This window comes from Nocardia brasiliensis IFM 10847 (genome assembly GCF_000710915.1).
GTDB lineage: Bacteria > Actinomycetota > Actinomycetes > Mycobacteriales > Mycobacteriaceae > Nocardia > Nocardia brasiliensis_A.
In genome coordinates this window covers 1-55,654 of record NZ_BAUA01000028.1, presented here as the reverse complement: position 1 = coordinate 55,654, position 55,654 = coordinate 1, and the positions used below count along the sequence as shown (strand labels likewise).

The 55,654-nt window shown below is 68.3% G+C and carries 55 protein-coding genes, 1 pseudogene and 1 riboswitch (1 of these 57 cut by a window edge); of the genes and pseudogenes, 29 read left to right on the top strand and 27 right to left on the bottom strand.

Features of this window, described 5'->3' with window-relative positions; translation table 11 throughout:
- The 6 genes from NBRGI_RS05850 to NBRGI_RS05825 form a co-directional block, all read left to right on the top strand.
- Positions 1 to 797 carry the 3' portion of an acyl-CoA dehydrogenase family protein gene (locus tag NBRGI_RS05850; RefSeq protein WP_029893265.1) on the top strand. It extends 349 nt beyond the left edge of the window, so 797 of the gene's 1,146 nt are visible here — the last part of the coding sequence; its start codon lies off the left edge, out of view; it ends in the stop codon at positions 795 to 797.
- A complete protein-coding gene (locus tag NBRGI_RS05845; RefSeq protein ID WP_029893263.1) occupies positions 794 to 2,392 on the top strand; it encodes an acyl-CoA carboxylase subunit beta in 1,599 nt (532 codons plus the stop codon). Before NBRGI_RS05850 ends, NBRGI_RS05845 begins: the two co-directional genes overlap by 4 nt.
- Positions 2,393 to 2,399: 7 nt before the next feature.
- Positions 2,400 to 4,436 (top strand): acetyl/propionyl/methylcrotonyl-CoA carboxylase subunit alpha, encoded by a 2,037-nt coding sequence (locus NBRGI_RS05840; RefSeq protein WP_051727527.1) that lies wholly within the window; start codon positions 2,400 to 2,402, stop codon positions 4,434 to 4,436.
- A 77-nt stretch (positions 4,437 to 4,513) separates the two neighbouring features.
- Positions 4,514 to 5,674 (top strand): acyl-CoA dehydrogenase family protein, encoded by a 1,161-nt coding sequence (locus NBRGI_RS05835; RefSeq protein ID WP_029893259.1) that lies wholly within the window; start codon positions 4,514 to 4,516, stop codon positions 5,672 to 5,674.
- A 59-nt stretch (positions 5,675 to 5,733) separates the two neighbouring features.
- Complete coding sequence (locus NBRGI_RS05830) at positions 5,734 to 6,516, top strand: enoyl-CoA hydratase family protein (RefSeq protein WP_029893256.1); 783 nt, start codon at positions 5,734 to 5,736, stop codon at positions 6,514 to 6,516.
- Between the two features lie 5 nt (positions 6,517 to 6,521).
- Positions 6,522 to 7,136 carry a TetR/AcrR family transcriptional regulator gene (locus tag NBRGI_RS05825; RefSeq protein WP_029893255.1) on the top strand — a complete coding sequence of 205 codons (615 nt, stop codon included), beginning with the start codon at positions 6,522 to 6,524 and terminating at the stop codon, positions 7,134 to 7,136.
- A gap of 2 nt (positions 7,137 to 7,138) precedes the next feature.
- On the opposite strand, the gene NBRGI_RS05820 is transcribed toward NBRGI_RS05825, so the two are convergent.
- On the bottom strand, positions 7,139 to 8,206 hold the full coding sequence (locus NBRGI_RS05820) for a hypothetical protein (protein ID WP_051727526.1): 1,068 nt from the start codon (positions 8,204 to 8,206) through the stop codon (positions 7,139 to 7,141).
- 257 nt (positions 8,207 to 8,463) lie between these two features.
- Between NBRGI_RS05820 and NBRGI_RS05815 the strand changes: the two genes are divergently transcribed.
- On the top strand, positions 8,464 to 9,351 hold the full coding sequence (locus NBRGI_RS05815) for an aminoglycoside phosphotransferase family protein (protein ID WP_029893253.1): 888 nt from the start codon (positions 8,464 to 8,466) through the stop codon (positions 9,349 to 9,351).
- A 157-nt stretch (positions 9,352 to 9,508) separates the two neighbouring features.
- Here the strand turns inward: NBRGI_RS05815 and NBRGI_RS05810 are convergent, their stop codons facing one another.
- Complete coding sequence (locus NBRGI_RS05810) at positions 9,509 to 11,515, bottom strand: glycosyltransferase family 39 protein (RefSeq protein ID WP_029893252.1); 2,007 nt, start codon at positions 11,513 to 11,515, stop codon at positions 9,509 to 9,511.
- Positions 11,512 to 12,816: a bifunctional glycosyltransferase family 2/GtrA family protein gene (locus NBRGI_RS05805; RefSeq protein ID WP_235210865.1), complete on the bottom strand. Its 1,305-nt coding sequence runs from the start codon at positions 12,814 to 12,816 to the stop codon at positions 11,512 to 11,514. The genes NBRGI_RS05810 and NBRGI_RS05805 overlap by 4 nt, the downstream gene beginning before the upstream one ends.
- Before the next feature lie 145 nt (positions 12,817 to 12,961).
- Between NBRGI_RS05805 and NBRGI_RS49575 the strand changes: the two genes are divergently transcribed.
- Positions 12,962 to 13,087, top strand: coding sequence for a hypothetical protein (locus tag NBRGI_RS49575; RefSeq protein WP_267467266.1), 126 nt, complete (start codon positions 12,962 to 12,964; stop codon positions 13,085 to 13,087).
- Between the two features lie 102 nt (positions 13,088 to 13,189).
- On the opposite strand, the gene NBRGI_RS05795 is transcribed toward NBRGI_RS49575, so the two are convergent.
- Positions 13,190 to 14,704: an MFS transporter gene (locus NBRGI_RS05795; protein ID WP_029893248.1), complete on the bottom strand. Its 1,515-nt coding sequence runs from the start codon at positions 14,702 to 14,704 to the stop codon at positions 13,190 to 13,192.
- A gap of 140 nt (positions 14,705 to 14,844) precedes the next feature.
- Here NBRGI_RS05795 and NBRGI_RS05790 point away from each other — a divergent pair, with 140 nt between their 5' ends.
- Complete coding sequence (locus NBRGI_RS05790) at positions 14,845 to 15,927, top strand: Lrp/AsnC family transcriptional regulator (RefSeq protein ID WP_148310699.1); 1,083 nt, start codon at positions 14,845 to 14,847, stop codon at positions 15,925 to 15,927.
- A gap of 14 nt (positions 15,928 to 15,941) precedes the next feature.
- Positions 15,942 to 16,664, top strand: a complete 723-nt coding sequence (locus NBRGI_RS05785; protein ID WP_029893244.1) for a TetR/AcrR family transcriptional regulator — start codon at positions 15,942 to 15,944, stop codon at positions 16,662 to 16,664.
- Between the two features lie 108 nt (positions 16,665 to 16,772).
- On the opposite strand, the gene thiD is transcribed toward NBRGI_RS05785, so the two are convergent.
- Complete coding sequence (thiD, locus tag NBRGI_RS05780; protein ID WP_029893242.1) at positions 16,773 to 17,618, bottom strand: bifunctional hydroxymethylpyrimidine kinase/phosphomethylpyrimidine kinase; 846 nt, start codon at positions 17,616 to 17,618, stop codon at positions 16,773 to 16,775.
- 91 nt (positions 17,619 to 17,709) lie between these two features.
- On the opposite strand from thiD, the gene NBRGI_RS05775 reads away from it, so the two are divergent.
- Positions 17,710 to 18,909: a GTP-binding protein gene (locus NBRGI_RS05775; protein WP_029893241.1), complete on the top strand. Its 1,200-nt coding sequence runs from the start codon at positions 17,710 to 17,712 to the stop codon at positions 18,907 to 18,909.
- An 82-nt stretch (positions 18,910 to 18,991) separates the two neighbouring features.
- Here NBRGI_RS05775 and NBRGI_RS05770 read toward each other — a convergent pair whose 3' ends face one another.
- Positions 18,992 to 19,615, bottom strand: coding sequence for an NAD(P)-dependent oxidoreductase (locus NBRGI_RS05770; protein ID WP_029893239.1), 624 nt, complete (start codon positions 19,613 to 19,615; stop codon positions 18,992 to 18,994).
- Positions 19,616 to 19,740: 125 nt separating this feature from the next.
- A complete protein-coding gene (locus tag NBRGI_RS05765; protein ID WP_029893237.1) occupies positions 19,741 to 20,826 on the bottom strand; it encodes an epoxide hydrolase family protein in 1,086 nt (361 codons plus the stop codon).
- Between the two features lie 85 nt (positions 20,827 to 20,911).
- Between NBRGI_RS05765 and NBRGI_RS05760 the strand changes: the two genes are divergently transcribed.
- Entirely contained in the window at positions 20,912 to 21,556 is a 645-nt protein-coding gene (locus tag NBRGI_RS05760; RefSeq protein ID WP_029893235.1) for a TetR/AcrR family transcriptional regulator, read from the top strand.
- Between the two features lie 85 nt (positions 21,557 to 21,641).
- A complete protein-coding gene (locus NBRGI_RS05755) occupies positions 21,642 to 22,049 on the top strand; it encodes a VOC family protein (RefSeq protein ID WP_029893233.1) in 408 nt (135 codons plus the stop codon).
- A 4-nt stretch (positions 22,050 to 22,053) separates the two neighbouring features.
- Here NBRGI_RS05755 and NBRGI_RS44975 read toward each other — a convergent pair whose 3' ends face one another.
- Both NBRGI_RS44975 and NBRGI_RS05745 read right to left on the bottom strand, forming a co-directional pair.
- Positions 22,054 to 22,434, bottom strand: coding sequence for a hypothetical protein (locus NBRGI_RS44975; protein WP_370627690.1), 381 nt, complete (start codon positions 22,432 to 22,434; stop codon positions 22,054 to 22,056).
- Positions 22,435 to 22,673: 239 nt separating this feature from the next.
- Entirely contained in the window at positions 22,674 to 23,918 is a 1,245-nt protein-coding gene (locus tag NBRGI_RS05745) for a KasA/KasB family beta-ketoacyl-ACP synthase (RefSeq protein ID WP_029893229.1), read from the bottom strand.
- A gap of 39 nt (positions 23,919 to 23,957) precedes the next feature.
- On the opposite strand from NBRGI_RS05745, the gene NBRGI_RS05740 reads away from it, so the two are divergent.
- The 3 genes from NBRGI_RS05740 (at position 23,958) to NBRGI_RS44970 (ending at position 26,954) form a co-directional block, all read left to right on the top strand.
- On the top strand, positions 23,958 to 24,521 hold the full coding sequence (locus tag NBRGI_RS05740) for a TetR/AcrR family transcriptional regulator (RefSeq protein ID WP_029893227.1): 564 nt from the start codon (positions 23,958 to 23,960) through the stop codon (positions 24,519 to 24,521).
- A 233-nt stretch (positions 24,522 to 24,754) separates the two neighbouring features.
- Positions 24,755 to 26,203 (top strand): ankyrin repeat domain-containing protein, encoded by a 1,449-nt coding sequence (locus NBRGI_RS05735; protein WP_029893225.1) that lies wholly within the window; start codon positions 24,755 to 24,757, stop codon positions 26,201 to 26,203.
- Positions 26,204 to 26,606: 403 nt separating this feature from the next.
- Positions 26,607 to 26,954 carry a hypothetical protein gene (locus NBRGI_RS44970; protein WP_051727524.1) on the top strand — a complete coding sequence of 116 codons (348 nt, stop codon included), beginning with the start codon at positions 26,607 to 26,609 and terminating at the stop codon, positions 26,952 to 26,954.
- A 203-nt stretch (positions 26,955 to 27,157) separates the two neighbouring features.
- Here NBRGI_RS44970 and NBRGI_RS05725 read toward each other — a convergent pair whose 3' ends face one another.
- Positions 27,158 to 27,589, bottom strand: a complete 432-nt coding sequence (locus tag NBRGI_RS05725; protein WP_029893221.1) for a DoxX family protein — start codon at positions 27,587 to 27,589, stop codon at positions 27,158 to 27,160.
- A 96-nt stretch (positions 27,590 to 27,685) separates the two neighbouring features.
- Entirely contained in the window at positions 27,686 to 28,057 is a 372-nt protein-coding gene (locus NBRGI_RS05720; protein WP_324198611.1) for a winged helix-turn-helix transcriptional regulator, read from the bottom strand.
- Positions 28,058 to 28,106: 49 nt separating this feature from the next.
- Here NBRGI_RS05720 and NBRGI_RS05715 point away from each other — a divergent pair, with 49 nt between their 5' ends.
- A complete protein-coding gene (locus NBRGI_RS05715) occupies positions 28,107 to 28,463 on the top strand; it encodes a DoxX family protein (protein ID WP_029893216.1) in 357 nt (118 codons plus the stop codon).
- Positions 28,464 to 28,633: 170 nt separating this feature from the next.
- On the opposite strand, the gene NBRGI_RS05710 is transcribed toward NBRGI_RS05715, so the two are convergent.
- The 6 genes and pseudogenes from NBRGI_RS05710 to NBRGI_RS49835 all read right to left on the bottom strand — a co-directional run.
- Positions 28,634 to 30,046: an MFS transporter gene (locus NBRGI_RS05710; protein ID WP_036557614.1), complete on the bottom strand. Its 1,413-nt coding sequence runs from the start codon at positions 30,044 to 30,046 to the stop codon at positions 28,634 to 28,636.
- A 2-nt stretch (positions 30,047 to 30,048) separates the two neighbouring features.
- Positions 30,049 to 31,935 (bottom strand): carotenoid oxygenase family protein, encoded by a 1,887-nt coding sequence (locus tag NBRGI_RS05705; protein ID WP_235210864.1) that lies wholly within the window; start codon positions 31,933 to 31,935, stop codon positions 30,049 to 30,051.
- 20 nt (positions 31,936 to 31,955) lie between these two features.
- On the bottom strand, positions 31,956 to 32,879 hold the full coding sequence (locus NBRGI_RS05700; protein ID WP_029893211.1) for a VOC family protein: 924 nt from the start codon (positions 32,877 to 32,879) through the stop codon (positions 31,956 to 31,958).
- A gap of 27 nt (positions 32,880 to 32,906) precedes the next feature.
- A complete protein-coding gene (locus NBRGI_RS05695) occupies positions 32,907 to 33,758 on the bottom strand; it encodes a fumarylacetoacetate hydrolase family protein (protein ID WP_029893209.1) in 852 nt (283 codons plus the stop codon).
- Positions 33,759 to 33,795: 37 nt separating this feature from the next.
- Complete coding sequence (locus tag NBRGI_RS49840) at positions 33,796 to 34,239, bottom strand: amidohydrolase family protein (protein ID WP_370627692.1); 444 nt, start codon at positions 34,237 to 34,239, stop codon at positions 33,796 to 33,798.
- A 103-nt stretch (positions 34,240 to 34,342) separates the two neighbouring features.
- Positions 34,343 to 35,026 (bottom strand): annotated as a pseudogene (locus NBRGI_RS49835) (amidohydrolase family protein); the annotation flags it as partial.
- 344 nt (positions 35,027 to 35,370) lie between these two features.
- Between NBRGI_RS49835 and NBRGI_RS05685 the strand changes: the two are divergent.
- The gene (locus NBRGI_RS05685; protein WP_029893207.1) at positions 35,371 to 36,054 is read left to right on the top strand and encodes a GntR family transcriptional regulator; all 684 of its coding nucleotides are present in this window, start codon (positions 35,371 to 35,373) and stop codon (positions 36,052 to 36,054) included.
- Positions 36,055 to 36,128: 74 nt separating this feature from the next.
- Here NBRGI_RS05685 and NBRGI_RS48635 read toward each other — a convergent pair whose 3' ends face one another.
- Positions 36,129 to 36,746 (bottom strand): helix-turn-helix transcriptional regulator, encoded by a 618-nt coding sequence (locus tag NBRGI_RS48635; protein ID WP_200882129.1) that lies wholly within the window; start codon positions 36,744 to 36,746, stop codon positions 36,129 to 36,131.
- Positions 36,747 to 36,803: 57 nt separating this feature from the next.
- Positions 36,804 to 37,133: a helix-turn-helix transcriptional regulator gene (locus NBRGI_RS48630; protein WP_200882128.1), complete on the bottom strand. Its 330-nt coding sequence runs from the start codon at positions 37,131 to 37,133 to the stop codon at positions 36,804 to 36,806.
- A 96-nt stretch (positions 37,134 to 37,229) separates the two neighbouring features.
- On the opposite strand from NBRGI_RS48630, the gene NBRGI_RS05675 reads away from it, so the two are divergent.
- From NBRGI_RS05675 to NBRGI_RS05665, 3 genes are all read left to right on the top strand, one after another.
- Positions 37,230 to 37,574, top strand: a complete 345-nt coding sequence (locus tag NBRGI_RS05675; RefSeq protein ID WP_029893205.1) for a TfoX/Sxy family protein — start codon at positions 37,230 to 37,232, stop codon at positions 37,572 to 37,574.
- A gap of 38 nt (positions 37,575 to 37,612) precedes the next feature.
- Positions 37,613 to 38,023 carry a VOC family protein gene (locus NBRGI_RS05670; protein WP_029893204.1) on the top strand — a complete coding sequence of 137 codons (411 nt, stop codon included), beginning with the start codon at positions 37,613 to 37,615 and terminating at the stop codon, positions 38,021 to 38,023.
- A 110-nt stretch (positions 38,024 to 38,133) separates the two neighbouring features.
- Positions 38,134 to 39,000 (top strand): hypothetical protein, encoded by an 867-nt coding sequence (locus NBRGI_RS05665; RefSeq protein WP_029893202.1) that lies wholly within the window; start codon positions 38,134 to 38,136, stop codon positions 38,998 to 39,000.
- Positions 39,001 to 39,048: 48 nt separating this feature from the next.
- Here the strand turns inward: NBRGI_RS05665 and thiC are convergent, their stop codons facing one another.
- Together thiC and NBRGI_RS43445 are read right to left on the bottom strand one after the other, a co-directional pair.
- Positions 39,049 to 40,698, bottom strand: coding sequence for a phosphomethylpyrimidine synthase ThiC (thiC, locus tag NBRGI_RS05660; RefSeq protein WP_029893200.1), 1,650 nt, complete (start codon positions 40,696 to 40,698; stop codon positions 39,049 to 39,051).
- Positions 40,689 to 40,798, bottom strand: a riboswitch (TPP riboswitch). (Overlaps the previous gene by 10 nt.)
- A 182-nt stretch (positions 40,799 to 40,980) precedes the next feature.
- Positions 40,981 to 42,384, bottom strand: coding sequence for a lipase family protein (locus tag NBRGI_RS43445; protein ID WP_158439783.1), 1,404 nt, complete (start codon positions 42,382 to 42,384; stop codon positions 40,981 to 40,983).
- Between the two features lie 97 nt (positions 42,385 to 42,481).
- Here NBRGI_RS43445 and NBRGI_RS05650 point away from each other — a divergent pair, with 97 nt between their 5' ends.
- The gene (locus NBRGI_RS05650; RefSeq protein ID WP_029893197.1) at positions 42,482 to 43,171 is read left to right on the top strand and encodes a TetR/AcrR family transcriptional regulator; all 690 of its coding nucleotides are present in this window, start codon (positions 42,482 to 42,484) and stop codon (positions 43,169 to 43,171) included.
- 111 nt (positions 43,172 to 43,282) lie between these two features.
- Here the strand turns inward: NBRGI_RS05650 and fahA are convergent, their stop codons facing one another.
- The 3 genes from fahA to NBRGI_RS05635 form a co-directional block, all read right to left on the bottom strand.
- A complete protein-coding gene (gene fahA / locus NBRGI_RS05645) occupies positions 43,283 to 44,461 on the bottom strand; it encodes a fumarylacetoacetase (protein WP_029893195.1) in 1,179 nt (392 codons plus the stop codon).
- Positions 44,458 to 45,654 (bottom strand): homogentisate 1,2-dioxygenase, encoded by a 1,197-nt coding sequence (locus NBRGI_RS05640; protein ID WP_029893193.1) that lies wholly within the window; start codon positions 45,652 to 45,654, stop codon positions 44,458 to 44,460. The genes fahA and NBRGI_RS05640 overlap by 4 nt, the downstream gene beginning before the upstream one ends.
- A gap of 181 nt (positions 45,655 to 45,835) precedes the next feature.
- On the bottom strand, positions 45,836 to 46,465 hold the full coding sequence (locus NBRGI_RS05635; protein WP_029893190.1) for a TetR/AcrR family transcriptional regulator: 630 nt from the start codon (positions 46,463 to 46,465) through the stop codon (positions 45,836 to 45,838).
- Positions 46,466 to 46,616: 151 nt separating this feature from the next.
- On the opposite strand from NBRGI_RS05635, the gene NBRGI_RS05630 reads away from it, so the two are divergent.
- Positions 46,617 to 48,539 carry an acyl-CoA dehydrogenase family protein gene (locus tag NBRGI_RS05630; protein ID WP_029893188.1) on the top strand — a complete coding sequence of 641 codons (1,923 nt, stop codon included), beginning with the start codon at positions 46,617 to 46,619 and terminating at the stop codon, positions 48,537 to 48,539.
- 58 nt (positions 48,540 to 48,597) lie between these two features.
- Positions 48,598 to 49,554 (top strand): oxygenase MpaB family protein, encoded by a 957-nt coding sequence (locus NBRGI_RS05625; RefSeq protein WP_029893186.1) that lies wholly within the window; start codon positions 48,598 to 48,600, stop codon positions 49,552 to 49,554.
- A 17-nt stretch (positions 49,555 to 49,571) separates the two neighbouring features.
- On the opposite strand, the gene NBRGI_RS05620 is transcribed toward NBRGI_RS05625, so the two are convergent.
- From NBRGI_RS05620 to NBRGI_RS05610, 3 genes are all read right to left on the bottom strand, one after another.
- Positions 49,572 to 50,387, bottom strand: a complete 816-nt coding sequence (locus NBRGI_RS05620; RefSeq protein WP_029893185.1) for an exodeoxyribonuclease III — start codon at positions 50,385 to 50,387, stop codon at positions 49,572 to 49,574.
- Positions 50,388 to 50,449: 62 nt separating this feature from the next.
- The gene (locus tag NBRGI_RS05615) at positions 50,450 to 51,454 is read right to left on the bottom strand and encodes an N-acetylglutamate synthase, CG3035 family (RefSeq protein WP_029893182.1); all 1,005 of its coding nucleotides are present in this window, start codon (positions 51,452 to 51,454) and stop codon (positions 50,450 to 50,452) included.
- A complete protein-coding gene (locus NBRGI_RS05610; RefSeq protein WP_029893181.1) occupies positions 51,444 to 52,034 on the bottom strand; it encodes a peptide deformylase in 591 nt (196 codons plus the stop codon). The genes NBRGI_RS05615 and NBRGI_RS05610 overlap by 11 nt, the downstream gene beginning before the upstream one ends.
- A gap of 188 nt (positions 52,035 to 52,222) precedes the next feature.
- On the opposite strand from NBRGI_RS05610, the gene NBRGI_RS05605 reads away from it, so the two are divergent.
- From NBRGI_RS05605 to NBRGI_RS05585, 5 genes are all read left to right on the top strand, one after another.
- A complete protein-coding gene (locus NBRGI_RS05605; RefSeq protein WP_014988735.1) occupies positions 52,223 to 52,567 on the top strand; it encodes a DUF3263 domain-containing protein in 345 nt (114 codons plus the stop codon).
- A 19-nt stretch (positions 52,568 to 52,586) separates the two neighbouring features.
- Complete coding sequence (locus NBRGI_RS05600; protein ID WP_029893176.1) at positions 52,587 to 53,171, top strand: LytR C-terminal domain-containing protein; 585 nt, start codon at positions 52,587 to 52,589, stop codon at positions 53,169 to 53,171.
- Positions 53,172 to 53,301: 130 nt separating this feature from the next.
- Positions 53,302 to 53,988 carry a superoxide dismutase[Cu-Zn] gene (sodC, locus tag NBRGI_RS05595; RefSeq protein ID WP_029893174.1) on the top strand — a complete coding sequence of 229 codons (687 nt, stop codon included), beginning with the start codon at positions 53,302 to 53,304 and terminating at the stop codon, positions 53,986 to 53,988.
- Between the two features lie 13 nt (positions 53,989 to 54,001).
- On the top strand, positions 54,002 to 55,147 hold the full coding sequence (locus tag NBRGI_RS05590) for a glutamate--cysteine ligase (RefSeq protein ID WP_029893172.1): 1,146 nt from the start codon (positions 54,002 to 54,004) through the stop codon (positions 55,145 to 55,147).
- 130 nt (positions 55,148 to 55,277) lie between these two features.
- The coding region (locus tag NBRGI_RS05585; RefSeq protein ID WP_029893170.1) for a DUF5933 domain-containing protein at positions 55,278 to 55,654 on the top strand (377 nt) is incomplete at its 3' end.

Here is a 55,654-nt window from a genome sequence, read left to right as displayed (position 1 = left end):
GGGAGAAGATCGGCTCGCTCGCCATCACCGAGCCCGGCGGCGGCTCCGATGTCGGCCACCTCACCACCACCGCGCGCCGCGACGGCGACCACTACATCGTCAACGGCGCCAAGACCTACATCACCTCGGCCTGCCGCGCCGACTACGTGGTCACCGCTGTCCGCACGGGTGGGCCCGGCTCGCAAGGGATTTCGCTTCTCGTGGTGGAGAAGGGCACGCCGGGCTTCACCGTGAGCCGCAAGCTGGACAAGATGGGCTGGCGCGCCTCCGACACCGCCGAACTGTCCTACGTGGACGTCCGGGTGCCCGCGGCGAACCTGGTCGGCGCGGAGAACTCCGGCTTCTTCCAGATCGCGGGCGCGTTCGTCAGCGAGCGGGTCGGCCTTGCGGTGCAGGCGTATTCGAGCGCGCAGCGCTGCCTCGATCTCACCCTGGAATGGGTGCGCAGCCGGGAAACCTTCGGCCGTCCACTGATCAGCAGGCAGGCCGTGCAGAACACGGTCACCGAGATGGCGCGGCGCATCGATGTCGCCCGCGTCTACACCCAGGATGTGGCCCAGCGCAGCGCGAACGGCGAGACCGACCTGATCGCCGAGGTCTGCTTCGCCAAGAACACCGCCGTCGAGGCGGGCGAATGGGTGGCCAACCAGGCGGTCCAGCTGTTCGGCGGCCTCGGCTACATGCGCGAATCCGAGATCGAACGCCAATACCGCGACATGCGCATCCTCGGCATCGGCGGTGGCACCACCGAAATCCTGACCGGCCTTGCCGCCAAACGATTGGGGTACCAGTCTTGACCACCCTGCGCAGCACGTTGGACACCGCGTCGCCGGATTACGCGGCCGCGGCGCAAGCCATGACCGCCAAGCTCACCGAGGTCGAGGGGGAGTTCGCGAAGGCGATCGCGGGCGGCGGGCCGGAGAAGCTGGCCCGGCATCGCAAGCGCGGCAAGCTGACCGCGCGCGAACGGATCGAGCTGCTCGTCGACGAGGATTCGCCGTTCCTGGAGTTGTGCCCGCTGGCGGGGTGGGGCAGCGAATTCCACGTCGGCGCGAGCACCATCGCGGGCATCGGGATCGTGGAGGGCGTCGAATGCATGATCGTCGCGCCCGACCCGACCGTGCGCGGCGGCACCTCCAACCCGTGGACGCTGCGAAAGACATTGCGGATCAACGACATCGTGCGGGAGAACCGGCTGCCGGTGATCTCGCTGGTGGAGTCCGGCGGCGCGGACCTGCCGACGCAGAAGGAAGTCTTCGTGCCCGGCGGTCGCATGTTCCGCGACCTCACCCGCGCCTCGGCGGCCGGAATACCTACCATCGCACTGGTTTTCGGTAACTCGACCGCGGGCGGCGCCTACATCCCCGGCATGTCCGATCACGTGGTGATGATCAAGGAGCGCTCCAAGGTGTTCCTCGGCGGCCCGCCGCTGGTCAAGATGGCGACGGGAGAGGAGTCCGACGACGAATCGCTCGGCGGCGCCGATATGCACGCCCGCGTCTCGGGTCTGGCCGACTACTACGCGATCGACGAGCAGGACGCGATTCGGCTCGGCCGCGCCATCGTCCGCAGGCTGAACTGGCGCAAGCAGGGCCCGGCGCCGCGCCCGACGGTGCTCGAGCCGCTGTACGACCCCGAGGATCTGCTCGGCATCGTGCCCTCGGATCTGAAGATTCCGTTCGACCCGCGCGAGGTGATCGCGCGCATCGTGGACGGCTCCGATTTCGACGAGTTCAAGCCGCTGTACGGCAGCAGCCTGGTCACCGGGTGGGCGGAGCTGCACGGCTACCCGATCGGCATCCTGGCCAACGCGCGGGGCGTGCTGTTCTCCGAGGAATCGCAGAAGGCCACCCAGTTCATCCAGCTGGCGAACAAGACCGATACGCCACTGCTGTTCCTGCACAACACCACCGGCTACATGGTCGGCAAGGAGTACGAGCAGAAGGGCATCATCAAACACGGCGCGATGATGATCAACGCGGTCTCCAATTCGACGGTGCCGCATATCTCCGTGCTGATGGGCGCCTCCTATGGCGCCGGGCACTACGGGATGTGCGGGCGCGCCTACGACCCGCGTTTCGTCTTCGCCTGGCCCAGTGCGAAATCCGCCGTGATGGGTGGCGCGCAACTGGCCGGTGTCATCTCGATCGTGAGCCGGGCGGCAGCCGAGGCCAAGGGCCAGCCGTTCAACGAGGAGGCCGACGCCGGGATGCGCGCCATGGTCGAGGCGCAGATCGAGGCCGAGTCGCTGGCCATGTTCATGTCCGGTCGTCTCTATGACGACGGCGTCATCGATCCGCGCGATACCCGCACCGTGTTGGGAATGTCCTTGTCGGCCATTCACAACGCCCCGATCAAGGGCGCCGACGGCTTCGGCGTCTTCCGAATGTGAGGGTCCAATGACTACTGCATCGCAGCGTGATTCCGGGACCGGCGGGCTGTCGAGTGTCCTGGTCGCCAATCGAGGTGAGATCGCGCGCCGCGTGTTCGCCACCTGTCGGCGTACCGGTCTGAGCACCGTCGCGGTCTATTCGGACGCGGACGCGGCCGCTCCGCATGTGGCGGAGGCGGATTCGGCAGTACGGCTGCCCGGCAACACCCCGGCCGAAACCTACCTGCGCGGTGATCTGATCATCGAGGCGGCGCTGTCCGCGGGCGCCGACGCCGTGCACCCCGGCTACGGATTCCTTTCCGAGAACGCCGATTTCGCGAAGGCAGTGCTGGCGGCGGGGCTGGTCTGGATCGGCCCGCCGGTCGAGGCGATCGAGCAGATGGGCTCCAAGGTCGCCGCGAAGAAGATGATGGACGCCGCGGGCGTCCCCGTGCTCGCCGAGCTGGACCCGGCCGAAGTCACCGAGGATCAGCTGCCGGTCCTGATCAAGGCGTCCGCGGGCGGCGGCGGGCGCGGCATGCGCGTGGTCCGCAGCCTGGCCGAATTGACCACGCAGCTCGAAGGGGCGCGGCGCGAGGCGGAATCGGCCTTCGGCGATCCGACGGTGTTCTGCGAGCGGTACCTCGAAACCGGCAGGCATATCGAGGTGCAGGTGATGGCCGATACGCACGGCACCATCTGGGCGGTCGGCGAGCGCGAATGCTCCATTCAGCGCAGGCATCAGAAGGTCGTCGAGGAGGCGCCCTCGCCGCTGGTCGAGCGCACCGAAGGGATGCGCGAGCGGCTGTTCGAGGCGGCGCGGCTGGCCGCGGGCGCGATCGGTTACACCGGCGCGGGCACGGTGGAATTCCTCGCCGACGAGCGCGGCGAATTCTTCTTCCTCGAGATGAACACCCGCCTACAGGTGGAGCATCCGGTCACCGAGTGCACCACCGGCCTGGATCTGGTTCGCCTGCAACTCGACGTGGCGGCCGGTGCCGCACTGCCGTCGCAACCGCCTGCGATGCACGGGCATTCGATCGAGGTCCGGCTCTACGCCGAGGATCCGGCGCAGGACTGGCAGCCGCAGAGCGGTACCGTGCACCGGCTCGACATCCCGTTGGTGCGCACCGAATTCGATCTGCTCGACCGGCCGGGTATCCGACTGGACACCGGTGTGGTGGACGGTTCGGTGGTCGGCGTGCACTACGACCCGATGCTGGCCAAGGTCATCTCCTACGCCGAAACCCGCGACGAGGCGGCACGGTTGCTGGCGACCGCGCTGCACCGGGCACAGATCCACGGCCTGGTGACCAACCGCGACCTGCTGGTCCGGGTACTGCGCCACCCGGCCTTCCTGGCCGGGGACACCGATACCGCGTTCTTCGGCACGCACGGATTGGACACGCTGGCAGCGCCTTTGGTGTCCGAGGCCGACGAGGCGCTGTCTCTGGTGGCGGCCGCGCTGGCCGATGCCGCGGCGAACCGCGCTGCGGCCCGGACGGGCGGCGGACTGCCCAGCGGCTGGCGCAACCTGCCGTCGCAGTCGACGCACAAGCTGTTCGAGAGCCGTACCAGCGGCACGCACGATATCGGCTACCGCTACACCCGCGGGGTGGTCGCGGTGGACGGTCACGAGGGCCTCGAACTCCTCGAGTCGAGCGCCGACCGCGTGGTGCTCGCGGTGCCGGGCGAAAGAGGCCCGGTCCGTCGGCATTTCGCCGTCGCCAGGTACGGCGATCTGGTGTGCGTGGACTCGCCGCTCGGGCCGGTCAGCGCGCGCAAGCTGCCGCGCTTCAGCGATCCGGCCGACCAGGTGGCCACCGGCTCCCTGCTCGCGCCCATGCCCGGCAGCGTGATCCGGCTCGGCGCCGAGGTCGGCAGCCAGGTCGAACAAGGTCAGCCCATTCTGTGGCTGGAGGCGATGAAGATGGAGCACACCATCGCCGCCCCCGCCGCCGGCGTGCTCAGCGCCGTCAACGTCACCGTCGGCCAGCAGGTCGACGTGGGCGCCGTCCTTGCCGTCGTCGATCCCGCCGAGAGCAACGAAAACCAGGAGTCTTGAATGAGAGAGCGCAGCGAACGAATCATGTGCCGGCGTGCACAGCACATGCCGGAACCGAGCGTCAGCGAGGTGCGGGCATGAGCTTCGTCGAAACCGAAGAACAGCAGGCACTACGGGCCGCTGTTGCCGCGCTGGCCGCGAAATACAACTATCGCGACTACGTGCTGCCGAAAGCCCGCGCCAACGAGCCGCTCACCGAATTGTGGGACGAGGCAGGCAAACTCGGCTTCCTCGGGGTGAACCTGCCGGAGGAGTACGGCGGCGGTGGCGCGGGGCTCTACGAGCTGGCGCTGGTGATGGAGGAGCTGTCCGCGCAGGGCGCGGGCCTGCTGCTGATGGTGGTCTCCCCGGCCATCTGCGGCACCATCATCACCAAGTACGGCACCGATGAGCAGAAGCAGACCTGGCTGCCCAAACTCGGTGACGGCAGCGCCAAGATGGTGTTCGGCATCACCGAGCCGGACGCGGGCTCCAATTCGCACCAGATCACCACCACCGCGCGCCGCGACGGCGAGGACTGGATCCTCAACGGCCGCAAGATCTACATCTCCGGGGTGGATCAGGCCGAGGCCGTGCTGATCGTGTCGCGCACCGAGGATCACAAGACCGGCAAGCTCAAGCCCGCGCTGTTCATCGTGCCGACCGATGCCGAAGGCTTCCACAAGACGCCGCAGGAAATGGACATCATCGAGCCGGATCATCAGTTCACGCTGTTCCTCGACGACGTGCGGCTGCCGGCGAACGCGCTGGTGGGTAAGGAAGACGCCGCGCTGATGCAGTTGTTCGCCGGCTTGAATCCGGAGCGGGTGATGGGCGCCGCGATGGCGATCGGCCTTGGCCGCTACGCCATCGATCGTGCGGTGCAGTACGCCAAGGAGCGCACGGTGTGGAAGACGCCGATCGGTGCGCACCAGGGCATCTCGCATCCGCTGGCGCAGGTGAAGATCGAGCTCGAGCTGGCCAAGCTGATGATGCGCAAGGCCGCGACGCTCTACGACCTCGGCGACGAGATGGGTGCCGCCGAGGCCGCGAACATGGCGAAATACGCTGCGGCGGAGGCGAGTATCAAGGCGCTGGATCAGGCTATCCAGACGCACGGCGGCGCGGGCCTGACCAAGGAGTACGGCCTGGCCGCGATGCTGGCTGCCGCGCGCATCGGCCGGATCGCCCCGGTCAGCCGGGAGATGGTGCTGAACTTCGTCGCGCAGTACTCGCTCGGCCTGCCCAAGTCCTACTGACCACGTCCGCCCGCCGGGGCGCCGAGCGCGGTACCCCGGCGCGGCGATGAGGAGACTCGATGACCGAGACATCCACCGCGCCCTACGTCCGCTACGACGTCGCGGACGGTTTCGCGACGCTCACACTGGATTCGCCGCACAACCGCAACGCGCTGTCGTCGAAGCTGGTGGCCGAACTCTTGCAGGGCCTGGATGCGGCCGCGGCCGACGACAAGGTGCGCGGCATCGTCCTCGCCCACACCGGCAACACGTTCTGTGCCGGCGCCGACCTGTCCGAGGCCAGTAACGCCGATCCCGCGGTGGCCGCCGACGAGCGCACCCGCGTGATGATCGGCGTGCTGCGCCGCCTGATCGCCACGCCCAAGCCGGTGATCGCGCAGATCGACGGCAACGTGCGGGCCGGCGGGATGGGCATCGTCGCGGCCTGCGATATCGCGGTGGCCGGGCCGACGAGCAGTTTCGCGCTCACCGAGGTGCGCATCGGGCTGGCCCCGTTCATGATCTCGCTCACCCTGCTGCCGCGCCTGAGCTCGCGGGCCGCGTCGCGCTACTTCCTGACCGGGGAGAAGTTCGATGCCGCGGTGGCCGAGCAGATCGGGCTGATCAGCACCGCGGCGGCCGATCCGGTGGCCGAGATGGCGCGCTTGCGCGCGGAGCTGCGCAAAGGCTCGCCGCAGGGGCTGGCCGAGAGCAAGCGGCTGGTCAACGCGGCCATGCTGGCCGAGTTCGACGCCTCGGCCGAGGAACTCGCGCAACGCTCGGCGAGCTTTTTCGGCACCCCCGAGGTGCACGAGGGCATGCTGGCCTTCCTGCAGCGCCGTCCCGCGAGCTGGGCAGAATAGCCCTCATGGCGACACCCCACGAACCCAAGCAGGACCGCAGCCGAGCCACCCGGCAGCGCCTGCTGGAGGCGACCATCGACTGCCTGGCCGAAACGGGCTGGGCGGCGGCGACGGTCGCGGTGGTCGCCGAGCGGGCGGGGGTGTCCCGGGGCGCGGCCCAGCATCACTTCCCCACCAGGGAGGACCTGATCACCGCCGCGCTCGAGTACATGTTCGACACCAGGACCCAGCAGGCCAAGGACGAGGCGGTGGCCATGGCCGAGGTGGCCAGTGGGGTCGGTCGCACGGAGGCGGTGGTCGCCGGGCTGGTCGAGTCGTACACCAGCCCGCTGTTCAAGGCGGCGTTGCAGGTGTGGACGCACGCGGCCGCCGATCCCGCGCTGCGAGAGCGAATCGTCCCGCTGGAAGCCAAGTTCGGCCGTATCTCGCACCGGCGCGCGGTGGAGGCGCTCGGCGTGGACGACTCCGATCCGGTCACCCATCATCTGGTGCAGGCCACGCTGGACATGGCGCGCGGGCTCGGCCTGGCCGACGTGCTCACCGACGACTCCGCGCGGCGCAAGGACATCGTGCAGCAGTGGGCGGCGACGCTGCACGAGGCGCTGCACGGCCGCCGCTGAGATCAGTTGTCCGCCTGTGGTTCCCCGGCCTGTGCGGGCGATGCGTCGGTCGGGCCGTTCGCCGGGCGAACGTGCTCGAACCATCGAGCCGATTCTTCGGCGGTGAGGGCCCGCTCGAGCACGAGATCGGCGGGTACGAACGGGAAGTAGCGGCCCGCGGGCCAGTGGCGCTCGTACGGCGGCGGATCGAGCACCAGCACCCGGGCGCCGCCGAGCACCGGGATATCCGCGGGCGTGCCCTCGTTCCATATCCAATCACCATCGGGTGCAACGAGATTGAATGCACCGACGGTGGGCGCCTGCCCCTCGGCGTCGCGGCACATCGCCGCCGCCTCGGCCGACGGGCGCGCGCCGGGCAGGTGCTGATCGCCGAGCAGCACGTCGGCGAGCAGGGTGTGCAACTGGAAGTTGTCGGCGATCCCGGTCATCCGCAGCAGGTAGCCGGTCCCGGTCTCGCGGTGCAGGGCCACCAGGGGTTCGTCGTCGAGCAGCGCCAGCATGTAGGCCAGTTCCTTGAACCAGCGCCCCGAGCACTCGGCGAGGTCGCCGTGGCGCTGCGCCAGGATCTGGCAACCCTCGGGCCCGAACAGCTTTCGCACCCGCTGATGCTGCAGCATCGCCAGCGCGGGGGAGACCCACTGGGCCAGCGTCCACCACCCCATCAGCGGCTCCAGCCCGAACCGGTCGAGCCACGCGTAGTCGGCGTCGGTGGTGTCCGGGTCGGGCGGCTCGGTGCCCATGCTCTCGCGCCAGTGCTCGGCGAATTGCCGGGCGTATCCGAGTGATTTGGCCAGATTCGCGAGGATCACGGGCGCGCACTCCACCGCGTCGTCCGCGGTGGTCACGTACGCGCCCACCATGTTCGCGATCTGTGGCCGCGCCCCGGGCGGCACATGGTCGAGCAGCGGGGCGAGCGCTTTGCACCCGCGTACGATGATCTCGGTGTCTGCTCCGTCCAGCGCGGCCATGAGTTCCTCTTGCGCGAGCCGGGTCTGCTCGGGTTCGCGCGCCGACAGCGCCTGCATGAAAGCACCCACGGCAGTGAAGAAACGGTCGTCACCCGAACTCATGACGCCACCTCGCCGACGCTCGGTTCGGTCGGGCGCGTGGTGCACTGCCACCCGGTTGGCTCACTGCGTTCGTTCACGGCTGCACGGTATTGACTGCGACGGTGCCTTGTCGACCCCCATAGTCAGGGGCAACACCGTGTGTTTCACCGGCTTTCGCGGGTCTGTGCGGCCGGGTGCCGGGGCGCGCCGATCGCGACCGTCGGCGCACCTGAGCTGATCCGCGCGCAACCGTCCTTGCTTGCCTTAGGGTCTGGCGTATGGACAGTGCGGAGTACGGCGGGCTCGAGCAAACCCTCGGTCAGCCGATTGCCGGTAGCGCGCCCGCGGAATGGGGCTTCCAGAACCGTACCGACCTGCTCACCCTGGCCGACGGCGACCGGATGGTCCTGCAGCGCTACCGCGATCCCGACGATGCCGAGCGCAGGTTGCGGATCATGCACACGCTGCTGGAGCCCGCCGCCAAGCGGGGCATCACCATTCCGCGCATCCGCCGCTTCGATCTCGACGCCGATCCCGCCTGGATCGTCTTCGACGCGCTGCCCGGTGTGCCGGTACCGGCCAGCGCCGCGATCGGTCCGGACAGCGCGCGTTTCCCGGCCATCGCGCGGGAGATGGGCCTGCTGCTCGCGGCCTTCCGCCGCCTGCCCACCGCGGGCCTGCAACTCGACGACCTCTGGGCCACCCCGACCCGGCTCGCCCAGCAGGCGAGTGGCTGGGCCGCCCGGCTCGAACCCGAGCTGTCCGGCCCGCAGCGCGCGAACCTGGACCAGGTTCTGAAGGCCTATCCCGCGCTGTTCGCCGAGCGCCGCACGGTGCTCGCGCACGGGGATTTCACCCCGGTGAATATCCTCACCGACGGCGAAACCATCACGGGCCTGCTCGATTTCGAGTCCGTCCGGCTCGCCGACCCGCTCTTCGATCCCGCGTGGTGGGCGTGGTCGGTCGGTTTCGCGGGCGGCGAGGTGCTGGCACCCGCCTGGCCCGGATTCCTCGAGGCCGCGAAGTTCGACCCCGCCGAACCCGAGCTCGCCGAGCGCGTGCGCGCCCTGCAGATCCTGCGGATGCTCGAATTGCTCACCAGCCAGAACGATCTCAGTCCGAAGATCCGAGACGCGGTGTACGGCAAGCTGGTCGCCGAACTGTAGCGCCTTTACTTCGCCGGGTAGGCCTCGCCACCACCGCATGGCCCTGCTCGCGCGTTCTGCCGCGTTCACAGGGAGGACGAACCAGCCCGCTCGAGTGTGACATCGCCGGTGGTGTGCGTAATCCGCACCGGGCGGGGCCCGGTGCGGATCGAGCGGACTATCGGGTGGCGGTGAGGTCGTACAGGGTTACGCCGTCCACCTCGGTGGCGGTGTAGTTGTCCTTGACCCACTGCGTGATCTGATTGCTGGTGGATTGTCCGTCGTCGCCGGGTCCGCCTTCGCGTTCGCTGCGATTGCTGCCGATGAAATAGTGGATCTTCCCTTCTGCCACATACTGTTTGAACTGATCGAGGGTCGGCGACGGATCGCTGCCGTTGAAACCGCCGATGGGCATGACAGGTAGCTCGGTGGCGAGCTGGAAGCCCGCGGCGCTGTTGGAGCCGATGGCGGCGGCCACCCAGGTGTAGGTGCTGCCGTTCTGCTCCAGCAGGGCGACGACCTTGTCGCTGGGTTTGCTCGCGCCGAGCAGCCCGCCCGCCGGACCGCCCAGCATTTCGCGGCCCGGACCGGTTGCCGGTGCCGGGCCGCCCGGCAGGCCCTGGCGTCCGGGACCTTGCCCGCCGTCACCGTGCGGCATCCGGCCACCGGGCATGCCTTCACCCCACGGACCGGGACCGAACATCCCGAACCGGCCGACGTTCGGGCCCGCCGACGGGATCGAGCCCTCGTGCGCGGTCGCGATGGTGTCGACGGCGTACGCGGTCGGCCCGGCCAGGCCGGTGAACGCGATGGTGAGCGCGGAGACGACGGCCAGCTTGCGCCGCGCGGGCACGAGCGCGACGAGCGTCGCGAGGACGCCCGCGACGAGCACGGTCCAACGCAGCCAGGGCTGCCAGTGAGCGCTGCGGGACAACAACATCCATGCCGTCGCGGTGGTCAGCCCGACCGCGAGCGCGAGCATCAGCCGCACCCACAGTCGCTGCCGTTCCCGCCACAGCAGTACCGCGCCCGCACCGGCCAGCGCCGCCACCGCGGGCGCGAGTGCCACCGTGTAGTACTGGTGGAAGATGCCGGCCATGAAGCTGAAGGTCAGCCCGGTCGCCAAGAGCCAACCGCCCCACAGGATCAGTTCGGCGCGCTGTCGATCGGTCCGGGCGGCTCTGCCGCGCAACAGGATTCCGGCCACCAGGGCGACCAGCGCGGCGGGGATCAGCCACGCGATCTGGCCCCCCTGTGCGGGCTCGAACATCCGGGTGATGCCGGGACTGCCCCACATGCCGCCGCCCCCGGTCGGCAGGTCGGCGCCACCCATGCCGACGCTGCCGCGCTCGTTGCCGTTCAGCCTGCCGAGCCCGTTGTAGCCGAGGGTGAGTTCGAGAATCGAATTGTTCTGTGACCCACCGATCCACGGACGCGAAGAGGCAGGCCACAGCTCGACGGCCAAGAGCCACCAGCCGGCGGCCGCCACCATGGCTGCTCCGGCGGCCAGCAGTTGCAGCACCCGCTTGCCGAGTTTCGGCGGCCCGGCGATCAGGTAGGTCAGCGCGAGCGGCGGCACCACCAGCAGCACCTGCAACTGCTTGGTGAGGAAGCCGAATCCGACGAATACGCCGGTGAGCACCAGCCAGCGCCACCGGCCGTCCTCGACCGCGCGGGTGATCGCCCACGCGGCGGCCACCATCAGGAACACCAGCAGCGCGTCCGGGTTGTTGAACCGGAACATCAGCGCGGCAACGGGAGTCACCGCGAGCACCAGCCCGGCGAGCAGCCCGGCGGCGGGGCCGAACGGCCTGCGCACGGTCGCCCAGACCAGGGCGACGCTCGCCACGCCGAGCAGCACCTCCGGTACCAGAATGCTCCAGCTGTTCAGGCCGAAGGCGCGCACCGACAGCTCCATCAGCCACAGCGAGGCGGGCGGTTTGTCCACGGTGATCGAGTTCGCGGCATCAGAGGAGCCGAAGAAGAACGCTTTCCAGGACACCGAACCGGCTTGTACCGCAGCGGAATAGAACGAGTTGGCCCAGCCGTTGGCGCTCAGGTTGCACAGGTAGGCGATTCCCGTGCCGAGTAGTAGTGCGGCCAAAGCGGGGAGTTCCCAGCGGTTCCCGCGCTTTCTCGGCGGTTGCTCGGGTGCCGCGGTCGGCCGCGCCAGCGTCGCCGTCATCGTGTTCCTCCCTCGGTGCCCAGCACCGTTGCACCGGCTGCGTCGCTCGTCTCGGGCCGCACCGTCACCGCCGTCCTGGACGTGCTGTCGGGTGTGTTCCGGAAGACCCAGCGCAACCCGACGAAGCGCAGAATGGTCGCCACCAGGTTCGCCACGACGAGCACGAACAACTCCAGGTGCACCGGCGCGTCCGGCGCCCAATGGTGCAGCGTGAACAGCGACCCGCTGGTCAGGGCCAGCCCGATGCCGAAGATCACCAGCCCTTGGAACTGATGCGAGACCACGCCGGTCGACCCGCGCACGCCGAACGTGAAGGCGCGGTTGGCCGCCGTGTTCGCGACGGCGGTGATCAGCAATGCGAGGAAGTTGGCCACCTGCGCGCCGGTAAACGATTGCAGCGCAACGTAAAGCAGGAGGTAGGCGAGCGTGCTGAGCACGCCGACGATGGCGAAGCGCACCAACTGGCCGACCATGCCGAGCGGCACGCCGGGCACCAGCGGCTCGCGCCCCACCGCGCGGCGCAGCTCGTCCATCGGCAGCGCGCCGGTGGCCAGGGCCCGGCCGAGCCGGCCGATGCCGAGCAGATCCTTGCGCGCGGTGTCCAGGATGTCGACCCGGCTGTCCGGATCGTCGATCCAGTCCACCGGCACCTCGTGGATGCGCAGGCCGGCGCGCTCGGCGAGCACCAGCAATTCGGTGTCGAAGAACCATTCGCCGTCGCGCACCAGCGGCAGCAGCCGGCGCGCCACCTCGGTGCGCATTGCCTTGAAACCGCATTGGGCGTCCGAAAAGTGTGCTTGCAGTGACGCTTTCAGCAATAGGTTGTAGCAGCGCGAGATGAATTCCCGCTTCGGTCCGCGCACCACCCGCGACGACGCGCTGAGCCGGGTGCCGATCGCCAGGTCGGAATGCCCGGTGATCAGCGGCGCGACCAGCGGCAGCAACGCGTTGAGATCGGTGGACAGGTCGACGTCCATGTATGCGACCACCTGAGCGTCGGAGTGTTCCCACACCGCACGTAGCGCCCGCCCTCGGCCCTTGGCGTCCAGGTGCACCACCCGCACGCCGTCCAGCTCGTCCGCGAGCAGCCGTGCCACCTCGAGGGTGGCGTCGGTGCTGGCGTTGTCGGCGACCGTGATCCGCGCCGTGAAGGGGAACCCCTCGCGCAGATACGCGTGCAGCCTGCGCACACAGACGCCGAGGTCGGTTTCTTCGTTGTAGACCGGGATCACCACATCGAGCACGGGTGTCCCGCTTTTCTCGGCTCTTTCCGCAGCCGCGACGGTCACAGTCTCGGTCATGGTGACCACCCTCGACGGTCACGCTGCCACGGAGCTGGGCCTCAGCTGTGAGGTTGCTGGGGGCGGAAGCGGTACGCGGCCCGCTCGGCGTAGCGTACGGTCGAAGTATCGGGGCCGTTCAGGTCCTGCGAGCAAAGGACCACGCTTGTCCGACAAGTCTCCGCGCAGCTCGATGTCGAAGAAATCCGGAAAGTCGCTCAAGGAGAAGCGAGCCGACAAGAAGTCGAAGGCCGCCGCCGAACCGAGCATCCTCGACCCGAAGAAGCGTTGATCGCCGCTGAGCGAGGCCGTCCTACATCCTCGCTCAGCGATCCGCATCGACCCGGGGCCGTGGGCGCACCCGCAGGGCGCGCCCGAACGATGTCGGCCCAGGTCAGGTGCGTGCCCGAGCTTCGGTTGCGGGCACCGCCGGCGCACCTCGACGACGTATCGACCCCAGCGCCGCGACCGCACCGAGCAACGCGACCGCGCCGCTCACCGCCAGCGTCGCCTGCACGCCCGCCGCGGCGGCGATCCGGATCGCCTCGTCGAGGGCCGCCCGTGTCGGCACGGGCGCGAGTTGCACCAGCGTCGCGGACTGCCCGCCCGCCACCGCCCGCGCCGCGGCCTGTGGCTCCGGTACGCCGTGCGCGGCGAGCACGTCCCCCGCGCGCGCCGTGAACACGCTGCCGAGCGTCGCTATGCCGAAAGTGAAGCTGAGCTGCTGCGCGGTATTGAGCGAGCCGGTCGCCATGCCCGCCCGCTGCCACGGCACCGCCGCCATGGCCGCCGAACTCAGCGTGGCGGTGGCCAGGCCGACGCCGAGGCCCACCACCAGGAACCCGGGAAGCACTGCGAACCAACCGGATTCACCGTCCACCAGCAGCGCGCCGAGCACACCGCCGGCACCCGTCGCGCCCAGTCCGCCCGCGATGATCGGACCGCGGCGCTCGCCGTGCAGGAACCGGCCGATGCTGCCGGAAATCAGAAAAGCCATGACGGACAACGGAAGGCCGACCGCCCCGGCCTGGATCGCGCTGAGCCCGAGCACCGACTGCAACCAGATCTGGGTGTACATCAAAGCGCCGAAGGCGCCGAAGAACAACGCGCCCGCGGCGATCAGCACGCCGAGAAACGAGCGGTCCCGTAGCAGCGCCAGGTCGAGCATGGGTTGCGCCGAGACCCGTTCGACCACCAGGAACACCGCCAGCGCCGCCGCGCCGAGCAACAGCAGGCCCCAGGCGAGCGGGTCGGACCAGCCGTGCACACCGGCGCGGATCAGCGCGTAGGTGGCCGCCGCCGCGGTGACGGTGAACGTCGCCATGCCTGCCAGGTCGACGCGGCCGCGCCGCGCCCGCGCCGGTTCGGTGAGCACCGCGCAGGTGAGCGCGATGGCGACCGCGCTCACCGGCAGGTTGACGAAGAAGATCCACCGCCAGGACGCGAGGTCGGTGAGCAGGCCGCCGACGATCGGCCCGATGGCGCTGGACGCGCCCGCGACCGAACCCCAGACCCCGTAGGCGACGCCTCGATCCCGCCCGTCGTAGGCGTCGTTCAACAGCGCGAAGGTGGTGCACGCCATGGCGGTCGCGCTGATGCCCTGCGCCACGCGCGCCGCCACCAGCACGGTCGGATTCGGCGCGATAGCGCAGAGCAGCGAGGCGGCGGCGAAGCCGATCGAGCCGACCAGGTAGGCGCGCCGGTGTCCGGCCAGGTCGGCGATCGAGCCCGCCCCGAGCATCAGCGCCGCCATCGCGAGGGCGTAGCCGTCGACGACCCATTGCAGTGCGCTGAACGATGCGTCCAGGTCGTTTCGTATGTCCGGTAGTGCGACGTTCACGATGGTGACGTCGATCAGCAGCATGAAGGTGCCCAGACACACCGTCAGCAGCGGCAGCCATTTCCGCAAAGCCGTTGTCCTCTCTGGGTTTCGGGGGAAGGTGAGACGGCGTCGAGTATTCGCAGCGACACGATGACCGGTCGCCTCGTCGCGAATCGGGCGTAGATTTCCTCCTTGTGGCCACCCCGCTGGTAGAAAAAAGTGCCCTGATGGACGAGATGGACGCGCAGATCGTGCACGCGCTCCAGTTCGATCCACGGGTGCCGTTCAATCGGCTGGCCGCCGAGCTCGGCGTCGCCGAGCAGACCGTCGCCCGCCGCTATCGCCGGTTGCGCCGGGATGGGGTGGTGCGGGTGATCGGGGCCGTCGATCCGCGCGCGCTCGGCGAGAACGACTGGATCATCCGGGTGCGCTGCCGTCCGGACGGCGCCCGGCAGGTGGCGGAGGCGCTGGCGCGCCGCGACGACGCGGCCTGGGTGAGCATCGCCGCAGCGGGGGCTGAGGTGTCGTTCTCCCTGCACCCGCGCAGCGCACAGGAACGCGACGAACTGCTGGTCCAGCGGTTGCAGCGGTCCGCGCCGGTGCACGACATCACGGCCGCGATGGTGTTGCACCGATTCGTCGGTCCGGACGTGATCGATTGGCGCGGTAGGCAATTCGCCCGGAGTGCAGCCGACACCCCGGACGCGGAAGGCTCCGGCGCGGACCTCCGGTTGCGTCCGGAGGATCTGGCTCTGGTCGAGCTGTTGTCCAGGGACGGGCGCACCGGCTACTCGGCGCTGGCCCGGGCCACCGGCCTGACGACCGGGCGGGTGCTGCGCCGGATCGCCGCCTTGCAGGTAGCGAACATTCTCTACTTCGACCTCGATATCGCCCCTGCCGCACTGGGTCCGAGCCTGTCGGCCTTCCTGTGGTTGCGCGTCGCGCCCGCACGGCTCGACGCCGTCGGCCGCGCCCTCATCGAGCATCCCGAAACCGACTACGCCGCAGCGGTCACCGGGCCGTCCAACCTCTACGCGGTGCTCACCGCGGCGACCGCCGACGACCTGTACCGCTATGTCACGACGAAGATGGCGACCCTGGACGGCGTGCACAGTTTCGAGCTGACCCCGGTGCTGGAGCGCTGCAAACAGGCGGGCGCCCGGATCGCGGCAGGCCTGCTCACGCCACCGGCGCCGGCGCCGCCCCGCGCGCCGCGCAACCGCAGGGCGGCAACCGTGCCCGGGCAGGTGCCACGGCCCGAGCGAGGCCAACGGCCGGACGATGGCATCGGTACCGCTGGTAGCGGGTAGCATCCGGAATCGTGATGCGCAGCGGGCGAAAAGTGGACGAGGTGCCGCGCAAGCGCGTCGACGCACGCACGGAGCGATGGCGCGAACACCGGCTGAAGGTGCGCGCGGAGTTCGTGGACGCGGCCTTCCGTGCGCTGGACAAGTTCGGCCCGGACGTCAGCATGGGCGATATCGCCAAGGAGGCCGGTGCCGCGAAACCCAAGCTGTACCGGCATTTCGAGGACAAGACCGATCTCTACAACGCGATCGTCGACCGGGTCCGCGACATGCTGTGGGAACAGATCATCGCCAGCTTCGACCTGACCAACGATTCGGCGCGCGAACTCGTGCGCCGGGGCGCCGCGGAGTATGTCCTCGTGGTGTCGGAGCACCCGAACGTCTTCCGGTTCATGCTGCACAGCCATTTCGCGCAGCAGTCCGACGATTCCGAACGAGCGCTGCAATCGGCCCGCCAGTCGGCCAAGCGCGCCGCCGATCTGTTCGCGGAGCTGCTCGCGGAGAAGTCGGTCGAGGTCGACGGGGTGGAATTGGTCATCTATTCGATCTTCGGCGCGGTCGCCTCGGCCACCGACTGGTGGCTCGGCGCGAACCGGCTGTCTACCCAGTCCATGCCGATCGAAAAGTTCGTCGCCTATCTCGCGGAAACCATTTCCGCGCTGACCGAAGCGAATGCCCGGCTCAACGGCATCACCATCGATGCCGATCTGCCACTGCATCTCGCATTCGCGAGCGAATAAGGTCCGTCGCAACCACGCGAACCACGGTGTTCTCGCTGAGCCGCTTCGTCGAGGTCAGCTGCGTTTGCGACACCCTTATTGTCGCAGCACCCACCGACAGGAATGGGTTCAGTCGGTGTGCAGCCGCCAGAGCGGTGACACCGGTCCGTGGCCGGCGCCGAGGTCGTAGGACGCGGCGAGGCAGCGGTAGGTCCACTCCTTGGCGAACGCCACGGCCTCGGGCACCGAATAGCCGTTGGCCAGCGCGCAGGCGATCGCGGCCGCCAGGGTGTCGCCACCGCCGTGATCGTTGCCGGTGCTGATCCGCGGCGCGGTGAACTCCAGGAAGTCGGCGCCGTCGAACAGCAGGTCGGTGCTGTACTCGGACGAGCGCAGGTGTCCGCCCTTCACGATCGCCCACTGCGGGCCCAGCTTGTGCAGCGCCACCGCGGCCTGCCGGGCCGTGGCGTCGTCGGTCACGTCGATGCCGGTGATCAGCCGCACCTCGTCGAGGTTCGGGGTGACCACGGTCGCCAGCGGAATAAGCGTGTTGCGCACCGCGTCCAGCGCTTCCTCGTGCAGCAGCGGATCGCCGTGCATAGAGGCCGCGACCGGATCGACGATCAGCGGAATGCTGCCGTTGCGGCCGATGCCCACCTCACCGCAGACCGCCGCGACGGCGTCGATGATCGCGGTCGAGGCCAGCATGCCGGTTTTGACCGCGCCGATCCCGATATCGGTCGCTACGGCGCGCACCTGCCCGGCCACGATATGCGGCGGGATCTCGTGGAAGTCGCTGACTCCCACCGAGTTCTGCACGGTCACCGCAGCGACCGCCACGCAGGCATGCACGCCGCACAGGGCCATGGTGCGGGTATCGGCCTGGATACCGGCGCCGCCGCCGGAGTCGGTGCCCGCGATGGTGAGCACCCGGACGGGAGTCTCGCCCCCGGGGGTCAGTGGCAACAGCTTCACGAGACAAACCCTACGGCCGCCCGGGCGGGTCGTGGTGACCAACCGCCCACCCGGCACGCATATGACAAATGAAAACCATTATCATTAAGGGATGACCACCTCACCGCAGCCCGACCTGCTTCCCGTCACCGTGTTGTCCGGCTTCCTCGGTGCGGGCAAGACCACGCTGCTCAACCACATCCTCGCCAACCGGGAAGGCCGCCGGGTGGCGGTCATCGTCAACGACATGAGCGAGATCAACATCGATGCGGCGCTCGTCGCCGGGCAGGGGCACATGCGCCGCGCGGGGGAGCCGATCAACGAGGGGTGGGGGTCGGGCGACGGCTGGGCCCGCACCGAGGAGAAACTGGTCGAGCTGACCAACGGGTGCATCTGCTGCACCCTGCGCGAGGACCTCATCGAGGCGGTGGGCCGGCTCGCCCGCGAGGGTCGCTTCGATCAGCTCGTCATCGAATCCACGGGCATCTCCGAACCGATGCCGGTGGCCGCGACCTTCGACTGGGAATTCGAGGACGGATTCAAGCTCGGCGATATCGCGCGGCTCGACACCATGGTGACCGTGGTCGACGCGTCCACGTTCCTGCCCGAGGTGGCGCGTGGACAGGCACTGGCCGACCGGAATCTGCAGGCGGGCGAGGGCGATGCGCGCACGATCGCCGACCTGCTGGTCGATCAGGTGGAATTCGCCGACGTGCTGCTGGTGAACAAGACCGACCTGGTCGGTGACGCCACGGTCGGACGGGTGGAAGCGACTGTGCGCAAACTCAATCCGCGCGCGCACGTGCTGCGGACGCGCAACGGTGTCGTCGCGCTGGACGAGGTGCTCGGGACCGGCCGCTACAACCCGGTGGTCGCGGCCGAGTCCGACGGCTGGGCGGAGGAACTCGCGGGCGGGCACACGCCCGAGACCGAGGAGTACGGCATCCGCAGCCTGACCTACACCGCCGAGCGCCCGTTTCATCCGCAGCGGCTGTCCGAGGCGCTCGGCGCACTGCGGGGGTTGTTGCGCAGCAAGGGTTTCTGCTGGATCGCCAGTCGCCCGACGCTGGCCGCCATCTGGTCCCAGGCCGGGCCCAATCNGGTTTTCGAGCCCGCGGCGTGGTGGTCGTCGCTGGAAGTGCCCGCGGGACAGGAGATCGTCTTCATCGGCCTCGACCTGGATCGCGAACGGGTGCGCGCGCTGCTGGACGACGCGCTGCTCGATGATGCGGAATTCGCTGCGGGACCGGTGGTTTGGGCGAGTTATCCCGATCCGTTCCCGGCCTGGGGCGACGTGCACGAACACCTGTGAACGACGGCGACCCACGCCCGGTGCGGGGCGTGGGTCGCGGGGCCGGCTGCGGCAGCGGGGCCGCGGCACCGGTGGCCGGACCTCAGTTGGAGATGCCGGGGGCCTGGCGCAGATAGGTGGTGTCGGTGAGCTGTTCGAGCATGAAATCAGCGATGTCGGCCCGAGCGATCTTCAGCGAGAGACCGCGTTCGCCGGCCGGGAAGCCGTGCCGGAAACCCCCGGTGCGCGGGCCGTCGGTGAAGGCGCTCGGCCGCACGATGGTCCAGTCCAGGTCGCTGGCCCGCACGTAGGCCTCCTGCTGCACGTGATCGGCGAAGGCCTGACGCAGCAACAGCCCGAACATGACGTACTTCCAGAGGAAGTTCAGGTTGGCTTTGCTGTCGCCGACGCCGAGCGTGCTCTGCACGATAAGCCGCTTCACCCCGGTACGGTTCATCGCCTCGATCACCGCGCGGGTGCCCTCGGCGCGGATCACACCTTTGCGACCCGCGCCGAGCGAGACCAGCACCGCGTCCTGGCCTGCCACCGCTCGCTGCACCGAATTCGAGTCCAGCACATCGCCTTCCACGATATCGAGCCGCTCGTGCCGCTGCGTGAGGCCGGCCGCGCTCCGGGTGAACGCGGTGACCTGATGTCCCTCGGCGAGTGCCTGCTCGACGACCAGCCGACCGACGGTGCTGGTGGCTCCGAAGACTGCGATTTTCATGGTTTTCTCTTTCCTGTCGAAAGCTGTTGTGCTGTTGCTGGATCAAGTACAACAGCGCACAGCGAGACGAACCATGGCTGGGAATCTCGATGACATAAGAGACAGTCTCAGCGGCGGCGGCGTTCTCAGCGGTACTGCGCGAAGAACTCGGCGATCTCGCCCGACATCAGCTCGGGGGCGACGTGGTGCAGGTAATGCGTGTACACGTCGTGGGTCTTCCAGGACACGATATTGCTGTGATCGCGCTCGGCGAAGCGCCGGATGCCGTGGAAATCGCCCTTCGAACCCGACAGCGACAGCGGCACCGTGAGGGGCTCGGTGGCGTGCTCGGCCTGCGCCTTCTCGAAATAGTGCCGGATCGCGGAACCCGCTGTGCCGGTGAGCCAATGGATTGCGATATTGGTGAGCACGAACTCGTCGTCCAGATCCGGGCCGAGCAGCTGGCTGTTCCAGCCGACCAGCCCGGTCGGCGAGTCCATCAGCGCGTGCGCCAGCGTCTGCGGCTGCTGGGACTGCAGGATGTTGAATCCCATCTTGTTCTTGGCGAACCAGTCCAGCGTGGCCAGCGACTGCGCCTCGTCCTCGGTGAGATCGGCCAACTCGGCCGGGTCACCGGAGGGGAACGAGTAGATCTGAGAAACCTGAACGGCGACAACGTGTTCCGGGTCGACGCGGGCGAGTTCGGGGGAGATCTGGGCGCCGCCGTCGTTGCCGACCGCGCCGTACTTGTCATACCCGAGGCGCCGCATCAGTTCGGCCCACGCCTTGGCGATCCGGGTGTCGTGCCAGCCGGCCTCCGTGGTCGGTCCGGAGAACCCGTAGCCCGGCACCGAGGGGATCACCAGATCGAAGCCCGCGGCGGTGAGCGGCTCGATGACGCCGAGGAATTCGACGAAGGTGCCCGGCCAGCCGTGGCTGAGGATCAGCGGAAAAGCGTTGTCCTGCAGCGACTTCACGTGCAGGAAGTGGATGTTCTGTCCATCGATCTCGGTGGTGAACTGCGGGTAGGCGTTCAGCTTCGCCTCGACCGCGCGCCAGTCGAACCCGTCGCGCCAGTAGTTCACCAGGTGGCGGACCCGCTCGACGCTCACCCCGTAGGCCTCGCCCGAGCCGGGGATCTGGTCGGCCCATCGGGTGCGGGCCAGCCGGGACTGCAGGTCGTCCAGCTCGGCCTGGTCGACGTTGATGCGGAAGGGGGTGATGGCGGTCATCTGAGCTCCTATTGAAACGGAATGTTCTGTTCTGTTTGAACCGTATCAGAACGGATCATTCCGTTTCAAGTGCTATCCTGAAATCATGCCGAAAACATCCGATACCCCAGCTCAGAAGGGCCTGCCCGGCCGTAAGGCGCAGGCCGCCCGCAACGACGGGATCATCCTGGCGGCCGCGCGGGCGGTGTTCCTGGCCGATGCCAACGCCCCGATCGCGGCCGTCGCCGAACGCGCGGGCGTGGGGATCAGCGCGCTGTATCGCCGCTATCCGAGCAAGGAGGTGCTGCTGCGCACGCTGTGCCACGAGGGCCTGCGCCGGTACAACATGGAAGCCGATGCGGCGCTGGAAGATCCGGACGCCTGGCAGGCGCTGGTCGGCTTCCTGGAGCGGGTCGTCGACGCCGACGTGCATTCGCTGACCGTGCATCTCGCGGGCACCTTCACCCCGGACGAGTCGATGCTGCCCGACGTGGTGCACGCGGGTGAGGTGAACACCGAACTGGTGCGCCGCGCCCACGGCACCGGAAAATTGCGTCCCGATGTCACCGCCGAGGATCTGGGCCTCGTCCTCGAATCGTGCGCGGCCATCGCGATGCCCGATCCGGTCCGTACCGCGCAGTTGCGCCGGCGTGTGCTCGCCATGCTGATCGCGGGTCTGACCGTCGAGGGCGACCTGCCGGGCCCGCCACCGGCGCCGGGTGAATTCGCCTGGCGCTGGGAACGGCGGTGAACCGCCGCACGAGACCGGTGAGTTCCGCCGCCCGGCTCGGTCTGCACTGGTAGGAATACCGCACCGGGCTGCGAAAGGAACCGCCATGAACTGGACGCTCGAGGTCGTGATCGTCCCCGTATCGGACGTCGACCGAGCCAAAGAATTCTATGCGCAGAAACTCGGATTCGTCGTGGACCACGACACGGTGTTCGGTGACGAGATGCGCATGGTGCAGCTCACGCCGCCGGGCTCCGGCTGTTCCATCGTGATCGGCTCGGGCTCCTTCACGACGATGCCGCCCGGCTCACTGCAGGGCTTGCAACTGGTGGTCCCTGATATCCGGAAAGCCCACGCCGAGTTGACCGCTCGCGGCGTGCAGGTCGGCGAGGTCCAGGTGCTCGGTGAGAACCCCCGGCCGATGCCCGACCCGCTCGACAATGTCGGCTTCGTGTTCTTCACCGACCCCGACGGCAACGGCTGGGCCGTACAGCAGATCTCCAGCCGCGCCTGAACTGCTAGCCTCGCGGGGCCAGCAACAGTGTCTGGGTGCTGCGCCCGAGCGGGCCTTTCTCGTCGTAGAGCGCGGATTCGGCGAGGCCGATGCCGTGCGGCTGCGGGTAGGTGGCCGCGTCGAGGCACACCCATTCCCCCGCGGGCTGGCGATGCAGCGTGACAGTCAGGTCGGTGTTGATGAACAGATACGCCGACCAGTCCAGTACGGAACTGACGCCGTTGCCCGAATCGGCGGCGGCCAGCGCGCGTTCCAACGGGCTCGGGTCGGTGCCCGCGACGATCGGGTACTTCAGCCGGATCCAGCAGATCGCCGGGCCGGGATCGACGAAAGACCCTGTGATGAAACGGTATTCGATGCCTGGAAGCCCTCGCGTGGCTCGCACCGCTCGATCGCGTGGCCGAGCAGAGCCGACGGCGGGCCGGCGTGCTGCGCGTCCGGTGACCAGGGGCCGCGGGTCAGTTCGGTCGAGACGAACCGCTGCGGATCATCCGGATCGGGCACGTAGAAGGCGTCGCTCACGTTGTTGTCCGTCCTTCGGTTCGGCGGCATTGCCGGCTGTGCGTCGTCAACCGTTGTACAACGGCCGCTGCGCACCCGGGATTTTGGGCTCCGCCGCGCGGCCTAGACCCGGCCGAAGGCCAGCGCGACGTTGTGCCCGCCGAACCCGAACGAATTGTTCAGCGCGTAATCGATGCGCTGTGCGCGCGGCGCGCCCGCGACGATATCCAGTTCGATCGCCGGGTCCTGGTGGTCGAGATTCAGTGTGGGCGGGACGATTTGATCCCGCAGCGTCAATATGGTGACCAGCGATTCCAGCGCGCCGACCGCGCCGATCGAATGGCCGAGTGCGGATTTGGGCGCATAGACCGAGGCCTCGGGGGCGACCGCGGCGATCGCGTTGGCCTCGGAGGCGTCGCCGATCGAGGTCGAGGTCGCGTGGGCGTTGATGTGCTGGATATCCGACGCCCGCAGTCCCGCCGTCTGGATCGCCTTGCGCATCGCGCGGGCCGCGCCGATGCCCTCGGGTTCGGAAGCGACGATATGGAAGGAGTCGGAGGTGATGCCCGCACCGAGCACGCGCCCGTGGATCTCGGCGCCGCGCGCCCGCGCGTGCCGCTCCGATTCGAGCACCAGCAGCGCGCCCGCCTCACCGAAGACGAACCCGTCCCGGTCCCGGTCGAACGGTCTGGACGCTCGTTGCGGTTCGTCGTTACGGGTGCTCATCGCGCGCATGATGGCGAAGCTGGCGATCGGCACTTCGTGGATATGCCCCTCCACTCCGCCCGCCACCACCACGTCGGCCTCGCCGGTCCGGATCAGGCGCCACGCGTTCGCGATCGCTTCCGAACCGGACGAGCAGGCCGAAACTGGCGCGAAAACGCCTGCCTTGGCACCGATTTCGAGCCCAACCGTGGCGGCCGGGCCGTTCGGCATCACCATCGGCACCGACAGCGGCGGCACCTTCCGGTAGCCGCCGCCGCGCATCGCGTCGACCGCGCCGATGAGCGCGTCCGCGCCGCCGAGTCCGGTGCCGATCGCGACGGCCAGTCGCTCGCCGTCCACCTCGGGCGCGCCCGCACTGCGCCACACGTCGCGGCCCAGCACCAGGGCCAGCTGTTCGACGTAGGACAGTCGCCGCTGTTCGACCCTGGTCAGGTAGGCGCCGGGCGGTGTCGTCAGCTTGCCGCCGATGCGCACCGGCAGGTCGTAGTCGCGCACGAAATCGTCGGTCAGCTCGCCGATCCCGCTGTGCCCGAGCAGCAACTCGGACCAGGTCGCGTCCATGTCGCCGGCCAGCGAGGTGGTGGCCGCATAGCCGGTGACGACGACGGAGTCCCGAGTTTCTGAAGCGATCGTTACAGTCACGATGTCATGAATACCTGTAGCAATCGCTACAGTCAACCCATGGCCCGGCCCTTGGATCACGTCAAACGCGCCGAACTGCTCGCCGCCGTGGTGCGCTACATCGCCGATCACGGTCTCGTCGACCTGTCCCTGCGGCCGCTCGCCGCCGAACTCGGCACCAGCTCGCGGATGCTGATCTACTACTTCGCCACCAAGGAAGAGCTGCTGGTGCAGGCCCTGGCGACGCAGCGGCCCGACCTCGTCGCGCTGTTCGCCGAGGTCGCCGACACGACCGCGCTGCGCGCCCGGCTCTGGGATTTCTGGCAGGCGAACGCCGCCGGGGCGGGGCAGATCAGTGTTCGGGTGATGTTGCAGGTGCTCGGCGCGGCCTGCGCGGCCGAGAGTCCCTACGCGGAGTACGCGAACGCGGCGATCGCGACCTTCGTCGCCGCCCTGGCCGACGGACTGCGCGGTCTCGGGATCGTCGACGATCCGGAATTGGTTGCCACGCTGCTCGTTTCGGGATTGCGCGGCATCCTGCAAGACCGCCTCGTCACCGGCGACATCGCGCGCACGGACCGCGCCGCGCGCCTGCTCATCGACCAGTCGCTCCCGCTGTCCTGAACGGGTCCGCGAGCGCGGGTAACGGCTCGGCTGATCGGCGGCAGGCTCGTATGCCAGCTGGGACGTGGACGGCTATGGCGTGCTCGCGTGCTGCGGTTAAGCTGGTCAGGCACCGTCAGGGTGCGACCGGTCCGCGGGAAGGGCGTAGCCCACCTGATGCTGCGACGCTCGACGCACTTCCTCTTTTCCGGCCTGAGCCGCGGACACCAGGCGCTGACGGAAAGGAGGCCATCGTGCCCGTCCAACGTTTGTGCGACAACCCCGACCTCGAACACCTGCGTAAGCAGGCGAAAGCGCTGCGCAAGGCCGCCGAGGCGGGCGATCCCGCCGCGCTCGCCCTGTTCGCCGAGTTCCACCCGGATCCGGCCACGCCGGTGAAACTGGCTGAGGCCCAGCTGGTCACGGCCCGGCGCTACGGCTTCGCGAGCTGGCCGAAACTGAAGCAGCACATCGACGTCGTCGCGCGCTACAGCCGTTCGCCGCATCAGGTCGAGACCGGTGCCGAGCTGTCCGGGGAGTTTCTCCGGCTGGCTTGTCTCACCTACGGTGACGACTATCCCAGCCGCATCGCGGCGGCCGACACCCTGCGCGAACGAGCGGCCGAGGCGAACGTCTACACCATGGCCGCCACCGGTTCTTTCGATGCGCTGCGCACGCTGCTTGCCGCACAACCCGCCCTCGCCCGCGCGGACGGCGGCCCGTTCGACTGGCCGCCGCTGCTCTATCTCTGCTATGCCCGTCTTGCCAGGCCGGGACGGGCCGTCGATGCGGCGCGACTGCTGCTCGAACACGGTGCCGATCCGAACGCGGGCTTCCTGTGGGACGGGTTGCCCTCCCCCTTCACCGCATTGACCGGGGCACTGGGCGGCGGGGAGGAGGATCAGCCGAGGCATCCGCAGGGTCTGGCGCTGGCCCGCCTGCTGCTCGAGGCAGGCGCGAATGCCAACGACAGCCAGGCGCTGTACAACCTGGGACTCGGTGGGTCCTGGTCCGACGACACCACGCACCTGGAACTGCTCCTGGAATTCGGACTCGGCACGGGCGACGGTGGTCCCTGGAAGGCGAGACTCGGGCCGACCCTCGCCACGCCCGCGCAACTGCTGCGCGAGGAGCTGTCGACCGCCGCGTTGCGCGGCGGGCCGCGGCGCACCCGGTTGCTGCTCGACCACGGCGCCGAAATCGACGGCCGCGGAGCGCATCCGGCGTTCGGCGGCCGCACGCCCTACGAATTGGCCATGCTGAACGGACACCGCGAGGTGGCTGAAATCCTCAGGTTTGCAGGCGCTTCCGGTGTGCTCGGGCCGCAGGATCAGTTCGTCGCCGCCTGTCTGCGGGGCGACCGTGCCGCCGCGACGGCAGCGCCGGAACTGCTGGCGCGGGCCCTCGCCGACACTCCCGATCTGATCAATCGGGCTGCCGAACACGGCCATCGCGCGGCGGTCCGGCTGCTGGTAGACCTCGGCTTCGACGTCAACCATCGGCGGCGCAGCACCCCGCTGCACGAGGCGGCGTGGAACGACGACGTGCCGATGGCCGAAACCCTTGTCGCCCTTGGGGCAGACCCCACGATCGAGGACCTCGACCACGAGGCCACCCCGCTCGAATTCGCCGAGTACGGCGAAAAAGCAGCTGCCGCAACATATCTGCGCACACTGGCCGCCACGCCGTCCGACACCGTTTGATCCGGGACCGGGTGCTCTGCCCTGACAGCGGTTCTGGCTACCCGACCACCCGGAGCCAAGCGCCCGCCAGGGCGGCGTGCCAGGCCGGAGTCGGGTGCCCGCCGTCGCGGCCCAGTACTCCGGCCGGTCCGTGCGCCGAGTTCCGCGAACATGCCGTCGGCGGCGAGCAACCGCGCGTCGTATGCGCGTGAATTCGCGCACGACCTGGATCTTCGGGTCCAGGTCGAATGTCGACGAAAAAATTTGTCGTATAAGCATTTTGGGCCGACAACAGGTATCGCGGCAGTCGTTGCCGTGGTGATCGGCGTGTCGCCACTGGATTAGTAGTGTGCTGGATGGGTTCTGGCGCGATCTCCGAAGCGGTAGAACCCATCCAGCTGATAACGGATGTGAGTGAGGGGTCATGCAAGCATTCGTCGTCGGCTTGATATTCGGGCTGATCTTCGTCAGCTGCATCTATATGGCCTCGAAGGGATACCGCGGCGTCGCGACCAGTCCTGGCGAGGGCTACGGCGAGGGCATCCCGGACACCACCCGCACAGACCCTCAGCGTCGCAAGAAGGCGAACAACCTGGTGGCCTTTTGGGCGACTCAATCCGCTGCACTCTGTCTTCCGCCCATCGCTTACACCGCCTACGTGGCGATGGATCCCGAACGCCGCATCCCTCTGCCGGTCCTGGTTTTCTTGGCGGTCTACGCCATCGTCGTCAGCTCCACGGCCACGTATCCCCTGGACAAGATCAAGAAGTAGGGTGCTGGCCGACGCCGAGGTCGTCCCGGGGCGTGGCGGCCACGTATCGAATCCGGTTCGCCCAAGCGGTAACTGCCGTACGCAGGCCCGCGCCGACCTGCGCCGAGCCGGCAAGGGGACCAACCCTGGAACGCCCTTGCCGGCGACGCCGGAAACGATCGGCAGGCGCGAGCCCGCCGATCGTGTTCGGTCTCAGTGCGAGGTCATCGGGTGCGCAGCGAGCGCAGCCCGGTGATGGTGTCGCGGCGCTCGTAGGCGATCCAGGCGAAGATCGCCGACAGCACCAGCGGGAAGGGTGCGTACGTGGGCATATCCGTCAGGAAGACGTTGGTGGCGGCGGCCAGCAGGGTGAGGACCGACAGTCCGGCCGCGGCCGGCCCGCTCAGGTACCGCACGAGCAGGCCGATACCGCCCGCGATCTCGCAGACCCCGATGAAGTACATGAGCCACGGCGAGCCGAGACCGGCTTCCCGCATGGCCACCGTGTTCTCCTCGGGAACCATGTTCAGCAGCTTCGGCAGGCCCGAGACCAGGATGAAGAACAAGCCCAGCACGATCTGCAGGCTCCACAGGACGCGGTTGCGGACCTTGCCGGGACGGATGGTGGTGGGCGCGGTGGCGGCGATGGCGGTCATGGTCTTTCCTTCTGGGTTGGTCGCGCTGTCGGGTAGCGCGCTCACCTGAGAAGACGGAGACCCCGAAAAGAATTAATCGGTCCCTGCCCGAGATTTTCAGTGGCTTCGGCTTGCGCCTGCCGATTCCTGGAAGTCGACGAGCGCTTCTCCGTGGACCTGTGCCCACTGCGTCAGCATCGCTATCGGCTCCTGCAGCGTCCGGCCGAGCGGGGTCAGGCTGTATTCCACCCGCGGGGGCGCTTCGGCGTAGCGGTGCCGATCGATGAGGCCGTTGCTCTGCAGTCGGCGCAGCGTCTGGGTCAGCACCTTCCTGGAGATGCCGCCCGACAGCGCGACGAGTTCACTGTGCCGCTTGGGGCCGTCCGCGAGCGCGTACAGGGTGACCACCGACCACTTGTTCGCGATCACCTCGAGCGCGGTGCGCGCAGGGCAGTCGGACATGAACATGATTCCGGCGGGAGGACGCACGGCCCGAAGGTTACCAAAAGGTACCTGACGGATTTCTAGCGTTTCCCCCATGCATATCGCAGCTTTGATCCTGTCCGTCCTGCTCGCCGTGGCGATGCTCCACTCCGGCGTGATGAAATACGTCCGCCCCGCGTGGATCCGCCGCTTCGCCGACGCGGTCCACCTCACCGATGCCCAGCTCACCGTGCTCGGCGGCCTGCAGATCGCCGCGACGATCGGTCTCGTCTGGGGCATCTGGTTCCCGCCCTTCGCGATCGCCGCCGCGATCGGGCTGGTGCTCTACTTCGGCGGCGCGATCGTCGTCCACCTACGCGCCGGCGACCGGAACCTATCGGGGGCCGGGGTCTTCCTCGTGCTGTCGATATCGACCGCGATCGTGCTCGGTCTCGACATGTTCCTCGCCTGAGCGCACAGTTCTGCCGTTGGCGCCGAGCCGCCCCTCGCCGCGACGAGATCCCCACTGTCCGTGGGGGTCTCGTGCCGGTCGCGATGGCAGACGGGAACCGAAATGGCGTATGTCCCAGGCATAGCCCAGATCGGCGCACCGGGGTACCGCCGAGCGACCCGCAGTCGATTTCACGCTGCGGGTCTGTCGTGGAGGACGGCGGTCAGCAGGGCCGCGGCTGCGGCGATGGCCGCGGTGGCGGCGAACGCGGTGCCGTACGCGTGCGCGAGCTGCGCCGCGGTGGGTTGGCCGGAGTCGCCGGACGCGGTGGTGACGGCGAGCAGTCCGGCCAGCCCCAGTGCGCCGCCGATTTGGCGGGTGGTGTTGATCAGTCCGCCGGCCAACCCGGTGTGTTCGGCGGGGACGCCGGCGGTGGCTCGTGCGGTGAGCAGGACGAATGCGACGCCCTGTCCGGTGCCGATGAGTAGTGACGGGGCGGCGATGTCGGTCAGGAATCGCCCGTCGACGGGGGTGCGCGCAAGCCAGGCCAGCCCGGCTGCGAGCAGGGCCAGTGCGGTGGTCAGCAGGGTGCGGGTATTGAGATAGCGAGTCAGTTTCGGTGTGATCGTGGAGGCTGCGGTGATCATGATCGCCAGCGGCAGTTGGGTGAGGCCGGCTTGAATCGGTGTGTAGCCGAGCACCTTCTGCTGGTAGAGCGGGAGGAAGAAGAACAGTCCCAGCCATACCGCGCCGAGCAGTGTCATGACGATGTTCGCGGCCAGTACCCCGCCGATACGCAGGACCGCGGGCGCGACGAGCGGCTGCGACAGGCGCCGCTGCGATCCGGCGAAGAGGACGAGTAGTAATACCGCCGCGATCAGCGGGACGACGACGCGGGGCGCGGTCCAGCCGTACTGTCCGCCGACCGAGAGCGCGTAGGTGAGTGCGGCGAGGCCACCGGTCACGAATGCCGCGCCCCACAGGTCGATCCGGCCGCCCGCCGGAAGGTCGGCGGGCACCTGCCATATCGTGGCGGCCAGCACCGCGATCGCTACCGGTGCGCCGATGAGAAACACCGCGCGCCAGCCGAATACGCCGGACAAGAGGCCGCCCGAGAGCACCCCGGCGACGCCGCCGATGCCCGATACCGCGCCCCACACCCCGATCGCCCGCGCGCGGCCCGCGCCTGCGGGAAACAACGTCAGCACCAAGGCGAGCGCGGTCGGGGCGAGCAGTGCCGCGCCCACCCCCTGTCCGACTCTGGCGGCGAGCAGGACCGCGGCGGTGGGGGCGAGTCCCGCCGCGATCGAAGTGGCCGTGAAAATCGCTGTGCCGGTGAGAAATACCCGCCGCCGTCCGAAAACGTCGCCGATTCGGCCGCCCAGAATCAGCAGGGCCCCGAAGACGAGTACGTAGCCGTTGACGACCCAGGAGAGCCCGACGGGTGACAGGTCGAGGCCGCGGCCGATGTCCGGTAGGGCGATATTGACGATCGAGGTGGTCAGCACGACCAGAAACTGTGCGGTGGCCAGGACGGTGAGCCCGATCCATGCCCGGCTCGACGGGGTTCGGGTCACGGGGACGGGCTGTCGTCGGGGGTTCATGATCAGTCCGCGATCCAGGATCCGTGGATACCGCCGGGCACGTGCCGGGGCAGCTCGACGGCCGCGATCGGCGGTGCGGTGAAGTCGCGGGCGTCGAGGACCAGCAGCTCCGAGGCCTTACCGGCGCGGTCGCCGACGAGGGTGAGCAGGTAACCGTCGTCTTCGTCCGTGGCGTCGGCGGCGGGAACGAAAACGGCTTCACCGGGGATGCGGCCCGCACCGGTCGGGGCCAGCAGGCGAGTGCCGGTGTCGTTGTCGTACTTGACGATTCCGACGCCGTCATGCCCGGAGCCGGGGTAGGCGACCGCGTAGCTGTAGCGGTTGCGGCGCCCGAGATAGTCGTCGTTGATGGTCGGGAATTCGGTGACCAGCGAGTCCATCATTTCCTCGCGTGCGGTGGCCTGCCCGGGTTCGAGGACCCAGCGGTACTGCAGAGCCCCGGCGACCGGGTCGGTCGGGTAACCGGGTGCGCCGACCCACCACTTCCACGATGTCTCCCAAGCCGACCGATCCAGCCGGGGGCCTTCCACGACGACCCGCCCGGCCGCGTCTTCGTAAGCATTCGAAACATGCAGCATCGCACCGGGTTCCACGTCGAACCAGCGCACCGGACCGGTGCTGGTGCGCGGCAGGATACCTATGCGTGCCTGGTAGGCGTCGTCCCACCGGTACGGGATGCCGGAGGTTTCGGCGGGGTTGAACGTCACCGACAGGTCCAGCCACACCGCGTAGTGCTCGGTGATCGCGAAGTCGTGCATCAGCGACGGGCCCGCCCCCTCGACGACCTGCTGGTGGCGCAGGTCGCCGGCGGCCGAGGCGATGTAGTAGATCAGACGCGGCGCCACAGGGGAGTAGGCGAAGAAATGCAGTTCACCGGTGACCGGGTCCACCTTCGGGTGCGCGGTCATCGCGGTTTTCAGCTTGCCGCCGAAGTCGTAGGCGCCGAACGTATCCAGCTCCGGCGTCACCTCGAACGGCAGGTTCGACTCCTGCAGCGCCAGGATGCGGCCGGCGTGCTCGATGATGTGGGTGCCCGCCACACTCGCGGTCAAATCGATGCTGCCGTCCTCGCGGATATAGGGTGCGCCGTCGAGGGCGGGCGTCTTCACCCACCGGTTGCGATACCACTCGGCCTGACCGTCACGCAGCCGCAGACCATGCAGCATGCCCGCGCCTTTGAACCAATGTGTCGGTGTGTCACCGGGTTTCGGGTTGTGGCCGTTACGGAAGTAGCGGCCGTTCAGTTCGGTGGGGATGGTCCCGCGCACCGGCAGGTTGTGCGCGGTCACCTCGTCCGGCACAGGCTGGTAGTGGCCGGTCAGATAGGGCTTGGCCAGCGTGGTGTCGTTGTTCATCGGGTGACCTCGCGATCGGCTGGAACGGCAGTGCCCTCGACTGTGTGCCTTCAGCAGTTCCAGGCCGGGCTGGACCTGTGCCGGGTCTTCGACCGGGTGCGGGCCGGGCGGCTCGGTGTCGGGGATCAGCCGCTGAAAAAGCCTGCAGAACAAGGTCGTACCGTCGCCGAGGTCGAAGGTGGTGAAGGTGGCGATGGCGTGCATCGCGGATGCCGGGGCGCCGCCGTCGAGTATGTCGCGGCCGACCACGGTCCAGAGTTTGCCCGGAACCCGCGCCACCACGGTGTATTCCTTCGGCTTCTCGTTCAGTTCCGGAAAGATGTACTCGAGCAGCACATCTCCGAGTTCGGCGGGGACGCCGTCGGTGCCGCGCCGCACTTCGGTTCCCGACGCGAAGGGCAGCCATTTCGGCAGATTCGACCACGTCGTCGCCCAGTCGTAGACGACTTGCGCGGGGCGTTCGACGACGATGCGGTTCTCGACGAACCGGACGTTCAGGTTGTCCGGGATCTGCGGTACGTACAGGTCAGACATGACCTCTCCTAGGTAGGCCGCTATCCGGCGTGATGTGCGCCGGTCATCAATGCGGCGAGGTCTTCGGGGTGCAGGAACGACGGCGGTGGTGGCGGGCCCCAGCTGAACAGGCCCTGGGCGCCTTCGAAGACTTCCGGGGTCCAGAGTTGGTCGTCGATGATCGAGTCCATGTCGGAGTAGTACTCCGAGAAGTTGCCCGCGGGATCTTTCAAGTACCAGAAGAAGTTCGAGCCCGCGTGGTGGCGTCCGAGTCCCCAGATGTGTCGTTCCGGATGGCCCTCGAGCATGGCGGTGGCGCCGCGGCCGACATCATCGATGTCGTCGAGTTGCCACGAGGTGTGGTGCAGGAAGTTGACCGGCGCGTTGAGTACCAGCACGTTGTGGTGGTCGGTGGAACAGCGCAGGAACGCGCCTTCGCCCTTGATCTCGTCGGAAAGCTGGAAACCCAGACCGTCGACGAAGAAGCGGCGGGTGGCCGCGTAGTCCACCGAGCCGAGGACCGCATGGCCGAGCTTGCGTGGCCGGATCGGATCCGTACGCAGCACACCGGGGGCGCGGGTGCCCTGGCGTTCGATGCGGCCGGGCCCGTTGTACGGGGTGGCCGGTGCCGGGGGTTGGGTGATACGGCCCGAGATCCGCACCACGGCACGGAAATTGGCGACCGGTTCGGTGGTGGCGACCGAGTCGGCGGTGCCCTGCACCGGCAGGCCGAGCTTGTGCAGGCGGGCGGCGACCCTGTCGAGATCGTCGGGATCGTCTGCGCCGATGACGATTTCGGCCAGTCGGCGAGTCGCGGTTCGGATGAGACGGAGTTGGTCGCCACCGTCGCGGGTGGACAGCCAGCCGTCCGGTCGCGGTGTGAGCCCGAATTCGGTGTAGTAGTCACGGGTCGAGGCCGGGTCCGGGACGCCGACCGTGACCGAGGCCAAGCGGTGCAATGCCATGGTGTCTCCTCGGGATCGCGGGCGGGTTCAGCGTCCGGCGACGATCTGGTGGCGCATCTCGCCGACGCCGCGCACGTAACTCACCAGTTCGTCGCCGGGGGCGAGGTACCGCTGCGGGGTGCGGCCGAACCCGACGCCGGCGGGAGTGCCGGTGAAGATGACATCGCCCGGCAGCAGCGGCGTGATCGCCGACAGCCGTGCGATCAGCTCCGGCACCGGGAAGACCATGTCGCGAGTCCGGCCCTTCTGCATCTGTTCGCCGTTGATCAGGCAGCCCAGTTCCAGATCGTCGGGGTCCTCGAACTCGTCCGGGGTGACCAGCACCGGTCCGACCGGACCGAAGCCAGGAAAGGATTTACCCAAGCTGAACTGGGGCGCCGGGCCCACCCGCTGCCGGATCCGCTCCGAAATATCCTGTCCCACAGATACTCCCGCGACGTAGTGCCACGCCTCCGCGGCGGCGACCTGGTGCGCGTGACGCCCGAGCACCACGACCAGCTCGACCTCCCAGTCCACCTTGCCCGGCACCAGCGTGATCGTCCCGTACGGATCGGCGAGCGCGGTAACGAATTTGGTGAACACCGCCGGCTCCTCGGGCGGAGTCAGCGACGACTCTGCGGCGTGTTCGGCGTAGTTGAGGCCGACCGCGAACAGCTGCCGTGGATTCGGAGCCGGGTTGCCGAATTCGCTTGTGGCGACGTCCTGCAGCGGCGTGCCCTCCTCGGTGACGGTCCCGCAGAACTCGAGCAGTTCGTCCCAGCGCTCGTAGGCGTCCTGGATGTTCGGGCCGAACCAGCCGCCGCTGGCGCGCGCGATGTCGATGACAGTGTCGGACTCGGTGATCAGTGACAGTCGGCCCGAGATAGTGGCGAAACGCATGGGGTGTACTCCTTACTGGACGGGGTGTGAACGGTCGTCACTTCGACACGGGGTCACCGTGCGTGGCTGCTGACCGGTAGTCGGTGTAGGTGTAGGGGTTGTCGAGGACCTTGGTCTCGGGGATCTGCGGGTTCATGCCCGCGCGCCAAGCCTGCTCCCCGAGTTCGGCGCGCAGGTAGTCGACCGTCGCCTGCGCCGCCCGACGCGCACCGGCCAGGTCGACGCCGACCAGCCGGTGGTCGCGTTTCACGATCTCGCCGTCGACCAGGACTGTGTCGACATCGGCCCGCTGCGCATGCAGGACGACGTGTCCGTGCGGGTTGAGCAGCGGCGCCATCGCCGGCGAATCGTCGTTGCGGACGAGCACGAGGTCGGCCTTCTTGCCGACCTGCACGCTGCCGATCTCGTTGTCGCGCCCGATCGCTCGCGCGCCACCCCGCGTCGCCCACTCGACGACCTGCTCGGCGTGCGAGGGAGGCATGGGTGACGGTCTCGCCGCGAGCGTGCGCCGCCTGATGCTCGGCCGCGCGGTCGGCGCCCAACGTCGTGCGCATGGCGGAGAACAGGTCACCGCTGCAGAGCACACAGCTGTCCAGTGACAGCGATACGGGAATTCCGTGCGCGCGCAGGGCGGCCGTGGCGGGATAACCCTGCCCGGCACTCTGCTCGCTCTCCGTGGACACCGACACCGATCCGCCGCTCGCCGCGATGCGGGCGTAGGAGTCCGCCGACAGGGTCGAGGCGTGCACGTACACCGTTCTGGCCTCGGCGTAGCCGTGCTCATGGATCAGTCGCACGGCGTCGTCGCCGGTCGCGCCCCAGACTCCGGCGTGCGTGGTCACGGCCAGGTCCAGTTCGCGGGCGACCTCGAACGCCTGCTGCTCGGGAAAGCTCGGATCGCCGGTGACGTCGAAGGCGATCTGGAAGCCCTCGAGATCGCCGGAGCGACGGTCGAAGAACTCGCGGAACTCCGGTGTGCCCGTCCAGTTCGCCGGCGCGTCCTGGATGTTGCCGTAGGCCAGCACGAACCTGCCCGGCACCGCGGCGAGCGCGTCGACCGCGGCGTCGGCATGGTCGATCGTCTGCAGGCCGTGCGACCAGTCCACGCAGGTGGTGACCCCGGCGTCGAGCGCCTCCAGCGCGCCGAGGAGGTTCCCGGCGTAGATGTCCTCGGGTCGGAACTTCGTGCCCCAGTTCAGGTAGTACCAGACGAAGTACTGCGTGAGCGTCCAGTCCGCACCGTAGCCGCGGGTCGTGGTCTGCCACATGTGCCGGTGCGTGTTGACCATCCCGGGCATGACGATGCCGCCGCGGGCGTCGATCTCGTCGGTGCCGTCGGGAACGACGAGACCGACGCCGACGGCGGCGATCCGGCCGTCGACCACGAGCACGTCGTGGCCGTCGAGCACGGTGCGGGCGGGATCCATGGTGAGGACGGTCCCGCCGCGGAGCACGGACGGACGGCCGACGGTGTGCGAGTGCATGGCGACTCCTCGAATAGCGCTGCTCGGCAACGGTTTCAGGCTCGTGCGGACGAGCTGCCGACGTTTTCGAAACTAGCCCCAAACTTTCGAAAGTTCAATAGTTATTCGTAAACTGCTAGAGTGTGGTCATGGCGAAGAGTGGCGGGACGACCCGCACCGACGGCATCCACCAGGCGTTGCGTGCCGACATCCTCGGCGGTCGGCTGGTGCCCGGCGAACGGCTCAAGTTCCCGGACCTGGCCGAGCGCTACCAGGTGAGCGTCGGCGCCACCCGCGAGGTGCTGACCCGGCTGGTCGCCGAGGGGCTGGTGGTGGCGAAACCGCACCAGGGCTACCAGGTCCGGCCGCTGTCCCATCAGGATCTGGCCGAGCTGACGCAGGCGCGGGCGGAGATCGAATCCCTGGTCCTGCGCCTGTCCGTGACCGAGGGCGATATACGCTGGGAGGCGGACGCCGTTGCGGCACATCACCTTCTGGAACGCGCGCCATACCGGGACCCGGCCGATCCGGACCGTCTGACCGACGAATGGGCCCGAGCTCACGCAGCCTTCCATCACGCGCTGCTGACGGGCTGCTCCAACCGGCGACTGCTCGACACGGCGCAGTCGTTGCGGCAGGAGGCCGAACTGTACCGGCAGTGGTCGGTGTCCCTGGGTGACGAACCCGACCGCGACGTCGCCGCCGAACACCGGGCACTGCTCGACGCCGCCCTCGCCCGCGACGCCGACCATGCCCAGGACCTACTGCGCGACCACATCACGCACACCACCCGACTGCTGATCAGCTGCGCACCCGACCAACCGAACGGCTGATCAACCGAAATGGCTTGTGTCCCATCGGTCTAGTGACGCTCGAACGCCCACCGGGTCGCGAATGTGGTCGGGAACTAGCTCGGGTGCTGGTCGGCCGTTGGTGTGGTGAGGGTGTGTGCGGTGTGGCGGAGGAATTCGCCGAGCTGTTCGAGATGGGTTGCGAGTTCGGGGGTTCCGGTGATGGTGGTGGTGTGCGAGGCCAGGCCGAGGAGCTGGGCGGCGATGTCGCGGGGGTTGTCGGAGGACAGTTCGACGCGGCTGGTGTGGTCGTCGAGGGCGTGGACTCGGTCGGGCAGGGCGAAGGCACGGGCCGCGGTGGTCGCGGGGTCCAGTGCCACGGTGACCTGGAGGCGATAGCGGGTGGGGGCTGCGGCGAGGCGGGCCGCGACGTAGGCGGCGGGGTCTCGGTTCGGGATTTTGCGCGGGGTGAAGCGGTGGCGGGTAGGGGTGGGCTCGGTGATGCGGTCGGCGCGGTAGATGCGCCAGTCTCGGTGGTGGGTGTCGTAGCCGAGCAGGTACCAGTGGGCGGTGACGAACACCAGTGCGTACGGTTCGGTGCGCCGCCGATCGGTGGCGCCGGTGCGGGTGCGGTAGTCGAAGCCGATGATCTCCCGATCGCGGCAGGCCGCGGCGAGGGCAGCCAGCACGGAGGGATCGGTGCGCGGGGTGGAATTCCACGGCAGCGGCTTCATCGGGTTGGTCGCGGCGGCGACGGCGGATACTCGGTGTCGTAGGCGGTTCGGCAGGACCTATTCGAGTTTGGCCAGCGCGCGCAGGGCGGTGTCCTCCATCGTGGCGACACCACTGGAAGCGGTGCGCAGCGCGACGGCGATGGCGACGGCTTCGTCGTCCTCGAGCAGCAGTGGCGGCATGTCGGCGCCCGAGGCGAGCCGGTAGCCGCCGACGGGGCCGGTGACCGATTCGACCGGGTAGCCCATCGCGCGCAGTCGTTCGATGTCGCGGCGCACGGTGCGCAGGGTGACCTCGAGTCGTTCGGCCAGCTCATGTCCGGCCCAGGAGCGCCGGGTCTGCAACAGTGACAGCAGTCGCAGCATGCGTGCGGGCAGGTCGTAGGCCATTTTCGCAGCCTGCCAGATATTGGTGACAACTTCTGTCCTAAACCGCTTCTACCGTGGATTTCGCAGTGTTCACCGGGAACCGAAAGGGAGGACGTGATGGCATACGACGAGGTGCTCGCCGACCGCATCAGCGAACGTCTGGCTCCGCGCGGCGTGGTCGCGAAGAAGATGTTCGCGGGCCTGACGTTTCTGTGGCAGGACAACGCCCTGGCCAACCTCTACGACGAGGGCCTGATGGTGCGCGTCGGCCCCGACGGAATGGACGACGCACTGGCCCGGCCCGGCGCGCGGCAACTGCTGGTCCGCGGCAAACCGCAGAACGGATGGGTCCTGCTCGACGAGACCACCCTCGACGACGACGTGCTCGATTCCTGGCTCGACTGGGCGTGGGAGGTCACCGCTGAACTACCGCCCAAGAAGTCCAGGGCCACGAAGAAATAGTCGGAAAACACAAGCGAATTCACGACAGGAGACGACCTGTGCTCACCGGAATCAACACCGCTACTGCCTGGGTTCTCGATCAGGATTCGGCCAAGAAGTTCTTCACCCACACCCTCGGCCTGGAAGTCCGTGCCGACGTCGCGATGGGCCCCGGTATGCGCTGGCTGACCGTTGGCGCGCCGGACCAGCCCGGCGTGCAACTGACTCTGATGGCGCCCGGCCCGCCGTCCCTGGACCCGGAATCAGCCGAGCAGCTGAAATCGCTTCTCGCCAAAGGGGTGCTGATCGGTTGCACGTTCACCGTGCCCGACTGTCAGGCCGCCTACGCCGAACTGTCCACCCGTGGCGTGAGTTTCGTCCACGAACCCCAGCACCGGCCCTGGGGCCTGTCGGCCACCTTCCGCGACGACTCCGGCAGCTGGTTCGAACTCCTCCAACCCACCCACTGAACGCCGGGCGGCCTCGGCGCGGACAGCCAACACTCGTTGCCCCGGATCGACACAGCCTCGAACGTATGTTCGATATACTGGTCGGTGGTTGCGGTCGAGAGCGAGGGGCTATGCGCGATGTGTCGTCCGGGCTGATGAAGCTGCTGGTCAACGAGGTGGGGGTGCGGCATGGGTTGGTGCTCGAGGAGTCCGCGGGGGAGTTCGTGCTGTCCGGTGGTGCGGGGTATCGGGTGGTGCTGCCGCACACGCGGCTGGACCGGCTGGTCGCCCGGGTGCCGCGGCAACTGTGGGCGACGCTGATCGGGGATCGGCTGGACGTGCAACTCGCGGACCTGGCGGCGGGGCATCTCGATCTGTCGCGGTTGGCGGCGGTGCGCCCGCGGTTGCGCACCCGGTTGTGTTCGGCACGCACCAGCGGATTGATCAACGACGTGCGCAGGCTGGTCGCGCCCGGCCTGTTGCAGCGGGTACTCATCGACTACGGCGAGCTCATGGTGCCGGTGACCTATGCGGCCGCGCAGCGTTGGGGCGCAAAGGAATCCGACCTGTTCGCGATCGCCGAGCGCAACACCCGCGCGGAAGGCGGCCTGGACCTGATGGCCGCCGAGATCGACGGCATGGACGACGTGGATCTCCAGATGATCTACGGCGCTTCGGATTTCGTCACCGCACACGTGCGCTGGCTGGACGACTATCCAGTGGTCGGGCCGTGGGGCGCGCTGATCGTGCTGCCCGGCCACACCCATGTGCTGGCCCATCCGATCACCGGCCCGACGGTGTTCGCGGGCACCAGCCTGCTCGCCCAGCTGCTCGTCGCGGGCGAAGCCGACGCGCGGCCGATCAGCCGCGCGATCTACTGGTGGCGCAATCGGATCACCGTCGATATCGCCGCCACCATCCGCGGCAGCGGTGACTGGATGGAGGTGGTCCCCGCCGACAACCTGGCGTCCCTGCTCGAGGTCATGCGCCGGGACTGACCGCCCGTACACCCCTCGACGACACGAGAGGTGTACGGGCGCAGCGGATTACGAGACGACCGGCAAGTACACCGCGTTGCCGTGATCGATGAACTCGGCGGACTTCTCCGCCATGCCCGCTTCGATCGCCTCCACGTCGGTCAGCTGGTTGCGCGCGGCGTACTCGCGGACATCCGCGGAGATGCGCATCGAGCAGAACTTCGGCCCGCACATCGAGCAGAAGTGCGCGGTCTTGGCCGGCTCGGCGGGCAGGGTCTCGTCGTGGTACTCGCGGGCGGTGTCCGGATCCAGCGACAGCGCGAACTGGTCGCGCCAGCGGAATTCGAAACGCGCCTTGGACAATTCGTCGTCGCGCTGCTGTGCGTGCGGATGCCCCTTGGCCAGGTCGGCCGCGTGCGCGGCGATCTTGTAGGTGATCACGCCGACCTTGACGTCGTCCCGGTTCGGCAGCCCGAGATGCTCCTTCGGGGTGACGTAGCAGAGCATCGCGGTGCCCGCCTGCGCGATGATCGCGGCGCCGATGGCCGAGGTGATGTGGTCGTAGGCGGGCGCGATATCGGTGGCCAGCGGGCCGAGGGTGTAGAACGGCGCTTCCTCGCAGAGTTCCTCCTCGAGCCGCACGTTCTCCACGATCTTGTGCATCGGCACGTGGCCCGGGCCCTCGATCATCACCTGCACGCCATGGGATTTCGCGATCTTCGTCAGCTCACCGAGGGTGCGCAGCTCGGCGAACTGCGCCTCGTCGTTGGCGTCGGCGATGGACCCGGGCCGCAGGCCGTCGCCGAGCGAGAAGGTCACGTCGTATTTCGCGAGGATCTCGCACAGTTCCGCGAAGTTGGTGTACAGGAACGATTCCTGATGATGCGCCAGACACCAGGCGGCCATGATGGATCCGCCGCGGGAGACGATGCCGGTGACCCGCTTGGCGGTCAGCGGCACGTAGCGCAGCAGCACGCCCGCGTGCACGGTCATGTAGTCCACACCCTGCTCGCACTGCTCGATCACGGTGTCGCGGTAGATCTCCCAGGTGAGCTTGGTCGGATCGCCGTTCACCTTCTCCAGCGCCTGATAGATCGGCACGGTGCCGACCGGCACCGGAGAATTGCGCAGGATCCACTCGCGGGTCTCGTGGATGTTCTTGCCGGTGGACAGGTCCATGATGGTATCGGCGCCCCAGCGGGTGGCCCACACCATCTTCTCGACCTCCTCGGCGATGGACGACGAGACGGCCGAGTTGCCGATGTTCGCGTTGATCTTCACCAGGAATTTCTTGCCGATGATCGTCGGTTCGAGTTCCGGATGCCGGTGGTTGGCCGGAATGACGGCGCGCCCGGCGGCGACCTCGTCGCGCACCAACTCGGGAGACACCCCTTCGCGAGCCGCGATGAAGCGCATCTCCGGCGTGACGATGCCCTGCCTGGCCCAGGCCAGCTGGGTCGGCGGCCCGTCGACATCGGGCTTGTCCCAGGTATCGCGCAGCTTGGGCAGGCCCGCTTCCAGATCGATCACCGCGGCGTCGTCGGTGTACGGCCCCGAGGTGTCGTAGAGGTCGAAGTGCTCGCCGTTGGTCAGGTTGACCCGACGTACCGGAATCCGCAGTCCGTCGACCTCGGTGTAGTGCTTGACGCTGCCTTCGATCGGTCCGGTGGTGACCGATTCCACGGTCTCGGACCCATTCTCGGATGCAACAGTTGCCATGATTTCCTCCCTACGCCGGCATTACCCGGTCAGGTTCATACGGTCGACGGCCCCTAGCCGTCCTCTCAGCCCGCTGGTGCGAGCCCCCGTTGGCGTGTGAAATTTTCCAGCACGACAGTACCCGGCGTCCCGGGAACCGCGCCGGATGATCGGAGGATTGTCCGAGTCGGCGGCGGTGGCGACGGTCCCGCTCCGGTGTGTTCGGCCGAGCGGCCGACCCGTGACACAGACCTGCCCTCGACCGTGGCTCCGGTCGAGGGCAGGTGGTGCGCGGGCGCCGGGTCAGCGTTCGCGCGGGCCGATCGGGAATCCCAGCGCGCCGAAGGTGGCGTTCAGGTTGATCTCGATCTGGGTCAGCAGGGCGTTGAAGTCGGCGAGCATGGACACGACGTTCTCGGTGCGGCAGCCGAACTGATCGGGGGCGTTCGGGGCGAGCCGGCCCTTCAGCCAGTTGAGCGTGTCGGCCATGCCGAGCGACGGCAGGGTCAGGTGCTCGCTGAGATGGTCTCGCTTGTAGATCACCGAAGCGCCTCCGGCACACCACTGTCCGCTCAACCGGTCGTTGGTCCACACCGGCACCGCCTCGTCGAACACGCCCTGGTACAGGAAGATCGGCGCGGTCGGGATGTTGCGGCCGAGCACGGTCGCCTCGAACACCTCCTTGATCTCGGGGACCGCGAGGAACTCCGGGATCGAGACGGTCAGCATGCGGCCGTAGTCGACGAACATCTGGGTGAGCGCGTTGCGCGGAAGGCATTGCCGCTCAGTGCGATCCATCAGCGCCCGGCCTTCCGGCGTCAAGTATCGGTCCGCGGCCTCCTTGAACTTGGGGTACGCCTTGCGCAGCGACGAGATGCCGATGCCGATCAGGCTGGAGAACATCGAACCGTTGACGTGCAACAGCGACACCACGTCCGAGGTGGGTGCGCCCAGCGCGATCCCCTTCACATTCAGTTCTGGCGCGTAGGTCGGCTGCATTTCCGCCGCCCACCCCGAGCCCATGCCGCCGCCGGAGTAACCCCACAGTGCGACAGGCGTATTCGCGCCGTCCAGGCCCAGCGGCTCGAATCGCTGGGCGGCCCGGACGCCGTCCAGGGTCATATAGCCGGGTTCCTTGGCGACGGCGAGATGCCCGTCGAGGCCCTCGTAGTCGGGGATCGAGATCGCCCAGCCCTGGCTGATCAGCGCGGCGATGGCGATCAACTCGCTCTGCGAGTGCACGCCCTCGATACCGGCCAGGCCCGAACCCTGTTGCAGCACATAGGAAGGCGAGCAGTCCAGGCTCGCGCTGTCGTAGTAGAACTGGAGCGAGACCAGCGGTCGATGCCGATTCGGGTCCGCGCCCGCGGGCAGGATCACCGTGGTGACCGCGACGGTGGGTTGTTCGTCGAGATCGGTGGTGCGATAGAGCAACTGCCAGGAACGCACGTTCAGCGGCAGCACGGTCAGTACGGCCAGGCGCACCTCGCGGGACCGCAGGATGGTGCCCGGCTCCTCGGCTTGGAAACCTTCGGGTGGTCGATAGAACGAATCTTCGTGCGGCAGTGGCATCGCCGCGGCCGGCGCGGGTCTGACGCCGCCGGCCAGCAGCACGGTGGTCACGGCGATCGCCATGGTCACCAGCACCGCCACCGCCCGTCTTGCGGTGCGTACTCGGCCGGTCGGATCCCCTTTGATCACTGACACGTGCGTGTCCTTCCTCATCAGCGTGACAGCGATTACAGCATGAGAGCGTGTTATCAACAAGATCTCTTTCTAAAAAGCGCCGAGCTATGGTCGAGGGATGACCCGCAGCAAATCCGCCGCGCGGCCTGCCCCGAGTCCGGCGCGCCGCCGGATCCGTGGACTCGACGCCGAACAGCGCAGCGCCCAGCGGCGCAGTCAGCTGCTCGACGCGGCCACCGAACTGTTTGCCGAGCACAGCTATTCGGGAACATCGATCGAGCAGATCTGCCAGCGCGCCTATGTCGGAACCAAGGGGTTCTACGACCACTTCGAGAGCAAGGAAGCGTGCTACCTCGCGTTGCTCGAACAGCTCACCGCGCAGATCCAGCAACGTGCGGCGGCGGGTGCGGCCGCGGCGGCGGGTCTGGGCTGGCCGGAGCGTGCGGCCGCGGTGGTCGACGCATTCGTGCACGCCATCGCGGACGACCCGCGGCTGGCGAAGGTGACTTTCGGTGAGGCGGGCGGGATCTCACCGACGGTGGAGAAGATGCGGCGCAGCAACCGGCGCTGGGCGGCGGCTTTCCTGGATCGGGAGTGGGCGGGCGAGCCCGCGGCCGACCCGGCGGTCCAGCGCGCCCGGCTCGCGTTGGCGCTGGCCGCGATCGGCGGCATGTTCGAACTCGTCGCGGACTGGCTGCATCATCACGACGACGGCGAGGCCCCGGACGGCGCCGAGACCCTCAGCGCGGATCTCACCGCGTTCCTGACCGTGCTGCACGCCGGTCGCGCAGCCGTTGCTGCCGAATAGGTTCCGACAGACCGCGAGCCGGGCCGATGGGTATCGGCCCGGCTCGCGTCGTTCCGCTACGGTCCTACTGACCAGCGTGGCGGCCGAGCGACCTGGATTCGCGGGGCACCATTACCGTGGGCGGGCGGGCAGGATGCGGCCGGTGACCTCGCCGAGGCCGATGCGCCGGTCGGCCGGTCCGGGGGCGGTCGCGGTGATGCGCACCTCGTCGCCGTCCTCCAGGAAGGTGCGCTGCTGACCGTTCACCAGCACGGGTTCCTTACCGCCCCAGGACAGTTCGATGAACGATCCGCGCTGGTCCGGCTCCGGCCCCGAGATGGTGCCGGAGGCGTACAGGTCGCCGGTGCGGGTGGCCGCGCCGTTCGCGGTGAGGTGGGCCAGCATCTGCGCGGGTGACCAGTACATCCGGGAGAACGGCGGATGCGTGACGGCCTGCCCGTTCCACGACACCGTCAGGTCGATGTCGAGACCCCACGGTTCCTTGTCCTGTAGATAGGGCAGCGGTTCCGGGGACTGCTCCGGCGTCGGCACCCGAGCGGCCTCCAGCGCCGCGAGCGGCGTGACCCATGGCGAGATCGAGGTCGCGAACGACTTGCCGAGGAAGGGGCCGAGCGGCTGGTACTCCCAGGCCTGGATATCGCGCGCGGACCAGTCGTTGACCAGTGCGACACCGAACACCCGCTCGGCGAACTCGCCGGTCTCCACCGGCGCGCCGAGTTCGGAGCCGACGCCGACCAGGAAGCCGAGCTCGGCCTCGATGTCGAGCCGCCGGGACGGGCCGAAATCCGGTGTGCCGGAATCAGTTCGGCGCTGTCCGCTGGGCCGGATCACGTCGGTGCCGGACGCCACGACGGTGCCCGCGCGGCCGTGGTAGCCGACCGGCAGGTGCCGCCAGTTCGGCAGCAGCGGTTCGCTGTCGGGCCGGAACAGCCTGCCGAGGTTGGTCGCGTGGTCGATGCTGGCATAGAAATCGACATAGTCACCGATCGGGACGGGCAGGCCGAGGCGCACGTCGGCCAGCGCATGTACCGCGGCACTGTCGATCTCGGTGTCGACGAGTTCGCGTACCCGCTCGCGCACCTCGCGCCAGCGCTGCGGTCCCTGCGCCATGAGCGCGGCCAGGCTCGGCCCGGCGAACTCCGGATCGCCCAGTGTCGCAGCGAGATCGACGACGGCATCGCCGACGCGGGTGCCCACCCGATAGTTCTGGCCTGCCGGGGCGAACACGCCGTAGGGCAGGTTGTCGACACCGAACAGCGAATCGGCGGGTACTTCGAGACGAGTCCTCACTGCGGCCCCCGTCCCGACCAGGTCCACGCGTACGCCGGGTCTTCGCAGGCGAGGGCGCCCTCACCCAGTTCGAGCGGGCGGAAGGTGTCGACCATGACGGCGAGCTCGTCGAAGTATTCGAGTCCGATGCTGCGCTCGTAGGCGCCGGGCTGTGGACCGTGCGCGTACCCGCCGGGGTGCACCGACACCGAGCCCTGTCCGATCCCGGATCCCTTGCGCGCCTCGTAGTTTCCGCCGCAATAGAACATGATCTCGTCGGAGTCCACGTTGGAGTGGTAGTACGGCACCGGGATCGAGAGCGGGTGATAGTCGACCTTGCGCGGCACGAAGTTGCACACCACGAAGTTGATCCCCTCGAAGGCCTGATGCGCGGGCGGCGGCTGATGCACGCGGCCGGTGATCGGTTCGAAATCGCTGATGTTGAAGGTGATCGGGTACAGGCAGCCGTCCCAGCCGACCACATCGAACGGGTGATCGGCGTACACCATGCGGGTACCGACGACCTGCCCGCCGGCCCGGTGCTTGACCAGCACCTCCACGTCCTTGCCGGTGGCGGTGAGGGTTTCGGCCGGGCCGTGCAGGTCGCGCTCGCAATAGGGCGCGTGCTCGAGCAGTTGGCCGAACTTCGACAGATAGCGCTTCGGCGGGGTGATGTGGCTGGCCGCCTCGATCACATAGGCGCGCAACGGCTCCGGGCCGGAGGGCAACCAGCGATGGGTGGTCGCGCGGGGAATGAGTACCTGATCGCCCTGCCTGGCGAAGACGGCCCCGAACACCGTCTCCACCACTGCGGAGCCGGATTCCACGTAGACCAGTTCGTCACCGATCGCGTTGCGGTACAGCGGAGAACCGCCCTTGGCGACGACATAGGAAATGCGCACGTCGGCGTTGCCGAGGATCAGCCTGCGGCCGGTGACCACATCGGTGCGCGCGTGGGTGTCGTCCGGGAACAAGTCGTGCAGCTTCAGATGCCGATGGCGCAGTGGATGATTCGGCGTCGTCGACTGATCGGGCAGTTCCCACACCGTCGAGTCGACGATCGCGGGCGGCAGCCCGCGGTGGTACAGCAGGGACGAGTCGCCGGAGAAGCCCTCCTCGCCCATCAGCTCCTCGTAGTAGAGCTGTCCCTGCTCGTCTCGATGTTGGGTATGCCGCTTCGGCGGCACTGCTCCTACCTGTCGATAGAACGCCATGACCGCACCTCCTGCCTGGCTTGTGGCCTGGTTTTAGTTTGGTCACCATCGTAGTGACGGCGGCTCGGCCGCCGTGGCGGAATTCAGCCCCGGCAGCGCGAATTCTGTCGGAACATTCGAGAATCGGCGGGCATTTCGTCTAGCTGTTGCGTGCGTAGCTGGCTATTTGTCAGGCAGCGCCTCAGGCATGCCGCAGTGCGCGGTACACCGCGGCGCCGACGAAGGCGCCGAGGTCCGATGGCGTCCATCCGTCCTGGTCGGCGAGTAGCGTGCGGACCGCACCCTCGCCCGCCGAGACCCACTGCTCGACCAGGACCGGCAGCTTGCGCTCGGCGTCCTCGGTGCCCCAGGCCCGCAGCGTCGGGCGCAGCAACGTGGTGCAGCGCTCGATCGCGAGCGCCCGACCGCGCCCGAACGAATCCGCAACGGCGGGATCGGGATTGCCGTAGAGCAGCCGCCAGGCGTCGGGCCGGACGGCGGCCTTCTCCAGTAGTGCGCGGAAGCCCTCGATGAACACCGTCTCGCCCGCGTCCACGGCACGGGGTGGCAGGACTTCGATGACCCCGTCGATCAGGTAGCTCTCTTCGCGCTGGATGAGCGCCTCGATCAACTCGACCCGATCGGCGAAGCAGGCGTAGACCACCGGACGGGTCACGCCCATCCGGTCGGCGACGGCGGCCATGGTGACGGCCGCGATTCCGTCCTCTACCGCGATCGCCAACGCGGTGTCCAGGACCTGGGGCCTGCGGCGTTCCGGACCGAGGTGTGGCGCGCGCCGGCGTGGCTGCCGCACCGCCGAATCGCTACCCATGCCGACCAAGATAGCAGCGGCCGAATCCGAATTCCCGCTGGTACCGCGCCTGAAGATCAATTTCCTACATGTGCGAACAAAAATGCTACAGTCGCGAATGAAGTCGGTGGGATCGCACCCGTCCGCTGCCGCCACGCCCGAGGAGTCTCCGATGACCGCGACCCTGTTCAACCCGAAGACCTGCGAGTTCGCTGAGTTCGACGCGACCACGAGGCGACTGTTGCGCGCGACCGTCGACTGGTTCGAAGGCCGGGGCAAGGCGGTGCTCAAGCAGGAGGACCGGGACCGGGTCTGGTACGCCGAGTTCCTCGATTTCGTGAAGCGCGAGGGGGTCTTCGCGACCTTCCTCACACCGGCGGCCGAGGCCGACGGTGACCCGGACAAGCGCTGGGACACCGGGCGCATCGCGATGATGAGCAAGATCCTCGGCTTCTACTCCATGCAGTACTGGTACGTCTGGCAGGTCAGCATCCTCGGCCTCGGCCCGATCTGGCAGAGCGGCAACGCGGCGGCCAAGCGGCGGGCCGCGGCCCTGCTGGATTCCGGCGAGATCTTCGCGTTCGGTCTCTCCGAGAAGGAGCACGGCGCCGACGTCTACTCCACCGACATGGTCGTGACGCCGCAGGAGGGCGGCGGCTTCCTGGCCAGCGGCGGCAAGCACTACATCGGCAACGGCAATCAGGCCGCGCTCGTCTCGGTGTTCGGGCGGCGCTCGGACAAGCCGATCATCGACAGTTCGAAAGCCCTGGAGAGCAAGCCGACCGACGCCGATTACGAGGGGTATCTGTTCTTCCTCGCCGACAGCTCGCACGAGAACTATCACCTGCGCGGCAACGTGGTGGACGGCCAGATGTACGTGGCCGCTTTCGATCTCGAGAACTACCCGGTGGCCGAGGAAGACATCCTGCATCGTGGCGAGGCGGCCTTCCACGCGGCGATGAACACGGTGAACGTCGGCAAGTTCAACCTCGGTTTCGGCGCCGTCGGCGCGTGCGAACACGCCTATTACGAAGCCATTACGCACGCCGAGAACCGAATCCTGTTCGGGCACAGGGTGACCGAGTTCCCGCAGGTGCAGGCGCTGATGACCGACTCGTACGCGCGCCTGATCGCGATGAAGCTCTACAGCGAGCGGGCCATCGACTATATGCGCTCGGCGTCCCCGCAGGACCGGCGCTACCTGCTGTTCAACGCGATCGAGAAGATGACCGTGACCCGGCAGGGGCAGCGGATCATCGAAGACCTCGCGGACGTGATCGCGGCGCGCGGCTTCGAGAAGGACATGTATTTCCCGATGGCGATGCTCGGCCTCTTCGGTCTGCCCCGGCTGGAGGGCACCGTGCACGTGAACATGGCGCTGTCGCTGAAGTTCATGGCCAACTACATGTTCCATCCGGCCGACGCCGGACTGGCCGCGCTGCGCCTGCTGCCCGGCGCCGGTGCGGCGCCGCAGGGTGCGGTGCGTGCGGTCGCCGGTGCGCTCAGCTGGTCGAGCCGCAAGCTGGCCCCGCGCGCGGGCGCCGCGGTGCCGCAGCTGCGCGCCGAATTCGCCGGTGCCGCTTACGCTCCCGTGCCGACGCGGCGGGACGTGGCCGACGACGAGTTCCTGTTCCGGCAGGGGCCGAGCAGTGGCCTGGGCCGGATCCGGTTCGAGGACTGGCGGCCGGTGTTCGAGAAGTTCACCCACATCCCGAATGTCGCGGTGTTCCTGGAGCAGGCGCGTGCCTTCCAGGCCCTGCTCGCGGCCGCGGAGCCGACGGCGGCGCAGCAGCGCGACGTGGACTTCCTGTTCGCGATCGGCGAGCTGTTCACCGCGCTGCCCTACGCGCAGCTGATTCTCGAGCAGGCCGAGATCGAGGGCACCGATGCCGACGTGCTCGACCAGATCTTCGACAACTTCGTGCGCGAGTTCGCCGAGCACGCGCTGACGCTGCACACCAAGCCCGCGGCTACCAAGGCGCAACAGACGCGCGCGCTGGATCTGATCCGGCGGCCGGTCGCCGACCGGGCCCGCTTCGAGCGGGTGTTCGCGCAGGCCAGGGCGCTGTCCGGGGCCTATGAGATGAACCCATAAACCATGCCGTACCTGCGGTAACGGTTACGACCGAGCCGTCGTGCAAAGGAGCAAGACGATGACCACGCACGCCATCCGCCCGCAATTCGACGCACCGGCGCGGACCATTCGTGAGGTCGACTACGGCTTCTTCGGGCCGGACTCGCCGACCTGGAAGGTGTGGACCAACGCCACCGCCGTGATCGGATTCCAGCGCTCGGTCGTGCTCGAACATTTCGATCCCGCGCTCACCGCCGCGGTCGCCGACGTCAAGGGCATCTACACCGACCCGCGTGGCCGACTCGACCACACCTTCGCATACTTCCTCATCGCGGCCGTCGCCGACAGCCGGATGGCGATCGAGGCCTCCGAACACCTGATGAAGGTGCACGCGCAGGCCACCGGCATCGAGCCGATCACCGGAAAGCGGTACAGCGCGAACAATCCCGACTCGCAGCTGTGGATCCACGTCACCGGCTGGCATTCGGTGCTCAAGTGCTACGAGGTGTACGGTCCTGGTCCGCTCAGTCCCGCCGAGGAGCAACGCTATTGGGCCGAATGCGTGATCGCGGCCGAATTGCAGACCTGCAAGCTCGCCGACGTGCCGCGCTCGCGGGCGCAGGTGCGCGAATACTTCGCGGCGATGCGGCCCGAACTCTGCACCTCCGAGCGTGCCCACGAGGGGATGCACTACCTGCTGCACACCCCGTGGGATCGCGGCTTCAAGCTCTGGGCCGGCAGCCGTCTCGTCGCCCCGGCCGCCATCGCCACCCTCCCGAAATGGATGCGCACCACCGGCGGTTTCGACCACCCCGCCGTCGTCGACCGCGGCTACCGCCTCCCCATGCGCGCAGCCATCAAAGCCCTGAGCAACGAGAAGGCCAAACAGTCCGTCCTCGGAAACTTCTTGGGCCCCATGACCGCTCGCCTCTACGCCGAACACCTCGCCGCAGGCACCCCCACCACCCCCACCACCGTCACCCCCGCCGAAGCCCGCACCCGCTACGGCCACACCAACCGCGCCTCCGCCGGCTGAGGGGCGGCCCGCCCGAGTCAGGCGGTGAATTCGGCTATTACCGGGGCGTGGTCGCTGGCGCCCTTGCCTTTTCGTTCTTCGCGGTCGACCATCGCGTCGGTTGCGGTGGAGGCGAGGGCGGGGGAGGCGAGGATGAAATCGATGCGCATGCCCTCTTTGCGGGGGAAGCGGAGTTGGGTGTAGTCCCAGTAGGTGTAGACGCCGGGGCCGGGGGCGAAGGGGCGCATGACGTCGGCGAAGCCGGTGTCGAGGAAGGATTGGAAGGCGTCGCGCTCGGGCTGTGAGGTGTGCGTCTTGTGCGCGAAGAACTCGGGGGACCAGACGTCGTCGTCGGTGGGGGCGATGTTCCAGTCACCGACCAGCGCGATCTTGGCCTGCGAGTCCTGCGCGAGCCAGCGCTCGCCGTTGGCCCGCAGCGCCGCAAGCCATTCCAGCTTGTAGGTGTAGTGCGGGTCCTGCAGCGAGCGCCCGTTGGGCACGTACAGGCTCCACACCCGCACGCCGCCGCAGGTCGCGCCGAGCGCCCTCGACTCGATGACCGGTGCGCTGATCAGCGACTCACCGGCCTCCTTGTCGAACCCGGGCTGATCCGGGAACGCGGGCTCGACATCGGCGAGCCCGACCCGCGACACGATGGCCACACCGTTCCACTGGTTGATGCCCAAATGGGCGACCTCGTAGCCGAGTTCGTCGAACCGCTCGAACGGAAACTGGTCGTCGCGGCACTTCGTCTCCTGAATGGCCAGGACGTCGATGTCCTGGCGGTCCAGAAACTCCGCTACCCGGTCGAGCCGGGAGCGGATCGAGTTGACGTTCCACGTGGCGAGGCGCACGAATGCCTTTCCGCTGGCGAGCCCGGGTGCGGGGCTCGGTGTGCTGGGGGTCTGCTTCCGTTCTACCGCAGCGCCGCCGAACCGGCGAGAGCGGTCGGCGCGGCGTAGCGGTACGTATGGTGTTCGAGGAAGCCGAGCTCGCGGTACAGCGCGATCGCGGCGCTGTTGCCCGCCTCGACCTGAAGGTACGCGTGCGTCGCGCCGCGGCTGTGCCCCCAGCGGATCAGCTCGGCGCACACCAGGGAGCCGAGACCCTTGCGGCGATGCTCGGCGGCCACCGCCACACAGGTGAGTCCGATCCAGCCGCGGCCGTCCGGCGCGGTGGTGAGTGCGCCGCGTCCGATCGCGATGGGCGTCGGCACGCCGAGCGAAGCGAACCCGAGTTCGCCGTCGCGCACTGCGGTCAACACGCCGAGGTCCGGCAGGGGAGCCGAAAGTCGTTGCGGTGTAGGCGCTTCCCCGTCGCGGTGGTTCAGTTCCTGCCAGGCCGCGTCCGGGGTCGGCGCGACCCGCACCATCGAAGGGCCCTGGGGCAGCACGAAATTCTCGATATCGATGGCCATCATGACGGTTTCGCGCCAGCTGTTCCAGCCCGGCGGAATGGGCGCGAGCCGATCCGGCAGCGCCAGCAGCAGCGGCAGGTTGCGTTCGGCGTACCACGCGGCGATCCGGTGCAGCGTGTCCGCGGTCAGTCCCGCGGGTTCGCCGGAACTGCCGAGCGGCACAGCGGAATTGGCACGACTGGTGAACCCGTTGCCCGCCCGCGCCAGCCAGCCGTCGATCCACGCGTGTTCGATCCCGGGCCAGCCATCGGCGGCCGCGGCCTCCAGTGCCCGGATCTCCTTGGTGCGAATCGGCCTCGGACCCAACGCCTTCAGCGCGACCACCCGGTCCGGCGTCACCGCGACGAGCTGTCCGTCGACGCCGCGCACGGTCGGCGGATCCAGCGAGACCAGCTCGCCGATCACATCGGTGAGCGGCTGGGGATAACCGGCGGGCAGCCGGTAGCGCAGGACGACGCGACGACCGAGCGGGATATCGGGGAGTCCGCCGCCGTCAGTCGTCATGGCCGAACGGATCCGGCACCGTGCCGGGGATCCAGCTGAGTCCCGGTGTGCCCCAGCCGTTGCGCTTGATCGCCTTCTTCGCCGCGCGCGCGTTGCGCCCGATCAGCACGTCGACGTACAGGAAGCCGTCGAGGTGGCCCACCTCGTGCTGCAGCATGCGCGCGAAGAAGTTCTCGCCCTCGATCTCGACCGGGTTGCCGTGCTCGTCGGTGCCGGTGACCTTGGCCCAGGTGGCGCGGCCGGTCGGATACTGCTCGCCGGGGACCGACAGGCAGCCCTCCTCGTCGTCGTCCGGGTCGGGCATGGTCTCGGGGATGGCCGAGGTCTCCAGCACGGGGTTGATCACCGCGCCGCGGCGGCGGGTGGCGGTGCCGTCGGCGCGAACGTCGGGGCAGTCGTAGACGAACAGGCGCAGCGGCACGCCCACCTGGTTGGCCGCGAGCCCGACGCCGTGCGCGGCGTCGAGGGTCTCGTACATGTCCGCGATCAGCTCGGCCAGTTCCTCCGGTGACTGGGTGACCTTCTCGGTCGGGTTGTGCAGAACCGGGTCGCCGACGATCACGATCGGGAGGATAGCCATGGGACCAATTATTGCCGCGCCCGCTGGTCGGCGATGGTCGGGGGCGGTGATCGGCGCCGCGACGCGCCTACTCGCAGGTAGCGAACACGCCGCGCCGTAGACCCGGTGATCCTGGTGTCTCGTGGTTGAATGATCCGCGACGTACAAGCACCATTTTTCGTCTGGTGGTAACTCGGCGAGGGAGCAAGATGGACGGCGCAGCGGCACGGAATCTTTCCGCGATCCAGGGCGACCCTTCCGCGAGCGACGATGTCACGGCAGCGGAATCGACCGGCGACAGCGACGGTTTGAGCCGTCGCGAACACGACATCCTGGCTTTCGAGCGCCAGTGGTGGAAGTACGCGGGGGCCAAGGAAGAAGCGATCAAAGAGCTGTTCGGCATGTCGCCGACCAGGTACTACCAGGTGCTCAACGCGGTGGTCGACCGGCCCGAGGCGCTCGCCGTGGATCCGATGCTGGTCAAGCGGCTGCGCAGGCTGCGGGCGAGCAGGCAGAAAGCCAGGGCCGCGCGACGGCTCGGTTTCCAGGTATGACCGGACTAGGCTCGAGTAGGTGAGCTACCCGAATCCCACCTCCGGTGGGCCGCCATTGCGAGCGTTGGCGATGGTGTTGATCGCACTGGCCATCGTGTTCGGTGGACTCGGCGCGATGTCGCTGTCGAAATCGGATGCCGACAGCTCGAGCAGCGGTCCGTCGGAATCCACTACCGCGACCGCGGCCCCGCAGATGCCGGCGAGCACCACGGTCGACAAGACCACGCCCGCCCCGTCGTCCGCGGCCGCGAGCAGCACCCCGGCGACGAGCGCCGTCACCACCCCGCCGACGACCACGGTGCCGACCACGACCGGTTCCGCGGCGGCCAAGGCGGTACCGGTGCGGGTGCTGAACAACAGCATGATCGCCGGTCTGGCCGCCAAGACCGCGGGTCAGCTCACCGCCGAGGGCTGGTCGGTGGTCGAGACGGGCAACTATCCCGGCGCGAATGTCCCGAAAACGACCGTGTACTACGGCAATTCACCGGGCGACAAGGACGCCGCGCTGGCCATCGCCGACGAACTCGGCGTCACCGCGGAACCGAAGTCGAGCGGTTTGGGCGAGTCGTCCCCAGGTGTCACCGTCATCGTTACGGGTAACTGATACCTGCGACCTGCCGCTATCCGGGCCTGTCGCTGGACGACACGACCGGCGTGGCATCATCTTGTCCGGTAACGAACGTGTCCACCCAGCTTTACTCGTAAACTTTCGGTACTCGTAAAGGAGTTCCCCGATGGCCCCGTCCACAACTCGTCGCCCGTCTTGGCGGACTGTGACCCCGGTGCTCGCGGTCGCGGTCCTGGGCCTCGCAGGCTGCACGAACAGCCAGGAGTCGAGTGACGTCAAGGGAACGACCCCGCCGGTCTGGAGTGGCGCGGCGGCCCCGCCCGCGAGCGAGTTCGGCAAGGAAACCGGTACCGCCGAGGCGAACACGGGCGTGAAGGTCGACCTGAAGGACGCCGCGGGCGCCTCGGTCGGTACGGCGAACTTCGTCAAGGACGGCAACCACCTGCAGGTCACCGTCGAGGCGCACGGTCTGCGTCCCGGCTTCCACGGCCTGCACGTGCACCAGATCGGCAAGTGCGAGCCCAACTCGGTGGCCCCGACCGGTGGTCCGGCCGGTGACTTCCTCTCCGCCGGTGGGCATCTGCAGGTCGGCAGCGCGAACACGCACCCGGCCAGCGGCGACCTGACCTCGCTCGAGGTCCGTTCCGACGGCACGGCCAAGCTGGTCACCACCACCGATGCGGTGACCCTCGACGATCTGAAGAACAAGGCGTTGATGATCCACGCCGATGCCGACAACTTCGGCAACATCCCGAACCGTTATGTCCGACCCGACGGCGTTGCCGGGCCGGATGACACGACGCTAGCGACAGGTGACGCGGGTGGCCGCGTCGCCTGCGGTGTAATCCAGTAGCGCAGGAGCCGATATGGCCGGGGCAGGCAGAGAACACGTTCCCTTCCATGGTTCGCCCCGGCCCACGATAGGCATCGAGTGGGAGATCGCGCTCGTCGACAAGGTGAGCCGGGATCTGTCGAACACCGCTGCGGCGGTGTTCGATTCGGTGGGTGACCTACGTGCGCACGACGGCACGCCACAGATCACAAAGGAGTTGTTGCGCAACACCGTCGAACTCGTCACCGGGGTGCACGACACCGTCGGTGCGGCGGTCGACGATCTGCGCGGCACGATGGACACGGTGCGGCGCGCGGCCGACGCGCAGGGCGTCGACTTGTTCTGTGCCGGAACGCATCCGTTCGCGCAATGGTCGGCCCAGCAGCTGACCCGTTCGGAGCATTACGACGAGTTGATCGAGCGCACCCAGTGGTGGGGTCGCCAGATGATGATCTGGGGCGTGCACGTGCACGTCGGAGTCTCGCACCGGGACAAGGTCTTTCCGATCCTGAACTCGTTGCTGCTGCACTACCCGCACCTGCTGGCGCTGTCCGCCTCCTCGCCGATGTGGGCGGGCTCGGACACCGGCTACGCCAGCAATCGGACACTGATGTTCCAGCAGCTACCCACCGCGGGGCTGCCGTTCCAGTTCGAGAATTGGCGCCAGTTCGAGCATTTCGTGCACGATCAGTTCAAAACCGGCGTGTTCGAACAGCTCGGCGGCATGCACTGGGACATCAGGCCCGCGCCGAAGTGGGGCACCATCGAGGTCCGGGTGTGCGACGGCGTCTCGACGCGCGCCGAACTGGCCGCGATGGCGGCGCTGATCCACTGCCTGATCGTCGATCTGGATCGCCGGCTCGAGGAGGGCGAGACCCTGCCCTCGCTGCCGCCGTGGCACGTGCAGGAGAACAAATGGCGGGCCGCCCGGTACGGGCTGGACGCGATCGTCATCGTGGACGACAAGAGCAATGAGCGATTGGTCACCGACGACGTGACCGCGCTACTGAACCGGTTGGAGCCGACGGCCAAACGGCTCGGCTGCGCCGACGAACTGGCGCTGGTCGCCGAGATCCCCGAGCGCGGTGCGTCCTATCAGCGCCAACGCAAGGTCGCCGCGGCCGCGCAGGGCGACCTGATCGCGGTGGTGGACGCGCTGGTCAAGGAGCTGGACCAGTAATTTCCGGTCGGTACCGGTTGCCCAGTGTTCAAACGACGAGTGGGATGGCGTTCATCCCGCGTTTACTATGGTCGACGTGCTTGTCGAAGATCCGGGGCCCAGAACAGGAAGTACGGCTACGCGATCGCGTGTGCCGTCGCCTCGGGTCTGGGTCGCGGCGGCCGTGGCCGCGGTGCCGGTGCTGCTCATCGCGCTGCAGGGCGTGGCGATGTGGCAGGGCTTCGAAGGTCCGCTGGGCAGCCTGTGGCGTGACTACGTCGGCACGCCGAAATCCATGTCCGTGCCGTGGGCCGGATTGATCCTCGCGCTGGTCGGTCTCGCCGGTCGGCGGCGGCTGATCGTGCTCGGCGCCGCCGTCGGTATCGACGTGGTGTGGGCGAGTATCCGGCTGCTGGCGGGCGAACCGTTCGCGATCGGCAACGGGCCGGTGCTCGCGCTCACCGCGCTGGCGGTGTTCGCCTGGCTGCGCTGGGACGGCGCCGACCGGCGCAACGCGCTGCACGCGGC

Excerpts from the sequence above, each read along its gene's own strand:
- NBRGI_RS05635 (WP_029893190.1), bottom strand. The coding sequence starts at position 46,465 with ATGGGTAGCGATTCGGCGGTGCGGCAGCCACGCCGGCGCGCGCCACAC.
- NBRGI_RS05625 (WP_029893186.1), top strand. The coding sequence starts at position 48,598 with ATGACCACGCACGCCATCCGCCCGCAATTCGACGCACCGGCGCGGACC.
- NBRGI_RS44970 (WP_051727524.1), top strand. The coding sequence starts at position 26,607 with ATGCAAGCATTCGTCGTCGGCTTGATATTCGGGCTGATCTTCGTCAGC.
- NBRGI_RS05820 (WP_051727526.1), bottom strand. The coding sequence starts at position 8,206 with ATGAGTTCGGGTGACGACCGTTTCTTCACTGCCGTGGGTGCTTTCATG.
- NBRGI_RS05760 (WP_029893235.1), top strand. The coding sequence starts at position 20,912 with ATGCCGAAAACATCCGATACCCCAGCTCAGAAGGGCCTGCCCGGCCGT.
- NBRGI_RS48635 (WP_200882129.1), bottom strand. The coding sequence starts at position 36,746 with ATGAAGCCGCTGCCGTGGAATTCCACCCCGCGCACCGATCCCTCCGTG.
- NBRGI_RS05740 (WP_029893227.1), top strand. The coding sequence starts at position 23,958 with ATGGCCCGGCCCTTGGATCACGTCAAACGCGCCGAACTGCTCGCCGCC.
- NBRGI_RS05630 (WP_029893188.1), top strand. The coding sequence starts at position 46,617 with ATGACCGCGACCCTGTTCAACCCGAAGACCTGCGAGTTCGCTGAGTTC.
- NBRGI_RS05605 (WP_014988735.1), top strand. The coding sequence starts at position 52,223 with ATGGACGGCGCAGCGGCACGGAATCTTTCCGCGATCCAGGGCGACCCT.
- NBRGI_RS05805 (WP_235210865.1), bottom strand. The coding sequence starts at position 12,816 with ATGACCGAGACTGTGACCGTCGCGGCTGCGGAAAGAGCCGAGAAAAGC.
- NBRGI_RS05675 (WP_029893205.1), top strand. The coding sequence starts at position 37,230 with ATGGCATACGACGAGGTGCTCGCCGACCGCATCAGCGAACGTCTGGCT.
- NBRGI_RS05830 (WP_029893256.1), top strand. The coding sequence starts at position 5,734 with ATGACCGAGACATCCACCGCGCCCTACGTCCGCTACGACGTCGCGGAC.
- NBRGI_RS05810 (WP_029893252.1), bottom strand. The coding sequence starts at position 11,515 with ATGACGGCGACGCTGGCGCGGCCGACCGCGGCACCCGAGCAACCGCCG.
- NBRGI_RS05790 (WP_148310699.1), top strand. The coding sequence starts at position 14,845 with ATGGACGAGATGGACGCGCAGATCGTGCACGCGCTCCAGTTCGATCCA.
- NBRGI_RS05615 (WP_029893182.1), bottom strand. The coding sequence starts at position 51,454 with ATGACGACTGACGGCGGCGGACTCCCCGATATCCCGCTCGGTCGTCGC.
- NBRGI_RS05835 (WP_029893259.1), top strand. The coding sequence starts at position 4,514 with ATGAGCTTCGTCGAAACCGAAGAACAGCAGGCACTACGGGCCGCTGTT.
- NBRGI_RS05695 (WP_029893209.1), bottom strand. The coding sequence starts at position 33,758 with ATGCGTTTCGCCACTATCTCGGGCCGACTGTCACTGATCACCGAGTCC.
- NBRGI_RS48630 (WP_200882128.1), bottom strand. The coding sequence starts at position 37,133 with ATGGCCTACGACCTGCCCGCACGCATGCTGCGACTGCTGTCACTGTTG.
- NBRGI_RS05685 (WP_029893207.1), top strand. The coding sequence starts at position 35,371 with ATGGCGAAGAGTGGCGGGACGACCCGCACCGACGGCATCCACCAGGCG.
- NBRGI_RS05590 (WP_029893172.1), top strand. The coding sequence starts at position 54,002 with ATGGCCGGGGCAGGCAGAGAACACGTTCCCTTCCATGGTTCGCCCCGG.
- sodC (WP_029893174.1), top strand. The coding sequence starts at position 53,302 with ATGGCCCCGTCCACAACTCGTCGCCCGTCTTGGCGGACTGTGACCCCG.
- NBRGI_RS05765 (WP_029893237.1), bottom strand. The coding sequence starts at position 20,826 with ATGACCGCCATCACCCCCTTCCGCATCAACGTCGACCAGGCCGAGCTG.
- NBRGI_RS05665 (WP_029893202.1), top strand. The coding sequence starts at position 38,134 with ATGCGCGATGTGTCGTCCGGGCTGATGAAGCTGCTGGTCAACGAGGTG.
- NBRGI_RS05725 (WP_029893221.1), bottom strand. The coding sequence starts at position 27,589 with ATGACCGCCATCGCCGCCACCGCGCCCACCACCATCCGTCCCGGCAAG.
- NBRGI_RS05825 (WP_029893255.1), top strand. The coding sequence starts at position 6,522 with ATGGCGACACCCCACGAACCCAAGCAGGACCGCAGCCGAGCCACCCGG.
- NBRGI_RS05815 (WP_029893253.1), top strand. The coding sequence starts at position 8,464 with ATGGACAGTGCGGAGTACGGCGGGCTCGAGCAAACCCTCGGTCAGCCG.
- NBRGI_RS05785 (WP_029893244.1), top strand. The coding sequence starts at position 15,942 with ATGCGCAGCGGGCGAAAAGTGGACGAGGTGCCGCGCAAGCGCGTCGAC.
- NBRGI_RS05650 (WP_029893197.1), top strand. The coding sequence starts at position 42,482 with ATGACCCGCAGCAAATCCGCCGCGCGGCCTGCCCCGAGTCCGGCGCGC.
- NBRGI_RS05770 (WP_029893239.1), bottom strand. The coding sequence starts at position 19,615 with ATGAAAATCGCAGTCTTCGGAGCCACCAGCACCGTCGGTCGGCTGGTC.
- NBRGI_RS05610 (WP_029893181.1), bottom strand. The coding sequence starts at position 52,034 with ATGGCTATCCTCCCGATCGTGATCGTCGGCGACCCGGTTCTGCACAAC.
- thiC (WP_029893200.1), bottom strand. The coding sequence starts at position 40,698 with ATGGCAACTGTTGCATCCGAGAATGGGTCCGAGACCGTGGAATCGGTC.
- NBRGI_RS05715 (WP_029893216.1), top strand. The coding sequence starts at position 28,107 with ATGCATATCGCAGCTTTGATCCTGTCCGTCCTGCTCGCCGTGGCGATG.
- NBRGI_RS05840 (WP_051727527.1), top strand. The coding sequence starts at position 2,400 with ATGACTACTGCATCGCAGCGTGATTCCGGGACCGGCGGGCTGTCGAGT.
- NBRGI_RS05705 (WP_235210864.1), bottom strand. The coding sequence starts at position 31,935 with ATGTCTGACCTGTACGTACCGCAGATCCCGGACAACCTGAACGTCCGG.
- NBRGI_RS05710 (WP_036557614.1), bottom strand. The coding sequence starts at position 30,046 with ATGAACCCCCGACGACAGCCCGTCCCCGTGACCCGAACCCCGTCGAGC.
- NBRGI_RS05755 (WP_029893233.1), top strand. The coding sequence starts at position 21,642 with ATGAACTGGACGCTCGAGGTCGTGATCGTCCCCGTATCGGACGTCGAC.
- NBRGI_RS05700 (WP_029893211.1), bottom strand. The coding sequence starts at position 32,879 with ATGGCATTGCACCGCTTGGCCTCGGTCACGGTCGGCGTCCCGGACCCG.
- NBRGI_RS49840 (WP_370627692.1), bottom strand. The coding sequence starts at position 34,239 with ATGCCTCCCTCGCACGCCGAGCAGGTCGTCGAGTGGGCGACGCGGGGT.
- NBRGI_RS05640 (WP_029893193.1), bottom strand. The coding sequence starts at position 45,654 with ATGGCGTTCTATCGACAGGTAGGAGCAGTGCCGCCGAAGCGGCATACC.